This window comes from Cobetia sp. 5-11-6-3, from assembly GCF_013374055.1.
GTDB classification, from domain to species: domain Bacteria; phylum Pseudomonadota; class Gammaproteobacteria; order Pseudomonadales; family Halomonadaceae; genus Cobetia; species Cobetia marina.
The window spans coordinates 1-49079 of sequence record NZ_BLWJ01000014.1 but is presented as its reverse complement, the minus strand read 5'-3'; the positions used below and the strand labels follow the sequence as shown (position 1 = coordinate 49079).

The window sequence follows — 49079 nt, the reverse complement described above, 5'->3', positions numbered from 1 at the left end:
GCCTTGCGCGCCAGGTGCAGCATCACGGCGGAGTCCTTGCCGATGGAGTAGAGCATGACCGGATTGGAGAACTCGGCCGCCACTTCACGAATGATGTGGATGGACTCGGCCTCGAGCTGCTTGAGGTGGGTCTGACGTTCCGGTGTGATACCGAGTTTTTCAGCCGTGGACGATGCTGTCATTACAGATTCCTTGAGATCACTCTGCTAGTTGTTCCTGCCCTCTTCACTCGCAGACGAAGCCGCACATCCTGAAGAAGACCACGTATCCTTGACATCAGACTGACATGTACAGACGTCAGTCCTGTGACGCCGTGGCGCATCCCACGCAGTCGGGCATCACGCCCAGGGGGCTGCCGGTCTGGCGCACACGATGAAATAGGGATTCAGCACGCTATCGTGCTGGTTGTAGCGCAGCGCCTGGCGAGTCTCGGCATTGAGCACCTGCCCACCGGCAGCCTCGACGACGGCATGTGCCGCGCCGGTATCCCACTCACAGGTCGGGCCGAGGCGCGGGTAAAGGTCTGCCGCCCCTTCCGCCACCAGGCACAGCTTCAGTGAGCTGCCCATGGCGACGATGTCACAGGCATGGAAATCGGCGACGAAGGCCTTGAAGTCATCACTCTGGTGGGAGCGGCTGCCGACGATGCGCCAGCTGTCCTGCTCACCGGGCACCTGAGCGACGGAAATCGCCTGGCGCTCGCCATCGCCGACCTGCTTCTCGGCGATGGATGCCTGGCCCTCACTCTGCTGGGCACCCACATAAAGCGTCTCGATGGCCGGGGCATAGACGACACCCATCGTCGGCACGCCCTGCTCGATCAGCGCGATATTGACGGTGAATTCGCCATTGCGCTTGATGAATTCCTTGGTGCCATCCAGCGGGTCCACCAGCCAGTAACGGGACCACTCGCTGCGCACGTCCCAGCGGATGTCGGCATCTTCCTCGGACAGGATCGGCGTGGCGCCGAACTCAGCCTCCATCTCCTTGAGGCCCTCGACGATGACGGCATGGGCCGCACGGTCTGCCGTGGTCAGCGGGGAGTCATCCGCCTTCATGTCGACAGTGAAGTCGCCACTCTCATAGATGTCCATGATGGCGGCGCCGGCCTTGCGAGCAATCGACTCGAGCGCGGTCAACATCGCGCGTGTGGTACTTGCCGCAGTCGTGTCTGTCATGTGCCTTCCTGTGCGTATTGATGTCTTGTACTGAGGTCAATTGTGTCGCTGATGGCTGAGGTGATACGCGCCTGTGCCGCCATCGGCGTTCTATTGTTTCGGCCATGCCCTGCCAGCGGCGCCACATCGCCTCGCCTGATGAAGAGGCAAGAAACCTGCCATCACCGGCTTTCCCGGCCCCCCGGTCTAACCAGTGAATGGCCAGATCACGGGAATCAGGACGACGGACGTCACCCCGACGATGAGGCTCATCGGCAGCCCGACCTTCATGTAATCCGAGACCTTGTAGCCACCGGGCCCCATCACCATCAGGTTGGTCTGATAACCCAACGGTGTGAGGAAACTGGCTGAGGCAGCAAACATGATGGCAATCGCATAGGGCATCAGGGAGACGCCCATCTGCTCACTCACCGCCATGGCGATCGGGAACATGAGCACGGCGGCGGCATTGTTGGTGATGATCTCGGTGAAAAGCGTCGTGGTGAGATAGACCAGCACCAGCATCAGGAAGGGAGAGCCACCGCCGAACTGCATCAACTGGTCAGCCACGATCTGGGCTGCACCACTATCGGTCATGGCCTGGCCCAGCGCGAGGGCGGCGGCGATCACGACCAGCACGCTGCCATCGATGCTGGCACGCGCCTGGGCAGCAGGCAGGCAGCCGGTGAAGACCATCAGAATGGCGGCGGCGACAGCGGCCTCGACGAGTTCGACCATGCCGGCCAGATGCGTGACGATCATCAGGCTCATGATGGCAAGCGCGATGGGCGCCTTGGTCAGATTGGGCATGCCGTTGCCGTCCAGGGTGCTGACCAGCAGGAATTCGCGGTTGTAACGGTGCAGGCGCGTGAAATCGGCGGCGGCTTCCAGCAACAGGGTATCCCCGGGGCGCAGCACGATGTCCCCGACCTTGCTGTTGATGCGCTCACCGTCCCGCGAGACGGCCAGCACCACGGAGTGATAGCGGGTACGAAAACGTGCTTCCTTGATGCTCACCCCGACCACCGGTGAGCTGGGCGCGATGACGGCTTCGACCATGCGGCGCTGGTGGTGGTCGAGATCCAGCCCGGCCGCATCGCTCTCGAGCCCGCGGAAGGCACGGACTTCATGGGCGGTATCCGCCACGCCGACGAAGATGAGGCGATCGCCTGACTGCAGGATGGTGTCAGGCCCGACCATGGACAGCAGCTTGCCGGAGCGTTCGATCTCAGCCAGATAACCGTACTGCAGACTGCGAAGCCCCGCCTCTTCGATGCTCTTGTCATGCAGTGGGCCCTTGTCGGCGACACGCATGGCCACGGAGTATTCGCGACCATTGCCGAGCTGCTCGACCAGCCCCTTGCGCTGCGGCAGGAAGCGCCAGCCCACCAGCACCATCCAGAGCGTGCCCGCGATGAGCACCGGGATCCCCAGCGCCGTGATGTCGAAGATGCCAAGTCCGGGCTGCTTGGCCTGTGACTGCAGCAGGCCATCCACCACCAGATTGGTACTGGTGCCGATCAAGGTACAGGTGCCGCCGAGAATGGCGGCGTAGCTCATCGGCATCAGCAGACGGGAGGGAGAGATCTTCATGCGCGCGCACCAGCCCTGAACGAGACCGATGAACAGTGCGACCACGGGAGTATTGTTGAGGAAGGCACTCAACAGCGAGGTGATCGGCATCAGGCGTGCCAATGCGGAAGACGGTGAGGTGGGACGCCCGAGCAGACGCTCCAGCATCCAGCGCAGCGCGCCGGTCTCCTGGACCCCGGCCGCCACCACGAAGAGTGCGCCGATGGTCATGATCCCCGGATTGGCGAAACCGGACAGGAAGGTGCTGGGAGAGATGACACCCAGCAGGATCAGCAGCACGGCGGCTGCCATCATCAGCCACTCAGCGGGCCAACGGTTCCAGATCAGTCCTGCCAGCACACCTATCGTGACGACGAGTGTAATGACAGCATCCATGTGCTGCGCGATATCCATCTACAGATGTTCCCTTGGCATCCTGCCGCTTCTCGTTTCTGCTCAGCGCGTTCATTCGTGAGGTGCATGACCCACCGAGCTTGGCGAGGAGACATTCTCTATCGAAGCGGGACACATTAGCAGCAAACCTCATGCCACTAAAGCATGCAGTTAATAAGACTGACTTGAGGCAAAACGCTCAGACTAATCATTTGCCTGCTACCAGTTTCACCCACGAAGACTTTGATTGAATTCATTCGTCACTTTGCGTACTTTCCCTATTTGCGGACTCTGCGTCAACGGTAATGCCGCAAGAGCGGCAAGGACGTCGCCATTACCATGAGTGAGCAGTCACTTTTTTTCAGTGCAACGGATATCTTGCATGCTGGGCGCAATCAAAAAACATGGATGGTGGCTTTTCATGCAGTCTCGCTGCGCCTTTCACGCTGACTCCCCGAATCACCGGCCCCCCCCGACATGCGGGGCCTCCCGGCAGACACTGTGCTTTTCACGTGGAATCCTGCGCCAGCCTCACCTCGAGGCTTTCATTCCGGAGCTGTTGCCATTGAAGAAGGCCGGTGTCTCGGCCTCTCTCGGTGCGACATGCCCTCCGCCTGCATGCCACCACTCCTCGTGTCGCCCGAAAGACACCGCTGCCACCCCACCTGCGACCGGCAAAAATGTAAGAAAATCACCACTTTTTGCCTTTTTACCTCGCCAGAAAACAGCACCTCTCAAGGCCACTTCCTTCTCTTCGATATTCGACTTTAGTAGTACAAAAAATGCTAATATACGCCCTATTTCCCGCACTGAATCCAGCGCGGTCGTCGGATGGGGACACAAGGCAACGGCGGCTCAGGCGCGCGCGTATGCCCGGCAACATGCGCTGCCCTATATCGCATTGGAAGACGGCTTCGTGCGCTCACTCACGCTGGCAAGTGCAGGCTACCCCGCCATGTCGATGGTGGTGGATCATCAGGGCATCTATTACGACGCCCGCCAGCCGAGTGACCTGGAGCAGCTGATTCTTGAGGCGCCTGAGCGTCAGGACGAGGTGCTTCTGATGCGTGCCCGCACTTCCATGCAGCGTCTGCGCCACCAGCGCCTGAGCAAGTACAACCATGCGCCGGAGCGACAGCTGCCCGCCAGAACGAAGGCGCGGCGTGTACTGGTGGTGGACCAGACATCTGGCGATGCCTCGATAGAAGGCGGCATGGCTACGCAGGCGACCTTTCTCGCCATGTTGAGAGAGGCATGCGCCGAGCCGGAGGCCGAGGTGTGGGTGAAGACACATCCGGATGTGATCGCCGGCAAGAAGCAGGGCTATCTGGTGGAAGAGGCACGCCGACAGGGGTGTACCCTGCTCAGCGACGACATCAATCCCTGGTCACTGTTCGAGCAGGTGGACGCCGTGCATGTGGTGACCAGCCAGCTGGGCTTCGAGGCACTGCTGGCCGGCTTGCCGGTGACCTGTCATGGCCTGCCCTTCTATGCCGGCTGGGGGCTGACCGAGGATCGCCAGGCATGCGAGCGCCGCGGCGAATCACGCCGTCTGGAACAGGTCTTCGCCGCGGCATACCTCGAGTATTCGCGCTATGCCAACCCCTACACCGGGGAGCGCGCTTCGCTGGAGGAGGTCCTTGAGCTGCTGGCCGACCAGAAACGCCAGAGTGAACATCTGACAGGTCACTGGATCGCACCTGGCTACTCGCGCTGGAAGCGTGGATTCCTGCCGGCATTTCTCGGCCCCTGGGCAAGATGCGATTTCACTCGCCGTGAGTCTCAAGCACTGGAGACGCTCACCCTTGGCACTCCCGAGAATGCTCCGCTGCGCGTTCTCAGCTGGGCCGGCAGGACCACTCAGGATTTCGCCCGATCCGTCGAGCGTCTGGGCGGAGAGATCTGGCGCATCGAAGACGGCTTTCTGCGCTCCGTCGGTCTGGGGGTGGATCTCACCCGCCCCCTGTCGCTGATCGTCGACGACAAGGCGATGCATTTCGATGCCCAGCGTGCCAGCACGCTGGAGGACTGGCTTGAGCACCACGAGCTTGACGACGCCGAACTTGCGCGGGCGCGTCGTCTACGGGAGCGCATCATTGCGCTGGGGCTGAGCAAGTACAATGCAGAACATGACGCCCTGCCGGACCTGCGGGCCCTGGCCGGCGAGCGCGAGATCGTGCTGGTGGTCGGCCAGGTGGAGTCGGACGCCTCGATCCGTCATGCCTGCCCGGGCATCAAGACCCACCGTGAGCTGCTGGAAGCGGCGCGGGAATTGCATCCTGATGCCTACATGATCTACAAACCGCACCCTGACGTTGTCTCTGGTGGTCGGCGCGGGGAGATGTCCGGCGAGAACACGCCAGAGGACCTGGTGTTGACCTCAGGCGATATCTGCCAGCTGCTCGAACAGGTCGATCATGTCCACACGCTGTGTTCCCTGGCGGGCTTCGAGGCACTGTTGCGCGGCGTGGAAGTCACGACCCACGGGCTGCCTTTCTATGCCGGCTGGGGGCTGACCCATGATCGCGTCAGCTGTGAACGTCGCACACGGCGCCTGAGTCTTGATGCGCTGGTGGCGGGTGCCCTGATCGAGTACCCGCTGTACGTGGACCCGGTGTACGGGCATCACTGCAACGCCGAGACGGTTGTCACGATTCTGGAACAACAACGCACCATGCTGAGAAATGGCACCCGCAAGATCACCCTGCCTTGGAAAACAAGGCTCTACCGCGGCTATCGTGCGCTATTCATTGGAAGGCACTGACCTATGCAACAAGGAAGTCTGGCGTTGCCGAATCATCATTCTCCCCTGTCGGGCGGCTCTGAAGCGCGCGGCCTGGCATCGCTGCAGCCGCTGTTCAAGCTGTCGGAAGATATCGGGGTGATGCATCCGACCACGCAAGACGCGCCTTCCTCTCTGCTGACCCCCCCACCTGTCGCGCGGCGCATTCCCGGTGGTGGACAGCGGCGTGTCTTCCTGCTGTTGCAAGGGGTCTGCTCGCCCTTCTTCCTGCATCTTGCCCACAAGCTGAAGCAGGACGGGCACGAGGTCATCAAGGTCAACTTCAACAGTGGTGACAGCTTCTACTGGCGCCACGACAAGGCCTATGCCTATCGCGGCCGGAGTGAAGACCTCGGCGAGTGGATCGCCGAGCTGTGGCGCAGGTACCACGTCACGGATCAGGTGCTGTTCGGGGATCGTCGTCCCGTGCACCGGGATGCCGTGCTCAAGGCGGAATACTTCGGGATTCGCACCCATGTCTTCGAGGAAGGCTACTTCCGCCCCTTCTGGGTGACGCTGGAGCGCGAGGGGGTCAATGGCCACTCCCTGCTGCCGCGTGACCCCGACTGGTTCCGTGAGGCGGGCAGGCAACTGGACGACGCGCCCACGCCGCAGCGCTTCAAGGCCTCCTTCTGGGAGCGCGCCCGTCATGACATGACCTATCATCTGGCCGGTGCCGCCAATCCGCTGCTGTTCCCGCGCTATCGGCCACACAGTATCAATGCCGCGGAGGAATACTGCGGCTATGCCACGCGCCTGCCGTTGATGCGCTGGTACAAGCGGCGGGATGCCGGACGCATCGAACAGCTGATGAACAGTGGCGCGCCCTTCTACCTGCTGCCGCTGCAGCTCAATACCGATGCCCAGATCCGTCATCATTCGCGCTTTTCCAACATGCAGGAAGTCATCCAGCGAGTGATGAAGAGCTTTGCCCTGAACGCTCCGCGCGGGGCGCGCCTGGTGATCAAGAACCACCCACTCGACATGGGACTGGTGGATTACCCGAAGCTGATCCGAGAGCTCGAGCGCCGCTATGACGTGATCGGCCGCATCGTCTATCTGGAAAGCGGCAATCTCGAGAAGCTGCTGCAGCATGCCAAGGGCATGATCACCGTCAACAGCACCACCGGCAATGTCGCGCTGCAGTATCGCTGCCCGACCTACTGCATGGGCGACCCGATCTTCAACCTGCCCGGCCTGACCTTCCAGGGCAGCCTGCACGAGTTCTGGACTCAGGGCGAGAAGCCGGACACCACACTGTTTCGCAGCTTTCGCAACACCGTCATCCATACCGTGCAGCTCAATGGCGGCTTCTATTGCAAGCCGGGCATGCAGCTCGCAGTGACGGGAGCCTCGAAGATACTGTGTGCCGAGCGCTCGCCGCTGGAGCAGATGTTGAGTCGCTGCTGATCCTGCCTCCAGGCCGGACATCGAGATCGTCGTTGGCAGGGATGCCACCGTCGATCATGAGAGCGCCATCAGGCGCCTTGCAGAGCAGGAACCCCCGAAGACAGGCCGCGTGTCTGCCCCAGGGCCACAAGAAGAACGACCATGAACAACGCAAGGGAACTGCCGACCGTGAGTGTCGGGATTCAAGGGAGACGATCATGACGGCAATGCCCCCGCAGCAGCCTGACACTCAGGCACCGTCCGCACGGGATGACGCAACGACCACCGAGCAGCGTGAAGGAAAGCAAGCTCCGGATGGCGCACCGCAGCAGAGTTCGCGTCCCGCCACTGCCCTGCGCCGCGTGCTGATCACGGGCGCGACCGGCGAGATAGGCGGTGCGCTCGCGCGTGCCTATGCCGCCCGGGGCACCACGCTGATCCTCACCGGTCGCAAGCAGCGCAAGCTGGATGCCATTGCCGGCGAATGTCGCGCACTGGGTGCCGAGGTGGAGTGCACGGTACTCAACCTGTGCGATGAAGAGACACTCTTCACCTGGCTGGATGAGGTCTGCGCACAGGGAGTGCCGGACATCGCCATCGCCAATGCCGGCATGAACACCGACATCGGCCCCCAGGGCAATGGCGAGCGCTGGGAAGACGCGCGTCGGCTGCTGCAGACCAACGTGGTGGGCACCTTCGGCATGGCGCATCATCTGGCCATGGCGATGAAGGCGCGGGGCAGCGGCCAGCTGGTGCTGCTCAGCTCGCTTGCCGCCTGGCACGGCCTGGCACTCACGCCGAGTTACAGCGGCAGCAAGGCGGCGGTGAAGGCCTACGGGGAAGGACTGAGAAGCTGGCTGAAGCCGTTCGGGGTCGGCGTGACGGTGGTGATGCCCGGCTATGTCACCTCCCCGATGTGCGAGGCGATGCCGGGCCCCAAACCCTTCGAGATGCCCGCCGAGCAAGCCGCACGCCGCATTCTCAAGGGTGCGGCACGCAACCGGGCACGCATCAGCTTCCCCTTCCCGCTCAATTTCGGCTGCTGGTGGCTCAGCGTGCTGCCAGCCGGTATCTCACAGCGTCTGCTGGGATGGTTCAATTACACTCACTGAATGGCTGCCTCACCCCCACCCTGTCCGACGCATGCCAGGCATCGCGGGCAGGGTTCCAGACGGTCGCGATCTGCGCCAGAACATTACACCGCTGCTGCCGTGGCAGCGCTAACGAGGTCGGCATTACATGGAGTTTGTCATTGCGTTCGTGTCTTTCATGGTCTGGCCGCTGCTGGCAGGGCTGCTGGTCACGCTGGTGCTGGAGCATCTGATCCTGCGCCAGATGGACTCGGCACCGGTGGTCTTCTGGCGCCGGTCCTGGAGCGCCCAGCTCGCCCATGTGGGGTATTGGTGCGCGAGCTGGGCGCTCTGCACCCTGATCACGCAACGCCCGTGGTTTTCCGTGGTGGTCGTCAATGCCCTGTGGCTGGTGGTGCTGCAGGTCAGTCACACCAAATACGTCTCGCTGCGTGAGCCTTTCCTGAGCCAGGACTTCGAGTATTTCACCGACGCCATCAAGCATCCCCGGCTGTATATCCCCTTCTTCGGCATCGGCCTGACGATTGCCGCCCTCTGCGCCGGCGCACTGGCGATCGGGACGGGTCTGTGGCTGGAACCCGCACTGGGGTTCTCTGCGCGCTACGCCGATGACACCAGCGCCTGGCTGGTACCGCTGGTCGCCTTGCTGCTGGCGAGCGGCGCCATGACCTATGCGCTCGGCAATCGACTGACTCGAGACATCATGCTGTTCCCGGAATATGACCTGCGTGAGCGCGGCATGGTCGCCTATCTGTTGGCATACGCTCGCCTGGCCCGTCGTCCGCTGATGCCGGATCACGATCCCCTGCAGGCGGCTGGGCAGACGGCGCGTGAGGCGCTGGAGGCGATCGGCAACGAAGCTGCACCAGGCTGTCTGCCCCACGTGGTGAGCGTTCAGAGCGAATCCTTCTTCGATGCGCGCCGCGTCTACCCCAAGGTGCGCGATGACCTGCTGCCGAATCTGGACCGCTGTCACTTCACCGCCCTGTCTCAGGGGCTGCCCTGCGGGCGGCTGGCCGTACCAGCCTGGGGCGCCAATACCGTGCGCACCGAGACGGCCTTCCTCACCGGTCTGACCGCCGAGCAGCTCGGCGTGCACATGTTCAACCCCTACCACCAGCTGGCCAGGCGTGATGTCTCCAACCTGGCCGCCAGCTACAAGGCGCTGGGCTATCGCACCCTGTGCATCCACCCGTATCCGGGCACCTTCTATCTGCGCAATCAGGTGCTCAAGCGCATGGGCTTCGATGAATTCCTCGACATCGCGCACTTCAGCGATGCCGACAGGTGTGGTCAGTACATCAGCGATGCCGCCGTGGCCGCCAAGGTGGAAGACTGTCTGCTGGCTGCGGGCGATACCCCGTTGTTCATCCAAGTGATCACCATGGAGAATCACGGGCCGCTGCATCTGGAGACATTGGACACGGCTCGCCTGTCGGAGTGGCATGACGGCGACCTGCCGGACAACTGTCAGGAACTCGGCATCTATCTGCGTCACCTGGTGAACGCCGATGCGATGATCGGCCAGCTGACCACGGCGCTTTCCAGGCTGCCGCGCGGCGGGCTGCTGTGTTTCTATGGGGATCACGTACCGATCATGCCCGAGGTCTACGCGACCCTGGGAGAACCCAATGGCGTGACCGATGGCTTCATCTGGTCCAGCGCCCTGCCGGAATCCGACGACACCGCGCGCCAGACCATGGCGACCGTGCGCGACGAGGACCCGGAGCTGATGGAATGGGCCCTCGACTGCGATGGGCCTTTCAAGACTGACGAGCAATGCCGCAAGGGCGACCCGCGCGTCACCAATATCGACACATTAGGAAGTGCGCTGCTGGAGGCGACCGCCCGTCATGCTCGCCACAGCGCCGCGACTCAGAAGTTCAGGAGCCTCTCATGACCCGACGCGTTGCCATCATCGGCGCTGCCAGCCGTTTCCCCGGCACCACTCAGGCCACTCTGTGGGACGACCTCCTGGCCGGCAAGGACATGGTGACCGAAGTCGCCGATGACCGCTGGAGCAAGGACTCCCTCCTGCACCCGGACAAGAAGGCACCGGGGATGAGCTACAGCTTCGCCGCCGGCTCGCTGGGCGACATCTCGGGCTTTGACCCGGCGTTCTTCGGCATCAGCCCACGCGAAGCCGCCAACATGGACCCCCAGCAGCGCATGCTGCTGGAGATGAGCTGGGAGGCCATCGAGCACGCCGGCATTCCCGCCGAGAAGATGCGCGGCTCGCGCTGTGGCGTCTTCATGGGCGTCGCGAGTCTCGACTATTCCTATCGCATGGCGGATGACCTGAGCGCCATCGGCCCGAATACCGCCACCGGCAACACCTCCAGCGTGGCCTCCAATCGCCTGTCCTATGCCTTTGACCTGCATGGGCCGAGCCTGTCACTGGATACCGCCTGTTCCTCGTCGCTGGTCGCCTTCCATCAGGCCTGCCAGTCGATCCGCAGCGGCGAGACCGACATGGCGCTGACCGGCGGCATCAGTCTGCACCTGCACCCTTACGGCTTCCTGATCTTCTCCAAGGCCACCATGCTCTCGAAGACCGGCCGCTGTCAGGTCTTCGATGAGGCGGGCGATGGCTACGCGCGCTCCGAGGGCGGCGGCATCTTCCTGCTCAAGGACCTTGATCAGGCACTCGCCGATGGCGACCGCATCCTCGCCGTCGTCGCCTCCTCGGTGGTCAATACCGATGGCTACAAGTCCGGCCTGACCGTGCCCAACCCCGCCGCGCAGATCCAGCTGATGGAGCGCGCCTGTGAACTGGCCGGCGTGACGCCTGACGAGATCGATTATCTCGAGGCCCACGGCACCGGCACCGCCGTCGGTGATCCACTGGAAACCCGCGCCATCGGTGCCGCCATCGGCCAGAAGCGCTCAAGCCCGCTGCCGATCGGCTCGATCAAGAGCAACATGGGCCACCTGGAGACGGCCTCCGGCGTGGCGGGGCTGGCCAAGGCGCTGGGCGTGATCGCCCACCGCGAGGTGCCGGCCACCATCAAGATCCAGCGTCTGAATCCGAAGATTCGCAGCGACGAGTGGAATCTCGACATCGTCACCCAGCCGCGCAAGCTCAAGGCCTCCGGCCGTCTGGTGGTCGGGGTCAACTCCTTCGGTTTCGGCGGCGCCAACGCCCACGTGCTGCTGGAAAGTGCCCCCGAACCGGCGCTAGCGCAACCGACGACTGACGGCGACCAGACGCCGCCGCTGCGCCTGAGCGCCCGCTCCCCCGAGGCGCTCAGACAGATGGCGCGCGAGCTGGCCGAGCACCTGCGTGAGACGCAGGCGCACGATGCCGCCCCGAGCCTCTACGACCTCGCCTGGCACCTGGCGGCCCGCCGTGAGCATCACGTGCACGGCGCGCTGCTGAGCGCAGACAGCCTGCAGCAGCTGATCGAGGACCTCGACACCCTGGGCGGTGAGGCTGCGCTGGGCGATCATCCGCGCATCACCCTGGCGGACCGCCTCGCCCCGCTGCCCGCCGAGAGTGACAATGGTGCCTCGCCGCGCAAGGCGGCCGGCGCGCCCTCCCTCACTCGTGAGCGTGGGCCGGTATTCGTGTATTCCGGCAATGGCTGTCAGTGGGCCGGCATGGGTCGCACCCTGATGCAGGAATCCGCCAGCGTGCGCGCCTGCCTGACCCGACTGGATACGGCCTTCCGCGAGTTCAATGGCTTCGAGCTGCTCAAGGAACTGGACGGCAGCCTGGCCGAGGACGGTGGGAACCGCCTCGACGCCACCGAGATCGCCCAGCCGACGCTATTCGCGCTGCAGGTGGCGATCACCGAATGGCTGATCGAACGCGGCATCCAGCCGGTGGCCGTCACCGGCCACAGCGTGGGCGAAGTGGCGGCGGCCTGGGCCAGCGGTGCCTTGAGCCTCGAGCAGGCGACCCGTGTCATCTTCCAGCGCAGCCACCATCAGGGACGCACCCGCGGCAGCGGCGCGATGATGGCGGTGGGGCTGGGTGAGAGCGAGATGTGCGAGTGGCTGGAACAGCCACAATGGGCCTCGCTGTCACTGGCTGGCATCAACGGCCCGCGCGGCACCACGCTGGCCGGCGACCGCGAACGGCTCGAGGCCCTGAGTGCCGAGCTTTCCGCACAGGGCACCTTCGCCCGCGTGCTGGGGCTCGACTATGCCTTCCACAGCCCGGCGATGGACCCGATCAAGGACGGCCTGCTCGCCTCTCTCGAAGGGCTGACGCCCCGCGCCACCCGCATTCCCTTCCTCTCCACCGTCACCGGCAGCGTGATCGAAGGCGAACGCCTGGACGCCAGCTACTGGTGGGAGAACATCCGTCAGCCGGTGCAGTTCGAGGCCGCCGTCACGCGTCTGGTCAGCTGGCAGTCCGCCAGCGAGGCGGACCTTGGCCGTCATCGTCTGCTGGTCGAGATCGGTGCCCATCCGATTCTGCGCAGCTATCTGAATGATGTCCTCAAGGCGCGCAGTGACGAGGCGCCGGCGGGACAGGTGCTGGCCAGTCTGGAGCGCCGCCATGATGGCCTGGAAGCGCTGGAGCACCTGCGCGGCCGCCTGCTGCTCTCCGGCGCGGTGGATCTTACTCGCCTGTTCCCGGTGGCCGGTCGCTTCGTCGATCTGCCGACCTACCCCTGGCAGCGCACGCCATGCTGGGTGAAGACCACCAGCGAAGGCCAGCGCCTGCTGGAACGCCATTACGTGCATCCGCTGCTCGGCTATCGTCTCGCCCAGCAGCAGCTGACCTGGGAGGCGCAGCTCGATACCCGCAAGGTCGCGTGGCTGGCCGATCACCAGGTCGGCGAAAGTGCCGTCTTCCCGGGTGCCGGCTATCTGGAGCAGTGTCTGGCGGCCGCCCACGAATGGCAGGCCGCCAGCGCGGAGGAGGATTCCCTGCCCGACGTGCTGGATCTCGAGGACTTCGAGATTCGCGCCCCGCTGCTGCTCGATGACACCACCCTGCGCCTGACGCGACTATCACTGGACAGCCGCAACGGCGCCATGCGTCTGGAAAGCCGCGAGACCCGCGCTGAAAATGCCGACAAGTGGAACCTGCATGCGGTAGCGCGTGCCTTTACGGCCACGCGTGGCCGTCTGCTGGAGCGTCGCGCCCCGGCGTTGCCTGCGCGTGCCGCCGACCTGGATCGCGAGGCCCACATCGCGGCCGCCGCCCGGCTGGGCCTGCACTACGGCCCGCACTTCCGCGCCGCCGAGCAGATCTGGGTCGAGCGTGGCAGCGAAGGCGCAGTCAACAGGCACACCGTCGGCACAGCCCCGCATCCGCAGGTGCTGGCGCGCTTCGCGCTGACCCCGGAAATGCTCATGCAGGACGGTGACTTCCACCTGCACCCCGGTGTGCTCGACAGCGCCTTCCAGCTGTTCATCCCGCTGCTGGGCGTGCTCCAGGGCCAGACGGCCGCCAGCGATGGCATGGCCTTCGTGCCGGTGCGGGTCGGCCGCCTGCAGGTGCGTGAGCAGGTACGTGCCTCACAGATCACTACCGCCCGCGTGGTCCTGCGCTCGCGCGGCCCGCATTCGCTGTGTGCCGATTTCGAGCTGTACGATGCTGACGGGCGCGCCGTGGCCGTTGCCGAGGAAGCGCGCTTCCGGGCCGTGCGTCTGGGTCGCGATGGCACGGCCCACCTCGATTATCTGGATATCGCCCTGACGGCGGCGCCGCATCCGCTGAGTCCGCGCCCTGCCGCCGCCCTGGCGCTGGAGTCGCTGGTCGCCGAGGCGATGGCGCCCGAGCTTGCCCACAGCGACGACACCACGCATCCGCTGGAAGACAGCCAACGCTTCCGTGATGAGCTGGAGCCGCTGCTCGACAGCCTGATGCTGGCCAGCGTGCACGAGACACTGATGCGCCACGCGGCGCCGGGCGATCCGGCAGCCCCGCATCTGGATCACGAGGCGCTGTCCCGCTGGCAGCGCCGCAGCCCGCTGTTCACCCGCGTGCTGCTCGACTGGGCGAGTGCCCAGGGCCTGACCGAATCCCGCGAGAGCGGCGACTGGCAGATCCACCCGCTGGACCTGCCGGCGGCCCGCGACATCTGGCAGCTGCTGGTTCGTGACTATCCGGGGCAGTTCCCGCTGACGCATGCGGCAGGCCGCCTGCATCTGCACCTGGACGAATGGCTCAACCGTGGCATGCCGATGGGCGGCACACCATTGGGCAGCTCCCCGTTGGATGGCACCGAGGCAGATTCCGCGGCGGACGTGTTGGATGATACCGAGCAAGCCTCGCCCACCGCTCAAGTCTCCGGCGTGGAGGGACTCGCCACTGACACCCTCACCCAGGACGCCGAGGCGGCACTGGCGCAGTTGCGCCAGCCGTTGATCCCCACCCTGCTCAAGACCGCCGTCGGCAATGCCGGCTGGCAGTGGCTGAGCGCGCAGCTGGATCAACGTCTCGCCCGCAGCCTAGGTGAACTGCCCGCCGGCCAGCGTCTGTCGGTGCTGGAACTCGGTGCCGGTGGCCCGTGGCTGGGACAGCGACTGGAAGCACTGCGTCTCGCCGACCGGCGTGAGCCGTCTTTCGATGCGCTGGATTACACCTTCCTCGCCGCCAGCCAGAGTGCGCTCGGCGAGGCCCAGCGCCTGCAGGAAGACCTGCCGCTGATCGATGTCACCGCCAGCGAGGGCTGGGAAAGCCCCCAGGCGCCGGTACAGGTCGCGATCGTGCATCTGGACATGGAAGCGCCGTCTCAGGCCCGCGAGTTGCTCAGTCAGCTGGTGCAACGCCTGGCCCCCGGCGCAGAGGTCCTGCTGTGTGGCTGTGAGCCAGCCGCCTGGAGCGGCCCGATACTGGCGCTGGACTACGGCGAGCAGCTGCGCAGTCATCCTGGCATGGCCCAGTGGCAGCGCCTGCTCGGCCAGCTTGGCCTGAGCCTGCCGGCGACGAATTCCAGCGCGGCGCCGATGTCCGGTGCCTGGTGGATGGCCGCGAGCAAGGCGATGGCCGATGACTCCGCTCAGTCAGATGTGCCACACACGTCCCTGAAGATCGCGCTGCTGGATACCCCACAGGCGGCTGCGGACCAGACGCTGATCTCGTCACTGTCGCAGTCCCTGGAGGCGCGTGGCCATCAGGTGGCGCACGTGACGCTGCCGCCGCAAGACACCCCGGAGGCGTTGTTCGCTCGCTTCTCGAGCGTCGATCATCTGGTCGCACTGCCGGCCAAGGCCAGCGACGCCGCTGCCGCCAACGCCCGGCAATGTGCCCGCCAGCAGCTGCTCACCGAGGTCGCCCAGGCCTTCGAGGCGGCGCAGGAAAAGGATGACAGTCTGGTGGCGCCGACCCTTTGGGTGCTCACGCATGATGTGGCCGCCATGTGGCAGTCGCCGCCCTCGAGGGGTGCGACTGCGACCGAGGCGCCTGCCGATGCCGCCAGCTGGGGCTTTGCGCGCAGCCTGGCCAACGAGAGCCAGTCACTGGATATCCGCCTGCTGGACACGCCGGTACTGGGAAGCGACGCCGTCAGCACGTCAGCCTTGATCAACGCGCTGGTACAGGAAGTCGAAGCCCCGGATCACGAGCAGGAAGTCGTGCTGGATGCCAATGGCGCCCGCTTCGCGACACGCCTGCGTCAGGTGACAGCCCCTGCACAGGCAAGGCTTGCGATGACCGCCGAGCAGGCATCCCACGAGACGGCGGCAGACCAGAGCGAGACAGCCCGGCAGGATCGCCGCAGCGTGAGTCTGGGCTTCAGTCAGCCGGGCCAGCTGCGCAATCTCGAGTGGCAGCCGCGTCACCTGCCCGAGGTGGCACGCGGTGACGTCGAGGTACGTGTCGAGGCCACCGGCCTCAACTTCCGCGACGTGATGTACACCCTCGGGCTGCTGTCGGATGAAGCCATCGAGCACGGCTTCTCCGGCCCGAGCCTGGGACTCGAGTTCTCCGGTGTGGTGACACGCGCCGGTGACAACGCCGAATTCGCGGTCGGTGAGCGGGTGGTCGGCTTCGGCCCCGCCAGCTTCTCGGACCGCCTGGTGATCGCGGATACCGCGCTGGCCCGCGTGCCTCAGGGCGTCAGTCTGGAAGCGGCAGCGACCATTCCGACCACCTTCTTCACCGTCTACTACGCCCTCAAGCATCTGGCGCGTCTGGAAGCCGGCGAGAAGGTGCTGATCCACGGGGCTGCCGGGGGGGTGGGCATCGCGGCGCTGCAGATCGCCGAGTGGCTGGGCGCCGAGGTGTTCGCTACCGTCGGTTCGCCCGCCAAGCGTGATTTCCTGGCGCTGATGGGCATCGAGAACGTCTATGACTCGCGCAGCCACGGCTTCGCGGAAGACATCCTGGCCGACCTCGCCGCCCGCCAGCAGCGCGATCCGAGCGTGGATGCACGCGGTGTCGACGTGGTGCTCAACTCGCTGGCCGGTGAGGCCATCGTCCAGAATCTGCGCGTGCTCAAGCCCTTCGGGCGCTTCTGTGAGCTGGGCAAGCGTGACTTCTACGAGAACACCCCGATGGGGCTGCGTCCGTTCCGCAACAACCTGAGCTATTTCGGCATCGACTCCGATCAGTTGATGAAGGAATGCCCGGGCCTGACCACGCGTCTGTTCCGCGAAATGATGGCGCTGTTCGAGGATGGCACCCTCGCGCCGCTGCCCTACACCACCTTCGATGCCAGCCAGGTGGTGGAAGCCTTCCGCTACATGCAGCAGGCCCGCCAGATCGGCAAGGTGGTGGTCACCCAGCGCTCCCTCTCTGCACCGCTGAGCGAGGCGCAATCTGCTCCCGCCGGTTCCGGGACTTCTGGCATGACCGCCGGCGGCTTGGCGGCGCACTCCGGCGAGCTGAGTCTCGACCCGGCGGCCAGCTATCTGGTCACCGGCGGCCTCGGGGGCTTCGGGCTGCGCAGCGCCGAGTGGCTGGCCGCACAAGGCGCTCGTGAACTGGTATTGCTGGGGCGCTCCGGCGCTGCCAGTGACGAGGCACAGGCAGGTGTCGCGCGTCTCGAGGCACAAGGCGTGCGCGTGCATGCGCTGGCCTGCGATGTCGCCGATGAAGCGGCGCTCACGGCCGTGTTCTCACGCTTCACCACGCCGGCGGATGCCAGTGAGGCGGAAGATGCCATCGCGCCGCTCAAGGGCATCATCCATGCTGCGGCGGTGATCGACGATGCGCTGATCCGCCATCTGGACGCCGAGCGCATCCAGCGGGTGATGACCCCGAAACTCGAGGGCGCACGTCTGCTGGATCGTTTGAGTGCCGAGCATGCGCTGGACTTCTTCGTGCTCTACTCCTCGGCGACCACACTGTTCGGCAATCCCGGTCAGAGTGTCTATGTGGCAGCCAACCACTGGCTGGAGGGGCTCGCCGCCAATCGTCGTGCGCGTGGCCTGCCGGCCACCTGTGCCCGCTGGGGCGCGATCGAGGATGCCGGCTTCCTGGCGCGCAACGAGAAGACTCGCGAAGCGCTCAAGAATCGTCTGGGCGGTGATGCGCTGATGGCGGATCACGCCCTGGCCTGTCTCGGCGAGATGATCGTGACGGATCAGCAGGCGCTGGTACTCGGCAAGCCGGGTCGCTCGCTGGGCGTGCTGGAGCTGGAATGGGGAGCGCTGGCGCGCTTCCTGCCCACGGCCGCGACACCGCGCTTTGACGAGATCGCACGGCGCGCCGGAGATGATGACGGCAGTCAGGCGCAGCAGGACGATATCGCCGCGGCCCTGGCGGGCTTGAGCGGTGAGGCGTTGCAGACCGCCATCGTCGAGATCCTCAAGGGCGAGCTCAGCAAGATCCTGCTGATCGACGTGGCCGCCATCGACGTCAACAAGAGCGTCTATGACATGGGCTTCGACTCGCTGATGGGGGTCGAGCTGATGACGGCGGTGGAGGCGCGTCTGGGCATCAGCATCCCGGTCATGATGATCAGCGAGGCTGCCACCCTGTGGCGTCTGGCAGAGCGTCTGATGCACAAGATGAGCGCGGCCGATGGCGAGGACGCCGAGAGCAGCAGTGAAGATCAGGCCATGGCGCAGCTGGTCAAGCAGCACGGTGGCGATGCCATTCCCCAGGGCGAGCGCGGCGAGATGGTCAGCAAGTAGCCGCCGAGCGGATAAGACGCGGGCGACGGCTGCAGGACGGTGACGGCGAGGCGAGACTGGCGCCGGCTCCCGTCTTGCCGTAACGTCCCAGTCATATCGTCACAGGTTCGCGTCGCTTCCAACGGCGGCGCCGACATGCATCACGTACCCGACGGGCGGGGAGCCACGGCTCTCGCGCCCGTTTTTGGGTCAGCAACATCGTGAAAGGAATTCGACTCTTGGCATCACGTCATACCCCCGGATCTTCCGCCAGTGACATGAAACAGCAGTTGCTGGACAAGGCCCGTGCACGCCGTACTCGCCCCACCACCGCACAGGCTCAAGAGCCCGAAGACGACATCTTCGCGCACAGGACAACCGCTCCACTGGAGATCAGCGATGACTTCGTGCGCTTCGATCGCCAGCCCGGTTATCAGCAGCTGAGCATGATGCAGCAGGCCGGCGCCGCCTTCGGCGTGCCGGAGCCCTTCTTCCGCGTGCATGAAGGCTGCGCAGGCGCCACCACGCGCATCGATGGGCGCGAGCTGGTCAACTTCGCCAGCTACAACTACCTCGACTATTCCCGTCATCCCGAGGTGATCAAGGCCGCGGCCGAGGCGGCGGCCCATTACGGCACCTCGGTGTCGGCCTCACGCGCCGTCTCCGGTGAGCGCCCGATCCATCGCGAGCTGGAAGCGGCTGTGGCGCGCACCTATGAGGTCGAGGATGCGGTGGTGTTCGTCAGCGGTCATGCCACCAACGTGTCCACGCTGGGCTATCTGCTCGGCCCGAAGGACCTCATCCTGCATGACGAGTGGATCCACAACAGCTCGCTGGTGGGAGCTCAGCTCTCCGGCGCTCGTCGCATGCCCTTCGCGCACAACGACCCGGACGCTCTGGAAGCCCTGCTCAGCAGTCAGCGCGGCAAGTTCGAGCGCGTGCTGATCGTCACCGAAGGCCTCTACAGCATGGACGGCGACGTGCCGGACCTGCCACGCCTGATCGCCCTCAAGCAACAGTACCGCTGCTGGCTGATGGTCGATGAAGCCCACTCCTTCGGCGTGCTTGGGGAGCGTGGGCTCGGCCTGAGGGAGCACTTCGACATCGCTGCGCGTGACGTCGATATCTGGATGGGCACGATGAGCAAGACGCTGTCCGGCTGCGGCGGCTACATCGCCGGCTGCAAGGAACTGGTCAGCATGCTGCGCTACTTCGCGCCGGGCTTCCTCTACTCGGTGGGCATGCCGGCGCAGGTCGCCGCCCCGTCGCTGAAGATCCTCGAACTGCTCCAGGGCGACGATGCCAGACAGCGCATCGCCCGCCTGCATGCCGTCTCCGGCTACTTCCTCACGCGCGCCCGTGCGCTGGGGCTGGATGTCGGCGACAGCCTGGGCGTCGCGGTGGTGCCTGTCATCCTCGGCAGCTCCCTGGTGGCGGCACGCCTCTCCAACCAGCTGTTCGAGGCCGGCTTCAACGTCCAGCCCATCCTGCACCCCGCCGTCCCGGAGAAAAGCGCCCGTCTGCGCTTCTTCCTCTCCTGCGAGCACACCGAAACCCAGGTGGACGCCGTCCTCGAGACCCTCATCCAGCAGCTGAGCGACATCAAGGCAGGGCTCTGAGGGTCGTCAGCCCACACGTGACGGATCGGCCAGTTCTGCCAGTTCACACCCCAGAACGCAAAACGCGGCCCTGCTCTTCAGCGGGGCCGCGTTTTTGTCACGGGATCGCAATTACCGAAAATCAGTGCCTCAATCGGTGAGGCTCAAGCCTGATCTCCCGAAAGTTCGCTCAACACCTGCTCGAACACCTCTTTAGGCTGAGCGCCGTTCAGAGCGCTGCGACGATTGAAGACGAAGGTCGGCACGCTGGAGATGCCCATCTGCTGCCAATGGGCTTCGCGCGCCCTTACCTGCTGGAGGGCTTCCGGGTCGTCCAGCTGTGCCAGACCTTCGGTGGCATCCAGCCCGACCGCAGCCAGAGAGTCCGCCATCACGGCGCGGTCCGACATGTCCTTCTGCAAGGTGAAGTAGTCAGCGTAGAACTGCATCATCAGGTCATGCTGCATGCCCTGTTCGGCGGCGTACTCGAGCAGGACGTGAAGCTCGAGGGTGTTCACCATGCGCATGTCGTCGAAGAAATTGAAGACCAGGCCTTCCTCGGCTGCCAGTGCGGTCAGATTGCGACGTGCTTCGGCACTGGCCTTGGGCGTGGTGTCGTACTTGCGCTCGATATGGGCGCGCAGATTCTCGCCGTGTGCCGGCATGTCCGGATTCAGCTCGAAGGGCTGCCATTCGATCTCGACGCTATCTTCCAGGCCGAGTGACTGAATGGCGCTCTCGAGGCGCTTGTAGCCGATCACGCACCACGGGCACATCACGTCGGAGACGATGTCGATCTTGAGCTTGTCTTGCATGTCAGTTCTCCTGAGCGGTGAAGCAGCCTCCTTCACCCCACGTGAATAGTCGTGAGCGATTGCTCAAATTTTGCGCGTACTTTAGACCCGTCACCTTCGCAGGTCAAAATACTCTCAGGGTGCCTGCAGTGTCTCGAGGCGTCGCTCGTGGGCGCGCAGCGTGCCCCACACGATCGCCAGCCAGAAGGCGTAGACCATCACGCCGCTGGCCTGGGAGAACATCACCCAGGTCATCCCGAAGTCGAGAAAGGTCAGCGGCAGCAGCACGCCGGCGACAGCCAGTGAGCGCAATGTCAGGTCGTCGCTGTCCAGGCGACGGTAGAAGAGTCGCAGCGGCACCAGATAGAGTGCCAGCAACGCCAGCAAGCCCAGTACCCCACGCTTGACCCAGGCATCGAGAAACTCGTTGTGGGGATGCTCATAAGGTTGGACGTGGCGACTCAGCTCTCCCCGCTCGATCATCGCATCACGCGCCTCGGCATACCCCGTCTCGCCCCTGCCCAGCCACGGCTGCTCGGCGATCATCAGCAAGGCGCCCCGCCACATCTCGAAACGCGCGCCCACCGAGGTCCTGGCATTGCGATCTTCCATGTACTTCGTGACATCCGAGACGCCGGCTTCGACACGTTGCTGGATACCGGTCGCCGGCGTCATCACCATCAGGGCGATCACCCCGGCACACATGAAGACGCCCAACCGCAGTACACGCCGCGAGATCACCTCACCATAACTGCGATACAGCACCCAGGCCGCGAAGGGAAAGCCGATCCAACCGCCGCGCGTCCCCGACATCAAGGAGCCGATGATGCCGAACGCACCGCCAACCAGCAGCGCCAGCAACCAATAGCGCCGCCGAGCTCCCGCATGACCCATTGCCCAGCCCAGGCCTGCCAGACACATCAGCCCCATCAGCATGCAGATATCGCCGAAGTTGATGGTGTTGGTAAAGCCACCGGCGCGGTGCACACCCCACACCAGCTTCTGCCACATCGCCCAGCTGCCGGTCAGCACGCTGCCGAGGATCAACCCACCCCACATCGCCCCCAGCGACGGAGGACATGACAACACGAGCAACAGCACCGGCACAGCCAGCAACAGGCGAATAGGCACGCCTGTCGTCTGCCACGCATCCCCCTGCAGCAGGATGCTCACCAGCAACAAGGCTGCGAGGCCCGCCATCACGCCGATGACGGTCATGTCCTCCTTGCCAGGCGCGCGCAGCAGCGTGCGCGGCTCGCGCAGCAACCCATAGCCACTGAGCAACACCAGCAGTGCCGGCCCGATGCTATAGCCAGAGGGCACGACCAGACTGAGCAGACCGAACAGGAAAACGCCGCAGGACACGGGGCGCGACGTCACCGAGGAAACATCGGCGTCAACGGGGGATGAAGCTGAACGAGCGAGGGAATCGTATGACGGCATACCTGGCCTTCCTGACCCAGTGATGACTCTATGAAGGATGGCACGAGCCACTCAGGCGCATGCTGCAGAGGGCTATTGAGGACTCCATGGGAGAGATAGCCTGACACAACTGCCCACCTCCTTGGCATCAGGCAAGCAGCATGAAAGTCTTCACCTATGCCCTCTCTACCCGGTGCCCTGTGAACCCATATGAAAACGCCGCATCACGAGGATGCGGCGTTGTATTTTCGATCAAGAACCAGCGCTCAGGGTCAATCGTTGCCGAACAGATCGCGGGTGTAGACCTTGTCGACCACATCGGCGAGCTCTTCCGCCATGCGATTGCTCAGAATGACGTCAGCTTCCTGCTTGAACGCCTCGAGATCCCGCATGACGCGTGACCCGAAGAAGGTGTCCTCTTCCAGTACCGGCTCGTACACCACCACTTCCACACCCTTGGCCTTGATACGCTTCATCACGCCCTGCATGGCACTGGCGCGGAAGTTGTCAGAGCCGGACTTCATCACCAGGCGATACACCCCCACCACCTGCGGGTTGCGCTTGAGCACGGATTCCGCAATGAAGTCCTTGCGCGTGGTGTTGGCATCGACGATGGCCTGGATCATGTTGTTGGGCACTTCCTGATAATTGGCCAACAACTGCTTGGTATCCTTCGGCAGGCAGTATCCCCCATACCCGAAGGACGGGTTGTGGTAGTGCTGGCCGATGCGCGGGTCCAGTCCCACCCCTTCGATGATCTGCCTGGCATCCAGGCCATGTGATTCGGCGTAGGTATCCAGCTCGTTGAAGTAGGCGACGCGCATTGCCAGGTAGGTATTGGCGAACAGCTTGATGGCCTCTGCCTCGGTGCTGTCAGTGAACAGCACATCGACACCCTGCTTGATGGCACCTTCCTTGAGCAGCCCGGCGAACACCTCGGCACGCTCGGAGCGCTCACCGACGATGATGCGAGACGGATGCAGGTTGTCGTACAGCGCCTTGCCTTCACGCAGGAATTCCGGCGAGAACATCAGATTCTGAGTCTGGAAACGCTCACGCGCCCCCACCGTATAGCCCACCGGCACGGTGGACTTGATGACCATCACCGCGTCAGGATTGATATCACGCACATCCTGAATCACCGCTTCCACACTCTTGGTGTTGAAGTAGTTGGTAGTGGCATCGTAATCCGTCGGCGTCGCGATGATCACGAAATCGGCATCGCGGTAGGCCTCTTCCTTGTCGAGGGTAGCGCGGAAATTCAGATCTCCACGCGCCAGAAACTCATGAATCTCATTATCGACGATAGGTGAGATACCACGGTTCAGGCCTTCCACCTTCTCCGGCACGATATCCAGTGCGATCACTTCATGATGCTGTGCGAGCAGCATGGCGTTGGAGAGTCCGACATAGCCGGTGCCTGCGATGGCAATTTTCATTTCCAATGTTTCCTGTATTTATCCATATTCAATATCTAGCACTGTTCTGCTGGCAGCTATCTCATACTGCGGTGACGACACCAAGATCAGGCTACTTTGTTTAAGAATATACTTGCCCTAGAGGATAACGCTGATAAGCAATGATCGATACTCGGAACATTGGCTTGACCTGACGCAAATTTCTAATGTGCATAGCATGAAAAGGCCCCGATCCTCTGGATCGGGGCCTTCCTGTCTGCGCCTTCACTCATGCCTTCTTGAGCGAAGGCATGAGTGGGCCACAATCTCTCACACCATACTCACCGACCGGTGAAGTTGTTGCGCACCAGATCGACCACATCATCCATGCGCCCATTGAGCACCGCCTTGGCGGAGTAGAGCGCGGTGGAGGCGACCTGTCCGGCTTCGATGTGCGGCGGCATCACCAGCTCCATGCGGTTGACCTTGACCTCGAGCACCCCGGGGCCGTCCTGGGCCAGCAGGCTCTGCACTGCCTCATCCAGCTCGTGCTTCTCCTCGACACGCCGTCCCCACAGCCCCATGGACTGGGCGACCAGCGAGAAGTCGGGATTCTCGAGTTCGGTGTAGGTATCCAGGATGCCCTCGACCTTCTGCTCCAGCTCAACGAAGCCCAGCGTGCTGTTGTTGAAGATGACGATCTTGAGCGGGATCTTCTCCTGCTTGAGGGTCAGCAGGTCCCCCATCAGCATCGACAGACCGCCATCACCGCACATGGCGATCACCTGACGTTCAGGGTAGGCCTTCTGGATGCCGATGCCCTGAGGGTAGGCATTGGCCATGGTGCCATGCATCAGACTTGGCAGCGTGCGACGCTTGCCGTTGGCGCGGATATGACGCAGGCACCACACCATGGGGCTGCCGCCATCGGCGGTGAAGACGGCGTCCTCACTGGCATGGCGGTCCAGCGCCAGGGTCAGTTCCTGCGGGTGAATCAGATGCTCATCGTCGGAGGTGACGGCGGCCTCGTCGCGCGCCTCGAGATATTTCTTGCGGCAGCTGTCCAGCCAGCCACTGTCGTCACGCGGGTCCACGCGGGTCAGCAGCGCGTCACAGGTGTCCTTGACGCTACCGACGACACCGAGATCCACCGGATGACGGATACCGATCTTGCCGGGGTCGAGATCCACCTGGATCACGGTGGCCTTGTCCGGATAGAACTGGGACCAGGCAAAGCTGCAGCCCAGCAGCAGCAAGGTGTCACATTCCGCGACGGCCTCGTAGCCGCCCTGCAGGCCGAACACGCCGGTCATGCCGACTTCCTGCTCGTTGTTGGGCTCGATGAAGTCCTTGGCACGCGACGTCCAGGCCACCGGCGCCTTGAGGCGACGTGCCAATGCCAGCACTTCTTCCTGCGCATCCTGACAGCCGACCCCGGCGTAGATCGACACCTTGCCCGGCTGATTGAGCGCCTCGGCGACGGCGGCCAGCTCCTGCTCACTCGGGCGAATCACCGGTGAGAAACGATGGGCACGCCAAGGCAGCGAAGCTTTCGGCTTCTGCGGGAATAGATCCCCCGGGACGATCAGCACCGCGACCCCACCTTCCGCCAGCGCCTTCTGCGCCGCGATGGCCACCATGCGGCGAGCATTCTCGGGATTGGTCAGGTATTCACAGAACACGCTGTACTGGGAGTAAAGCGCCTTCTGGTCCACATCCTGCGGGAAGCCCACGCCCATCTCGGCGGTATCGATCTGCGAGGCGATGAACACCACCGGTGCGCCATTGCGATGCGATTCGATCAGACCATTGAGAAAGTGGGTGCTCCCCGGGCCACAGGTGCCGGCACAGCAGGTCAACTCCCCGCTGATGAAGGACTCGCCCCCTGCCGCGAAGCCGGCCACCTCCTCATGCCGCACATGCACCCACTCCATCTCGGAGCGCCGGATGGCGTCGGTGAAATGGTTGATGGTATCGCCGACGATGCCGTAACAGCGCTTGGCACCTGCCTCGAGCAGGGATTCGGTGATGATCTCGGAGACGCTATGGGCCGAAGAATGGGACTTGGACATGGGGGCGCTTTCCTTTTCCGTTGAGTTGCGGTGAAGGATGAGCGATGCATTCACTCATTCGAATAAACAGTAAACAAGACGTTGGGATGACCCGAGGAAATGCAATGGTGAGGGCGCAAGGCACAAGTGGCACACGGCGTTGCGTGCGGCGTAGCATGACCCTGTGGCACCCGAGCCACTCCGCCTGATCACGCCACTCCGCCTGATCACGCCACGCAGCGTGCACAGGCGAAGTGCACAGGCAGAGTGTGCATGCAGAGCAGAGCGCGATGCTGGATGGAGCAATGCTGGAGAGCGCGCAAAGCCGGAGAGAACGATGCTGGGGAGAACGAAAATGCTGAAGAGGATGGGAATGCAATGGCCGATCATTCAGGCCCCGATGGCAGGCGTCTCGACGCCTCGTCTGGCAGCCGAGGTCTCGAAGGCAGGCGGGCTGGGCTCGATCGGCGTCGGTGCCACGGATGCCGACGGCGCCCGCAGGATGATCACAGAACTGCAAGCGATGACCGACAGGCCCTTCAACGTCAATGTCTTCGTGCACCCGGCCCCGACACATGACGCTGCTCGCGAGAGCACCTGGCGGGAGTGGCTGACGCCGCACTTCCAGGCCTTCGAGGCAACGCCCCCCGCCAGACTCGACACGCTCTATACCAGCGTCGCCGATGACCCCGACATGCAGGCGATGTTGCTGGAGACTCGCCCACCCGTCGTCAGCTTTCACTTCGGCCTGCCCTCACGCGATTTCATCCGCGCCTTGAAGGAGGCAGGCATCTGGCTCATGGCGACAGCGACCCACCAGGGGGAAGCCCGCGCCATCGAGCGGGCCGGCCTGGACGCCATCGTGGCGCAGGGATTCGAAGCGGGAGGCCATCGCGGCATGTTTGATCCAAAAGCCGCGGATACCCAGCTGAGCACTGCCGTCCTGACCAGGCAGCTGGTAGACGCCACGCACCTGCCGATCATTGCCGCAGGAGGCATCATGAATGGTGAGGCCATTGCCGCCGCTCTCGCGAATGGCGCCGTGGCAGCCCAACTCGGAACCGCCTTCATCGCCTGCCCGGAATCCAGCGCCGATGCCGCCTATCGAGACGCCCTCACAGGACCGGCAGCGCATGACACCCGCATGACCTCGATCGTCTCGGGCCGCCCCGCACGCATTCTCGCCAATCGATTCGCCAGCCTGATGGAAGACCCATCATGCCCCGCACCACCGGACTACCCTCTCACCTACGCCACCGGCAAGGCGCTCAACGCCGCCGCCAGATCGCAGGGCGACACCGGTTTCGGGGCACAGTGGGCGGGCCAGGGCGCCCCGCTGGCCAGAGCGATGCCAGCGGGAGAGCTGATGGCAATATTGGGAAAGGAATATCGAATGGCATGTAGGGCAATGTCGTTGCGGAGGTAACGGGTCAGAGCAAGGCGCTGCACCTTCAGTGCAGTGCCACTCCTGACAGGCTGCTTCACTCCTCACTCAGCACTCCACACTCCACACTCAGCCCCCTCACTCAGCCCTCCACATTCCACACTCCCCCTCACCTCCTCTTTCCTATCCCGTTCCTCCCCTACCTCTGTTCGCCCGCCTTCGACCCTCGAACCAATCTGCGCAGTGCACCCAATTGATTCTTTATTTCAAGGCGTTAGCGCTAGAAGTCTACCAATTCACATATAAATGAAAAAAATACCTGAAAATTTCACTTGCGTGATTTACACCGCCGTCTATTTTCATTTTGACGCGAGAAGATTCATCGAGTGCTGCATCAGCTGCAGCGCATTCACTGACGATGGATGGGGACCTTGCCGGTTCGATGAATGGCGAAGTCCCAGCCCCCGCTCCCATGACAACAATAAAATCTGCTCTCGATATTCCTGTCGGCTTGTCAGGTGTCTGACGAGATCTGGCTGGAGCATCAGGGCCCCTTCCTGGAGGCATCCCAGTGACAGCAACACGCAATCCCGCAGCGGCTGAGCGCGCTGGCAGCAACGGCGTTCCGCGCTCGTCCGGTCTGCTTGGCGACTACGACAAGGGGCTGTTCTGGCCCGTTCTCAGCATCTACACCCTGATCATGATCTACGCCCTGGCGGCACCGGAGCAGACCGGCGCGGCGCTGTCCGGCATACGCGACTTCCTGATCTTCAACTTCGGTTGGAGCTTCGTGCTTGGGGTCGCCGCGACGCTGATCTTCAGCTTCTATCTGTTGCTCAGCCCCTTTGGCGGCATCCGGCTGGGGCCGGACGACTCACGCCCTGAATTCAGCTATGTGGCGTGGATCTCGATGATCTTCAGCTGCGGACTGGGCATCGGCTTCGTGTTCTTCAGCGTCGCCGAGCCATTGACGCATCTCTACACCTCCTCGCATGTGCAGGACCTCAATCAAGTCGGCCAGCAGGCCGGGGTATCGACCGCGATTCTCGACACCTTGATGGACTGGGGCATGAATGGCTGGGCACTGTTTGCCGTGGCCGCCTGGGCCATCGCCTTTCCGGCCTATCGCCTGGTACAGCCGCTGACGGTCGCCACCGGCCTCTACGGCCTTCTGGGAGAGCGTTGCAACAGCAGCCTGTGGGGCAAGCTTGCCAACGGGCTGGGGGTGATCGGCACCATCGGCGGCAATGCCACCATGATCGGCCTGGGCGTCACCTCCATCAGCTATGCCTTGAAGGTGCTGTTCGGGCTCGAGTTCGGTGCCTTCGGTCAGGCCATGGTGATGCTGGTGATCATCATCGCCTACGTGGCATCGGCGGCAACCGGCATCGAGCGCGGCATCAAGTACCTCAGCCTGCTCAACATGGTCATGGCCGGTGCCATATTGCTGGCGCTGCTGGCCTTCGGTCATGCACCGGCGCAGTACCTGCTGAACATGATCACCCAGCAGTTCGGTGATTACTTCGGCGCCGTCTTCGTCAACCAGTTCTGGACCGACGCGGGCAGCTTCGAACAGCGCGAATGGGTGGGCTGGTGGATGATCTTCTACTGGCTCTGGTACATCTCCTACATCCCCTTCTGCGGCGGTTTCATCGCGCGCATCTCCCGCGGCCGCACCCTGCGCGAATTCGTGTTCGGCGTGGTGGTGGTGCCGATGCTGCTGTCGATCGTGTGGTTCAGCATCTGGGGTGGCTCGGCCGGCTATGCCGAGGTCAATCAGATCGTGCCGCTGTGGGAGAGCGTGCAGGGCAATCCGGAATCCGGCATCTACCTGTTGCTGCAGAGCATGCCCGGCGGCTGGTGGCTGTGCCTCGCGGTGCTGTTCAACATCATCGTCTTCGCCGTCACCACCTCGGATTCGGCCTCGTTCTTCTCGGCCATGCAGGTTTCCAATGGCAACGAGAATCCGAAGATCCTGATGCGACTGCTGTGGGGCGTGATCATCGGTGTCACCGGCATCGTCTTCCAGCTCGCCGGAGGCTTCAACGCCATCAAGAGCCTGGCGATCGTGGTCGGCGCGCCCTTCTTCCTCGTCAGCATCGCCTACATGTTCTCGGTCTATCGCATGCTCAAGGCGACCCACGAGCAGCCTGCAACGGCCATGCAGCCGGCCCCTCAGGCCAGGCCGATGCCTGCCGAAGCCGCTGAGCCTGAAGCCCCGAGCGCTGCCACACCCGCCACGCCAGCTACCACGTCCAGTATCTCGCCAAGTGCTACAGCCACGCCGGGCACCACTGCCACGCCAACGCCTCACGCCCTCCCGGGATCGGGAAACCAACCCATCCCGGGCGCGACCTGAGCGGCATGATGCGCCTCACGTCGACTCGGGCAGGCAGAGACCCCAGAGCGCAACGCGCCTGGACAAGCACCGCCATTGATCACCAATGACATTGATCACCGACAACAACGATCACCAATGACAACGATCGCCAACAACAACACGGATGGTGACCCACGATGACTGTCAAGCAGCCTTACAACCCTCACTACGACCCCCTCAAGGACAGCTCCCCGGGCGAAGGCGTGGATTATGCGCCGAGCTACTGGCGCTACCACGCCGGCCCGCCTCCCGAGGATGATGGCCCGGTCACTGACGACATGGAGGCAGACGTGGTGCTGATCGGCGCCGGCTTTACTGGCCTTGCCACGGCGATGTTCCTGGCGCGCGAGCACGGCATCAAGGCGGTGGTGCTGGAGGCCAATCAGATCGGCTGGGGCTGCACCAGCCGCAATGGCGGCCAGGGCCATCTGGCCTGGGGACGCCTGAGTCGCAGCCAGTGGGTCAGGAAATGGGGGGTCGACATGGCGCGCCAGCTGCACGCCAATAGTCTCGAGGGTTTCGAGGTCTTCAAGTCTCTGACCCAGGACCCGGAAGTGGATTGCGAGCCTCAACCGCTGGGCAATCTGCTGATCGCCCATAGCCCGCAGGCCATGCAGCATCTCGAGGCCGAATCACGCCTGTGCAACAACATCCTCGGTTACCGGACCCGGACACTGGACCGTGCGACGGTGCATCGGGATTTCATGGGCGATCAGGAAAGTCACGGCGCGATGCTGGAGCCCGAGGGCATCGCCGTGCAGCCGCTCAAGCTGGCCTACAGCTATGCGCGTATCGCGCGCCGCCATGGCGCCAGAATCCACACCAGCAGCCCGGTGCAACACTGGACGACAGAGAACGGCATCCACTATCTGCAGACACCGGGAGGCACGGTAAAGGCACGCGCGGTAGGCATCGCCACGGCGGGCTATACCAGCCCCAACCTCCACTCACTGACCGCCTATCGCAACATGCCGATCATGGCCAATTCGGTGTGGACGCGCACACTGACCGACGATGAGATCGAGGCCTGCGGCCTGCGTTCGACCATCCTGACCACGGACACCCGCAAGCTGCGCTATTACTATCGGCTGCTGCCCGAGAAACGCCTGCAGATCGGCACGCGCAGCGCCATCAGCGGTGCGGATGCGCAGAATGCTCGTCATCTGGATGTGGTGCATGCCGCCATCGCACGCAAGTTCCCGGCGCTGGCCGGCATCGAGACACCGTGGTTCTCGCATGGCTGGATGGATATCTCCCACGACATGATGCCGCGCATCGTGCAGCCGGACCCCAAGCAGCAGATCTTCTACTCCCAGGGTTACAGCGGCAACGGCGTGTCGTTCTCGGCCTATGCCTCCAGACAACTCGCCGCGCTGATCGCCGGTCAGTCACTGCCCGAGCGCCACCTGCCGATCTTCAACTCCCCACTGCCCGCCCATCCGCTCAGGCCGATCCGACGCATGGGGCAGCATCTGCTCTACAAGTATTTCCAGGTGCTGGACAAGGTGAGCTGAGCCACGACTCGCTCTCTACGCTCACCGACCACCGTCTTTCATGTTGCTCAACACGCCACGGCGCTCCCGAATGACGTCGCGGCACCTCCCACTGGCATGCCACTCGCGGCATGCATGCACCAGAGACCCGTACCATGAACCGTGAACAGATGACCGCCATGTTCGATGCCTTCAATCGCCACGCCATCGATGACGTCATGGAGTACTTCGCCGATGATGTGGTCTTCGACACCGTGTCCGGCGATGAGGCGCACGGCACGCGTATCGTCGGCAAGGCCGCCGTGCGCGATGCCTTCGTGAATACCTGGACGACCATGCCTGATGTGCAGTGGGCCAAGGGCGAGTTCTTCTTCGCCGATCAGCGCGTCGTCTCCGAATGCACCTTCATGGCGACCCAGCCCGATGGCCTGCGTGTCGAGGCCGATAGCGTGGATCTCTTCACCATCGAGAAGGGCAAGATCACCCGCAAGCAGGCCTTCCGCAAGCAGCGACCGGCCTTTGCCCCAGCCGGGTGATTTTCACGCCCGGCGCACACGCAAAAGGCCAGTCATCATGACTGGCCTTTTGCGTCTCAAGCGTTATCTCTAAAGCCGCTATCTCAGAAGCCGCTATCTCGAGCCCTGAATCAACACCAGTCCCGACACGACGATTTGATAACGTCACTGACTTATCTCTCCACGCCGCATGCTGATAATCTTGCTGATGAAAACCACTTCACGCTTTTCATCTACATGAAACGCCACGCATTGACCGCCAGCTCCCATTGCCAAGAGGAAACCGGATGACCACGGAGACAGACTCCTCACAGGCATCAGCCGGCAGCACCGCACTCAGCAATGCAGAACAGGAAGACCGTCGTATCGGCAGACAGCTGCGCGACCTGCGCAAGTCCCGTCAGATGACACTCAGCCAACTGGCGAAGCGCGTCGGAAAATCCGTCGGCTATCTGAGCCAGGTGGAGCGCGGCGTCTCCTCCCTCCCCATCGGGGTGCTACAGGCCCTGAGTGACGCCCTCGGTGTGCGCGTCAGCTGGTTCTTCCAGCCGGGCGGGAGTGACTCGGCGGCCGAACAGGAAACTATCGTGCGCGCGGATCAACGCCGCGCCATGAACCTCAGCGCCATCGGTGCACGGGAAGAACTGCTCTCCCCCCGCCTGAGCGGTCAGCTCATCCTGATCATGACCCGTCTGCAGCCCGGCGGCAGCGGCGGTGAGACGCCTCGTGAGCGGCGCGGTGAGGAAGCGGGCTATGTGGAAAGTGGCCAATTGGAGCTGACCATCGGCGAGCAGGTCTTCCTGCTCAACCCGGGCGACAGCTTCTCGCTGACCGGGGAGGAACCCCACTGGATTCGCAACCCCGGCGAGACCGAGACCCGCATCGTCTGGGTGATGACGGGCGTGGAGTACTGAGCCCCTCATCTCCATGAGGCACCTTCAACGAGGCATCTTGTCCCGCGTCGTGTAATAGACGCTGTCGATATGCGAGAGCATGGCGCGTTCGGCGGCGTCAGGGTCGCCGGCGCGCAACGCTTCGACGATACGTACGTGCTCTTCATAGCTGCGCTTGATCGAGCCATGCTCGGCCATGACCTGGCGACGAATGTTGAGCGCATAGGTATAGAGCTCGTGGGCGTAGCGGATCAGGATCTCGTTGCGCGAATACTCCGCGATCACCTGATGGAAGTTCTGATCCGAGAGCTGGAAGTTCACCGGCGAGTCGAAATGCTGGGACTGGGCGTCCAGCAAGGCATCCAGCTTCTTGAGGCCCGCGGCATCGATGTGCCGTGCTGCGCGGCGGGCGATGGCCGACTCCACCACGATACGGCTCTCGAAGACGCTCTCGATGTCCAGATTGTTGAGCTCGTCGCCCTGCTGACGTGCGGGATGATTGCGGAAGCTGTCGATCACCGCCTCACTGGCACACACCCGTGACTTGCTGCCATGCGAGACATTGAGCAGGCCATAGCCCGTCAACAGCGCCAGCCCCCCCCGCACGGTCTCACGACTCACTTCAAACAGCTGCGCCAGCTCACGCTCGCTGGGCAGCTCATCCCCATCGCGCAGCAGGCCGGTCAGGATCATCTCGATGAGCTTGTCGGCGAGAATTTCCTTCTTGGTCTGATTCTTCAGCGCTTTCTCGAAGGCGAAAGGCGTCTGGTTCATGCGGCCCCCACTGGTATAAATTTCATACCAGAATAACTGACAACCGAATCAGACGCACCAGAAAACCGACCATGGTCGCAATTTTCGAGAAATCCTTGACCAATCATCGTGCGCTCGGCTAGTTTTCATCTCAACTGGTCCGGTAAACCAACCAGCAGTCCAATCAAGTCGTGATATTTCACAGTCCTGAACTGGCCTGAACTGTCCTGAACTGTCTTGAGAAGACCCTCACGCCAGAGGCCGGACTGCTGAGCACGCCCGACATCGACACGATCGACAACGATCGACGACAACGACAACAACGACGACAACACCAAGAGGCTGACCCCATGTCCGCAACACGCCCTGTCATTGCCCTGACCCTCGGTGATCCCGCCGGTATCGGCCCGGAGCTGATCGCTCGCCTGATCGCGGAACCCGAGCAGTTCGCCGAGACCCACAGCGTGCTGGTCGGGGATCAGTGGCTTTGGGAGCAGGGCCAACGCCAGGCCGGACGCTTCACCGAGCTGCCACGCGTCACAAGCTTCGCGGAAGCCCGTGAACATGAAGGCCTGTCATTGATGCTGGTGGAGAGCGTGGCACAGCAGGAGGTGACGCTGGCCGAGGAAAGTGCCGCCTGTGGCGCCTCGACCCTCGCGGTGCTGTCTCGTTGCCTGGAAGCGGCCCAGAACGAGGAAGTCGACGCCATCTGCTTCGCGCCCCTCAACAAGCTGTCGATGAAGAAAGGCGGCCTGGGTCATGAGGACGAGCTGCACTTCTTCGCCGAGACGCTGGGCGTCAAAGGCTACTTCTGCGAGTTCAACACCCTGGGGACGCTGTGGACCTCACGTATTTCCTCGCATATCCCGCTCAAGGATGCCGCCGAGTACGTCACTCAGGAGCGCATCATCGCCGCCAGCCAGCTGATTCATGACTCGCTGACACTGGCCGGCGTCGAGCAGCCGCGCATCGCCGTGGCCGCCTTCAATCCCCATGGTGGCGAGGGCGGCACCTGCGGGCGTGAGGAGATCGATGTCATCGCGCCGGCCGTCGCCGAGTGCCGCGCCCAGGGCTATCCCGTGGAAGGCCCCTTCCCGGCTGACACCATCTTCCTCAAGGCACGCGACGGCGAGTACGACGCCATCGTGACCATGTACCACGACCAGGGGCAGATCGCGATCAAGCTGCTGGGCTTCAAGTCCGGCGTCACCGTCCAGGGCGGCCTGCCGATCCCCATCACCACGCCGGCCCACGGCACCGCCTTCGATATCGCAGGCCAAGGCAAAGCGGACGTGAACCCGACCCGCAATGCCTTCGCGATCGCCAAGCGCATGGGCACCAACCTGCGCGCGCTGCGCCTCGAGACCGCGTCGGCCTGACGCCTTGTCACTCTTGCTCACCTATCTGCGCCAACGTCATCCACAACAAGGATAATCCGATGAAAATCACCAAGGTCAGAACTCGCGTCTTCGAATGGAAAGGCCACACCGTCCCCCCCACTGCCCACTTCTGCTCCAACGCCATGGACGAGCTGTGGGACAAGGGCGACTCGATGGGCACCTTCCGCTTCCACGGCTGGACGGTGGTGGAAATCGAGACCGACAACGGGCTGGTGGGGCTTGGCAACGTGGCACTCGCCCCGCGCATCGCCAAGGCGATCATCGATCAGTACCTCGCGCCGCTGATCATCGGCCAGGACCCCTTCGACTACGAATACCTGTGGCAGCGCATGTACCGCTCCACCCACGCCTGGGGCCGCAAGGGCATCGGCATGGCCGCCATTTCCGGCGTGGATATCGCCATCTGGGACATCATGGGCAAGGCGGTCGGCAAGCCGGTCTTCAAGCTGCTGGGTGGACGCACCAAGGACAAGATCCCCTGCTACGCCTCCAAGCTCTACCGCACGGACCTCAAGGGCATGCAGGAAGAGGCCCAGTCCTATCTGGATCAAGGCTTCACCGCCATGAAGATGCGCTTCGGCTATGGCCCGCGTGACGGCGTCGAGGGCGTGCGTGCCAACCTGGATAGCGTCGCCGCCGTGCGCGAAGTCATCGGCGAGGATGTCGACCTGATGCTCGAATGCTACATGGGCTGGAACCTGGACTACGCCAAGCGCATGTTGCCGAAGCTCGAGCGCTTCCAGCCGCGCTGGCTGGAAGAGCCGGTGATCGCCGATGACATCGATGGTTACGCCGAACTCAATCAGCTGACCAGCATCCCCATCTCCGGCGGTGAGCACGAATTCACCCATTACGGCTTCCGCCAGCTGCTGGAAAAGCGCGCCGTCTCCGTCATCCAGTACGACACCAACCGGGTCGGTGGCATCACCGCGGCGCGCAAGATCAACGCTCTGGCCGAATCCTTCAGCGTGCCGGTCATCCCGCATGCCGGCCAGATGCACAACTACCACCTCACCATGGCCTCACTGGCCTCCCCGATGAGTGAGTACTTCCCGGTGCATGACGTCGAGATCGGCAACGAGCTCTTCTACTACATCTTCAAGGGCGACCCGGAGCCGGTGAACGGCTTCATCGACCTCGACGAAGAGACCCCGGGGCTGGGCCTTGAGCTGAACAGCGACTACTTCGATCAGTTCAACATCATCGAGTGAGGAAGCCATCATGAGACTCGTCCAACTTCGCACCGCCAACGGCCCACGGGTCGCCGTGGTCGAAAGCCGCGACCAGCTGCGCCTGCTCGACTTCCCGGGCGGCACCTATGAGCTGGCCTCTCGCGCCATCGAGCTGGGCATCGGGCTCAGCGCGCTGATCGAGCAGCACTACTCCCACACCCTGGTCGACTACAAGCAGGCCATCGATCGCCGCGAACTGCTGCCGCCGGTCACCCACCCGGATCGCGCGCGCTGCACCGTCACCGGTACCGGCCTGACCCATCTGGGCAGCGCCGATACCCGCGACGCCATGCATGCCGCCGCTCAGGCGCAGGATGACGCAAGTCTTACCGACTCGATGCGCATGTTCCGCCTGGGGCTCGAGGGCGGCAAGCCCGCCGAGGGGCAGGTCGGCGCGCAGCCGGAATGGTTCTACAAGGGTGACGGCAGCATCGTGGTGGCACCGGAAACCGCGATCAGCGTGCCGGCCTTCGCCGAAGACGCCGGCGAAGAGCCCGAGCTGGTCGGCCTGTACTTGAACGATGCCAACGGTCAGCCGCATCGCATCGGCTACGCGGTAGGCAACGAGTTTTCCGACCACATCACCGAGCGCGCCAACTACCTGTGGCTGGCCCACTCCAAGCTGCGCGCCTGCAGCTACGGCCCTGAACTGCTGATCGGCGAACTGCCCCAGCACCTGGAAGGCACCAGCCGCATCACCCGCGACGGCCAGACCCTGTGGGAGAAGCCCTTCCTGACCGGTGAGGCCAACATGGCCCACAGCCTGGCCAACCTGGAACACCACCATTTCAAGTACGCCCAGTTCCGCGCGCCGGGAGATCTGCACGTGCACTTCTTCGGCACGGCCACCCTGAGCTTCGCTGATCAGATCAAGGTGCAGGAAGGCGATCGCTTCGAGATCGAACTGCCCGCCTTCGGGCGTGCACTGCGCAATCCCGTCGCGTTCGAGACCCACGACAACCAAGCGGAGCAGCTATCCGCCATGGCGGTGCTTTAGGGCCAACGATAAACACAACAAGTAGAGAAAGGATCAGGGTCTTGAGAATTCCGCCTTCCTACGGCCCTGATCCCAGCAGTACCAGCACCTCCACCACCACCAGCAACACCGCCTGTACGCATCAGAAGCATCACGACAATAACGAGAAAAGGGCTTCGCCATGACACTCTCGACCCGCCACACCACCGCCTCACTCATCACCGCCGCCCTTGCCAGTCTGGCAATGACAGGACCCGCACACGCCGCCACCTCGCTGACCTTCGCGCATGCACATCCGGTCACCGACTCACAGCACCTGGCCGCCGAACGCTTCGCCGAACGTCTGGCAGAACGCAGTGACGGTGAACTGACCGTCAAGATCTTCCCCAACGGCCAGCTGGGCAATGACCAGGCCATGATCTCAGGCGTGCGCAGCGGCACCATCGATATCGAGCTCTCAGGCAACCCCTACTTCAGCGGGCTGGTCGGCGAGCTGAACGTGCTCGACCTGCCCTTCCTGTTCGACACCCGTGAGCAGGCCTATCAGGTGCTGGATGGCGATATCGGCCAGGAACTGCTGACCGCCATGCAGCCGCAACAGATCGAAGGACTGGCCTTCTGGGAAATCGGCTTTCGCAACCTGACCAACTCGCGACGTGCGGTCGAGAATGCCGATGACGTCAGCGGCCTGACCCTGCGCACCACCCCGAATCCGGCGCATATCGCCGCCTTCCAGGCTCTCGGTGCCAATCCGACCCCGATGCCCTTCGCGGAGCTCTATACCGCGCTGGAAACCCGCACCGTGGATGGCCAGGAGAATCCGGTCAGCCTGATCCGCTCCGCCAATCTGTATTCCGTACAGGAACACCTGTCGCTCACCGCACACGCCTACACCGCCGCCCCCTTGATCATGAACAAGCAGACGTTCGACAGCCTCGCGCCCGAACTGCAGACCCTGATCAAGGAAGAAGCTCAGGAAGCGGCCCGCTATCAGCGCCAGCTCAATCATGACAATGAGCAGGGCGATCTGGCCTTCCTCGAGGAGCAAGGCATGCAGGTCGTGCGTGAGCCTGATACCGCCAGCATGCGTGCCAAGGTCGCCGAGCCGGTACGCGCCGAGTTCACTGCTAAGCACGGCAGCGAGCTGCTGGATCGCATCGACACCGCGCTTGCGCGCTGATCACGCTCGCCTGACTCGCCCATGCAAGGAGGCACGCCATGCTCTCTGACTCACTCCAGGCCCCGGCAGTGCCCGTGTCTCTTGCCGAACTGGGCGAGCAGCGCGCACGTTATCTGACCACCCGCCAGGAGGAAGATCTGCCGATCATCGATGCCCACATGCATGTCTGGGACCCGACGCAGAACTACCACCCCTGGCTGTGTGATGAGCCGATGATCCCCTTCCGCTACGGCGACTACTCCGCGATCCGTCGCCCCTACCTCCCCGCCGAGCATCTCCAGGCGGCGGGCGAGGCGCATCGGTTGCTCGGGTGCGTCTACATGGAGGCGGAATGGGCGCGGGGCGATGCGCTCAAGGAAGTGCGCTGGATCGAGGAGACTGCCCGCGAGAGCGGCTGGCCCGATGCCATGATCGCCCAGGCCTGGCTGGATCAGGATGACATCGGCGAGCAGCTCGAGAGCCTTTGCACATCAAGAAGGGTCAAGGGGATTCGTCACAAGCCGGCCGCACTGGAGCGCCACGATCCGGCGCTTGCCACCCACGCCTTGCCCGGCTCGCTGCGCTGCCCGCGTTATCAGTCCGGCGTCAATGAAGTCGCCCGCCACGGGCTGATCTTCGAGCTGCAGGTGCCCTGGTGGCACCTGGCGGAACTGCTGCCGCTGCTGGAGCACCATCCCGAGATGCCGGTGGTGATCAATCACGCCGGCGTGCCCGGGGATCGTGATCCCGACACCCTGCGGGAATGGTCACATGCCCTCGCCAGGGTCGCCGTCTGGCCGCAGGTGATGATCAAGTTCTCGGGTCTCGGGATTGCGGGTCAGGCCTGGCGTCTGGAAGACAACCGCGAGGTCTTCGACAGCGTGCTGCGTCACTTCGGGGCCCAGCGCGTGATGTTCGCCAGCAACTTCCCGGTCGATGGGCTGGTGACCTCACTCGATACGCTGTTTCAGGGCTTCAAGACACTCAGTCGTTCGCTCAGTCCCGAGCAGCGACTCGCGCTGTTCTGCGACAACGCCGTGCGCTGCTACTCGCTGGACACCAGCGCCCAGTGACCGATCGACACCGCAGCGGACACATCAGCAACGATCTACTCAGCAACGATCGCCATCACCACGATTGCCATAGCAACGATTGCCATAACAACAACTCGCAAGGAATTCGCCATGTCCATCCGCCACGCTCTGCTCAACAAAACGCTGCTCAACAAAGCCCAGTCCAACAAAGCGCTGCTCAACAAAGCCCAGCACACGAGCGTCCTGCTCAAGACGGTCTCCACCCTGGGGCTGATGTTGACCTTCGCGACCACCGCCCACGCCGAGATCACCGCGCGCATGGGCACCAGCCTGCCGGAGGCGCATCCCCAGACACTGGGCGCCAAGAAGTTTGCGGAGCTCGTCGAGGAGAAGTCGGATGGTGAGATCACCATCACGGTGTTCTCCAACGGCATTCTGGGCAATGACGTCAACATGACCTCGATGCTGCAGTCCGGGACCCTGGACTTCACCGCACCCTCCACTGCCACTCTGAGCAGCCTCAATCCTGACTTCAACATCGTCAGCCTGCCCTTCCAGTTCGATGACAGTGAACACGCCGATGCGGTGCTCGATGGCGAGGCCGGCCGTGCCCTGCTCATAAGCCTCGATGACAAGCAGCTGGTGGCACTCGAGTACTGGGAGAACGGCTTCCGTCACATGACCAACAGCCGCCGTCCCATCGAGACGCTCGAGGACATCGAGGGCCTCAAGATTCGTACCATGCAGAACGCCCTCTACATCGACCTCTTCAATGGACTGGGTGCCAACGCCGTGCCCATGTCGGTCAATGAACTGTTCACCGCCATGGAAACCCGCACGGTGGATGGTCAGGAAAATCCCTACACCGTGATCGACGCCAAGCGCTTCTTCGAAGTCCAGAAATACCTCTCGCGCACCGCGCATGCCTATGACGCCCAGGTGCTGGTCGCCTCGGCAGGCTTCATGCAGTCACTCGATGACGCCCAACGCCAGCTGGTCCGCGAGGCCGCTCGTGAAACCACGCTGTATCAGCGTGAGCAGAGCCGCGCCATGAACGAGGAACTGCTGAGCGAGCTGCAGGACAAGATGACCGTCAACGTGGTGGCGGACAGTGAACGTCAGCGCATGCGTGAGGCACTGGCACCGGTGATCCAGCAGCACACCCAGGCGCTGGACCCGGCGGTGGTGACGCAATTCCAGGCAGCGCTGGCCGACGCCCGTTAGTCAACACAACCAGTCCCGGCGACCAGTCTGAGCAACCAGTCCCGGTGACCAGTTCCGGTGACCAGTCTCAGAAAACGACCCGCGGCAGTGCTGCCACGACTCGCCACTGCGTCGCACTGTCGCGCCGTCATCGAGATGCTTCCTTCGGGGATAACACCATGAACAAACTGACCCAAGAGATGCCGTTATCCATGTCGATCAAACCGCCCATCGCGCCATCCTCCGAGTCACGGGGAAGCCACGCCACCCCGCTGGCGGCAGCGGCGCCTACCCGCACTGCCGCCGGCATCACGACGATCTTCAAGGGACTGGAGAAGGCCCTCACCCTGCTGATGGTACTGGCACTGGTGGCGATGATCTCGCTGGTCTTCGTCAATGTCGTGCTGCGCTACGGCTTCAACAGCGGCATCTCGATCAGCGTCGAGCTGTCCCGCTTCCTGTTCGTCTGGGTCACCTTCATGGGCGCCGTGACGGCATTGATCCGTCAGGAGCACCTGAGCGTCAACACCTTCGCCGACAAGCTGCCGGCGGCATGTCGCAGGGTGCTGGATCGCATTGTCACCCTGGTGATGCTCGGCTGCTGCCTGATGCTGCTCAAGGGCAGCTTCGATCAGACGGTGCTCAACTGGCGCAATCTCTCTCCCATCAGCGGCATTCCCGTCGGCGTCTTCTATCTCGCCGGCCTGATGGCAGGCGTATTGATGTCGCTGATCCTGCTATGGCGACTGCTGACGCCCCTTGCCCTGCATGGCATCACGCCACCGAATGCCGCCAGCCCCTCATCTGATCAGCAAGGAGACACGCCATGACCATCGGGCTCTTCCTCGGCTCCCTGCTGGCCGCCATCGGTCTGAGCCTCCCCATCGCCTTTGCCCTGCTGGTCAGTGCCATCGTGCTGATGCTGCACCTGGATCTGTTCAACTCGCAGATCCTGGCCCAGAACCTCGTCAACGGCGCCGACAGCTACACCCTGCTGGCCATCCCCTTCTTCCTGACCGCCGGGGAAGTGATGTCGCGTGGCGGGCTCTCCCAGCGCATCGTCACGCTGGCGATGTCGCTGGTGGGTCACCGCAAGGGCGGACTGGGTTTCGTGGCCATCTTCGCCGCCATCGTCATGGCCAGTCTGTCCGGCTCCGCGGTCGCGGATACCGCCGCGCTTGCCAGCATGCTGCTGCCGATGATGCGCAAGGCGGGCTATCCGCTGGGCCGCTCCTCCGGCCTGATGGCCGCCGGCGGGATCATCGCGCCGATCATCCCGCCCTCGATTCCGCTGATCATCATCGGGGTCGCCGGTGGCATCTCGATCGGCAAGCTGTTCCTCGCCGGGATCGTGCCGGGGCTGATCATGGGCGTGACCCTGGTGGTGATGTGGCTGTTCATGACCCGCAAGGAAGATCTGGTCGTCACGAAGAAGGCCAGCGGGCGTGAGCGCCTCAAGGCACTCAAGGACAGCTTCTGGGCCATCATGCTGCCGGTCATCATCATCGGCGGCATCAAGAGCGGCATCTTCACCCCGACCGAAGCCGGCGTGGTCGCCGCGGTCTACGCCATCTTCGTCGCCACCGTGGTCTACCGCGAACTGGACTTGGGCCAGCTCTACGCCGTCCTCGCCCAGGCCGCGCGCAGCACCGCCATCGTGATGTTCCTGGTGGCCGCCGCGATGGTCGCCTCCTGGCTGATCAGCATCGCCCAGCTGCCGCTGATGGTCGCCGGTCTGCTGCAGCCGCTGGCCGATGATCCGCGCATCCTGATGCTCGCCATCATGGGCATCGTGCTGGTGGTCGGCATGGTGATGGACCTGACGCCGACCATTCTGGTGCTCACGCCGATCCTGATGCCCATCGTCAAGCTGGCCGGTATCGATCCCGTCTACTTCGGGATCATGTTCGTCCTCAACTGCGCCATCGGCCTGATCACCCCGCCGGTCGGCAACGTGCTCAACGTGATCACCAGCGTCGGCAACCTCAAGTTCGAGAAGGCGGTCAGTGGCGTCGCGCCCTTCGCCCTCGCCTATGTGGTGATCCTGCTGCTGTTCGTGGCCTTCCCGCAGATCATCACCGTGCCCCTGTACTGGATGACCGACTGACCCGCAGTTCTGCAGGTCGCCAGCGCCACTCACGACAACCGAGCCATTCACGACAACAGCGCCACTCACGACAACAACGACAAGAGAGCCTTTCCATGACGCCAATGCTCAAGACCTCCCTCGCCAGTCTGCTTCTCCTTGCGCCAATGAGCGCCGCGCATGCAGCCACCGTGCTCAAGCTGGCGCACGCGGCCCCGACCACCGATACCCAGCAACAGGCGGCCGAGCGCTTCGCCGAGCTGGTCAAGGAAGGCACGGATGGCGAGATCACCGTCAACATCTTCGGCAACGGCGTCCTCGGCGGTGACCAGCAGATGATCGCCGGCGTACGCAGCGGCACCATCGATATCGAGCTGTCCGGCAACCCCAACTTCGCGGGCCTGCAGCCGGCGCTGGGCGCCTTCGATCTGCCCTACATCTTCCCGGACCGCAAGACGGCCTATCAGGTGCTGGACGGCAAGGTCGGCGACGATGCCCTGGCACTGCTCAAGCAGGACAACCTCAAGGGCCTGGCCTTCTGGGAGGTCGGCTTTCGCGCGATGACCAACTCCAAGCACCCGATCAAGACACCCGCCGATGTCGATGGCCTGGTGATGCGCACCAACTCCAACAAGTCACTGATCGAGGCCTTCTCCCTGCTCGGCGCGAACCCGGTACCGATGCCGCTGGGTGAGCTCTACACCGCGATGGAGACGGGCACGGTCGATGCGCAGGACCACCCGATCAGCATCGTCTGGTCGGCAGGCTTCTACGAAGTGCAGGACTACCTGTCGCTGACCAATCAGGCCTATACCTCGCTGTTGATGGTGATGAACGACGACACCTTCGAGAGCCTGTCACCGGAGTATCAGCAGGTGCTGGTGAGCGCAGCACGCGAGGCGGGTGATTATCAGCGCGAACTGAACGCGAAGAACGAGCAGAAGATTCTCACTGAACTGGCCGCCAAGGGCATGAAGATCGAGACCGACGTCGATACCGCCGCCTTCCAGCAGGTCGTGCTGCCCACCTGGGACAGCTATATCGCCGCCAATGGACGTGACTGGATCGATGCCATCCAGGGCGCCAGCCATGCCAGTGCCGATGTCGCGACCAACGCCCAGCCGCAAGGCACGCAGAAGACCACGGCCGCCGTGACTCAGTAACGCACAAGCGCTTTTTCGTTTTCCCTATCTGTCACTCCAGCGAGGGCACAGGCCCTTGATAACCAGAGCCTGATATCCAGGCCCTGACAAACAGGCCCTGACAAACAGGCCCTGACAAACAGGCCCTCGCTGATTGGAGAAATGTCATGTCCCGAGATGTTCTGCTGCTCAACCAGAAATGCGCGCACACCCTGAGCCTTTACGACGCCACCAGCGGCGAGGAGCTCAACCATCTGCGCCTGCCGGATTACCCGCATGAGTTCGTGGTGGATTCCACTGGCCGCTATGCCTTCGTGGGCCACTACGGCATCCTCGGCGCCGACTGCATCGGCGATCAGGGCGGCTGCTCGGTGTTCGTGGTCGATCTCGAGACCTTCACGCTGGTCAACACGCTCAGCACCTGGCCGTACTACCGCATCCATGGGCTGGGCATCGATGAGCAGGATCGTCTGTATGCGATGAGCGAGGGCCACAACACCCTCTTGCTGTTCAACACGCCCCTGACCCAGACCACGCCAGACCTGGCCGTGTCCTCCGGGGGCTACAAGACTCACCTGTTCGCGCTCACCAAGGCAGGCGACTGGGCCTACGGCATCAACCTGCTCAGCAACACCATCACCAAGTTCAAGCCGCACGATGCCACCTTCGCGCCTATCGCAATGATTCCGGGCCGCAAGCCGGAGGGCAACAGCCTGTCCGCCGATGGCCGCACCCTGTTCATCAGCAATCGCGATGACGACAGCATCGTGGCGGTGGATACCGAATCGATGACCGTGCGCGCCTCGGCGACCACGGGACGTGACCCCAATCGCATCTACCGTGACCCCAGGGGCCGCCTGATCACCACCAACTACGGCGAAAGCTCGCTATCGCTGTTCGATGAAACGCTGGCGCCGCTGGGCACCATCCAGCTTGAGGCGATTCCCATCGCGATGAGCTTCCATCCGGATGGCGAGCAGGCCTTCGTCTCGCTCAAGGGTGATCGCATCGCGGTGCTGGATCTGGAGAGCGGCCAGTTACGCCGAAGCTTCGCGACGCGCGCCGAGCCAGACGTGTCTTGCCTGCTGGTGCGTGACCACTGAGTCAGTGGGCACTTGATACTTCTTGCCAGGACACGAGCCAGTCATGACGGATACCCCAATACAGCGCGAACCTTCACAAAGCCAGCCGCTGATCGATGCGCACCACCATCTCTGGGCGCTGGATGGCCAGGTGGCGTATCCCTGGCTGGAAGACTCGCCGGTGGAGAACTTCTTTCTCGGCGATTACGCCGCGATCCGCCAGCCCTTTCAGGTCGCGGATCTCAAGCGTCTGGTGCCTGAGGGCTTCGAACTGGTAGGCAGCGTGCATTGCGAAGCCGAAGCGTCACGCCCACAGGCTGAGAAAGAGACGCGATGGATTACCGAGCAAGCAGCCATTTATGGCCTGCCGAGTGCGCATGTCGGCTGGGCGGCCTTTGGTACTCCTGCGTGCGCCGCACAGCTGGACGCGCAATGTGACTCAGCGCTGTTTCGTGGCGTGCGTGCCAAGCCGGTCACCGCCGCCACACCTCAGACCCGCCAGTCGGTAACGGGAACCAGCGGCAGTCTGCAGGACCCACGCTGGTGCGAGGGACTGGCGCTGCTCAAAGCGCGTGACCTGAGCTGGGACCTGCGCGTGCCCGCCTGGCATCTCGAAGAGGCGGCCACGACGCTTCAGGACTACCCCGGCTTGCGCGTCATTCTCAATCACAGCGGCCTGCCGTGGGATCGCACGCCGGAAGGCCTCGCCCAGTGGCGCGCAGGCATGCGGGCGCTTTCTGAGAACCCGAATGTCGCCGTCAAGCTCTCGGAGCTGGGCACGCCCCGGCATGCCTGGGATACCAGCGCCAATCACGAGCTGCTCTGCGAGGTACTGGACATCTTCGGCCCCCGTCGTTGCCTGTTCGCCAGCAACTTCCCGGTCTCCGGCCTCAAGGTCAGCTATGGCGACTGGCTATCGCTGGTGACCGGCGCCATCGCGCAGACGGCGTCTCACGACCACCGCCAGATCGCGTTCGACCAGGTTCTGCACGACAACGCCATTCACTGGTATCGGCTGCCGATTGCCGCTATCACCCACGATGCCAGACCCACCCAACATGCCAGACAGGAGGCGCCATGACACTCAACGGCCATCAGCTCATCGGACAGCGCAGCTTTGCCGCCAAGGGCGAGGCGATCCACGCCATCAATCCGGCCACCGGAGAGCGCCTGGCGCCCGGCTACCCGGGGGCCAATGCAGGGGATGTGGAAGACGCCTGCCGACTGGCCGGCCAGGCCTTTGATGCCTATCGCGCCACGACGCCCGAAGAAAGAGCCCTCTTCCTCGAGACCATCGCCGAGGAGATCGAGGCACTCGGCGAGACCCTGACCCAGCGTGGAATGCAGGAAACCGGCCTGCCTGAAGCACGCCTGAACGGTGAACGCGGTCGCACCTGCGGCCAGCTCAAGCTGTTCGCCAGGGTGCTGCGTCGCGGTGAGTGGCAGGATGTGCGCGTCGATCCTGCACTGCCGGAGCGCACTCCCCTGCCGCGGGCAGACCTTCGCCAGCGTCAGATCCCGCTTGGCCCGGTGGCCGTCTTCGGTGCCAGCAACTTCCCATTGGCCTTCTCGGTGGCCGGCGGCGATACCGCCTCCGCACTGGCCGCAGGCTGTCCGGTCGTGGTCAAGGGACACTCGGCCCACCCGGGCACCTCGGAACTGGTCGGTCAGGCCGTCGCTCGCGCCGCCAGGCGTTGTCAGATGCCAGAAGGCGTCTTCTCGTTGCTGTTCGGACCCGGCAATGAGGTCGGTCAGGCACTGGTCAAGCATCCCGAGATCCAGGCGGTCGGCTTTACCGGCTCGCGCAGTGGGGGCACCGCCCTGCTGACGCTCGCCCAATCGCGTCCGCAGCCGATTCCAGTCTACGCCGAGATGAGCAGCATCAATCCGGTCATCCTGATGCCGGCTGCCCTGGAAGCCCGCGCCGAATTGCTGGGTGAGGCCTTCGTCGGCTCGCTCAACATGGGCGCCGGGCAGTTCTGCACCAACCCGGGCCTGGTGCTGGCAGTGAAAGGCGCAGCGCTGGAACGCTTCAAGCAGGCGGCCATCCCTGCCATTCAGGCAAGCCCCGTGCAGACCATGCTGACACCCGGCATCCACAAGGCCTATGCCCAAGGCGTCGCGAGCCTGTCCGAACAGCCAGGCATCACCTGTCTGGCCAGCGGTGAAAGCGACTCCCCCATCGCCAGCCCGTGTCAGACACAGCTGTTCAGCACCCAGGCGAGTGACTTTCTTGCCAATGAGGCCATGCAGGCGGAAGTCTTCGGCTCAAGTTCGCTGATCGTCGAATGCGTGGATCTCGCTCAGCTCAAGCAGGTCTGCAGTGCGCTGGAAGGCCAGCTGACCGCCACGCTGCATCTCGATGAGGCAGATCACACCGCGGCCTGCCACTTGCTACCAGTGCTGGAGCGTCGTGCAGGCCGCATCCTCGTCAATGGCTGGCCGACAGGGGTCGAAGTCTGTGACGCCATGGTGCACGGCGGCCCCTGGCCCGCCACCTCCGACAGCCGCACCACCTCGGTCGGCACCGCCGCCATTCACCGCTTCCTGCGTCCGGTCTGCTATCAGGACCTGCCGGATGCCCTGCTTCCGCCGGAGCTCAAGCACGATGCGCCCTCCGACATCAGCCGACTGGTGGATGGGATGCGGGAGGGGTGACCAATGACGACTAAGTGCTAGCCCTCACAAGTAGCGCCATATTACGTTTCTCGTAGACTGCCAATCCCCAAACCGGCTATAGGCCCAGTCCTTACTGAGGAGCTGGGCCTAACACGTAACTGAACAATACGCTGCAACAAGATAGATCATTTTCTGATAGCAAAGACAATACCGAATCTTCCTAATAGTCGATATCATGTATACTATCCATGCACACACTCACACGAAAGTAGTCAATCATGCAGTCCTATACTCTATGCCCCTCCCATGAGGGACCAACCTCTCCAAGCTGGTTAAAACTGCTTGGTGTTTTATCTTTGCTCATATATGTCACGAGTCAATTCTTATGGCCTGACCTCGCTGAGAAAGCTCAGACGCTACTCGCAGCTATAGGACTTATAGCTTTTTGTATTTATGGTAAAAATTTACGAAGAACACCACTCCTGTTACTTACCTTATTCATATGCATTCAATTATTATCTTGGAGCCTTGGCTTATGGCAATATCCACAATGGGCTATTGATAACCCTAGGATTAAGGATTTAGCCAAGCTATTTATTTTTATCTGTATAGCCTGGTGGTTAGGAGGTAGTACCAAAAACACACTAATCATCTGGGGATTGGCAGCACTATTTTTCTTAATTGCTACTTTCATAGCGCCTACCGGGGATGGTTGGCTTACAGGACTGAGCGGCCAGAGAGTTGGTTTTGGAATACGTAACCAACAACATGCCTCAATGTTATTTGGTGTAACACTCTTGGGCTTACTGTGCTTTTCAAAGCGCTTCTGGACGGCTAAAAGCAAGCATATCCTATGGAGAATCATCTGGTGTCTAAGTATTACAATAGTTCTTATCGGTATAGCTGTTGGTCAAACACGCGCAGTATGGATAAGTTTAACTTTAGCCATATTGATAGGGTTTATCATTTTGTCTTTTATAACATTAAAAAGAGGGGTGGTTAAACGTTTCGCCTTTTATTCGGCTGTGACTGCTACAATTACGACACTGATACTCGGCGCTCTATATATGACTTTTGAAGAGACGCTTAATTATCGTCTCAATACTGAAAATAATGTTGTTTCTCAATTGCTAAATGGCGATATTTCTCAAGTTCCTTATACCAGCATCGGAATTCGTATTAACAGCTGGATTGCTGCGAGCGAATGGATATCCGAACGACCTTTGACTGGATGGGGCCCTAAGGGGCGTGACCTAGTAATGTCGGAGACCTCTTGGCTGCCAGATTGGGTACTTATGCAATATGGACACTTACATAACTATTTTCTAGAAACTTGGGTCGAATATGGCTTAATTGGGCTAGTCGCAATGTGCCTTTTAACTATATGGATTGGGCGAGCAACCTGGCTAGCTTGGCAGAGAGACGAATTACCCAATGACATGGCCATCTTTGGAATAATATTCTTTTTTTACTGGATAACGATCAATCAATTTGAATCATATAATTCATTTCCATCAGGACAATTTGTGCACAATCTAGTAGTAGGAGGCTTAATCACTCATTACTGGAAAAGCAAAAAATCATTAACAACAAAGCAATGTTAGAAACCATGTACAAGTATTGTTTTCGATTTTAAGAAACAAAATAATATTGGTATTACACCGATATTGACACAATATGACGCTTAACTTACGACAAAAAATTAATTCAAATAAGGGGCAAGAATCACTCTTGCCCCTGTTCCCTCACTCGAAGAATTGGGCTTTATAAAAGCTAACCCCATTATTATCTTTGTCTGACAACTGTGGCGTATCGCCATTCACCAGCGGCCATTCGATCCCGACGCTGGCGTCATTCCATTTCAGTGAGTACTCATCCCCCGGAGCATAATAATCCGTGCACTTGTACTGGAATTCTGCTGTTTCGCTGATGACATAGAAGCCATGGGCGAATCCCGGCGGTACCCACAGCATCTGCTGGTTGTCTTCGCTCAGATGGGCGCCGACCCACTGGCCGAACGTCGGGCTGCTCTTGCGCATGTCCACGGCCACATCGAAGACTT

The 49079-nt window shown here is 62.7% G+C and carries 33 protein-coding genes; 24 read left to right on the top strand and 9 right to left on the bottom strand.

From position 1 onward, the window contains the following. The 3 genes from HXS66_RS17090 to HXS66_RS17080 all read right to left on the bottom strand — a co-directional run. Window positions 1-182 (bottom strand): phosphoadenosine phosphosulfate reductase family protein (locus tag HXS66_RS17090; RefSeq protein WP_176504151.1); only part of this gene is annotated, 182 nt, incomplete at its 3' end. Window positions 183-338: 156 nt separating this feature from the next. Continuing rightward, window positions 339-1178 (bottom strand): 3'(2'),5'-bisphosphate nucleotidase CysQ, encoded by an 840-nt coding sequence (gene cysQ, locus HXS66_RS17085; RefSeq protein WP_176504150.1) that lies wholly within the window; start codon window positions 1176-1178, stop codon window positions 339-341. Between the two features lie 186 nt (window positions 1179-1364). After that, window positions 1365-3125, bottom strand: a complete 1761-nt coding sequence (locus HXS66_RS17080; RefSeq protein ID WP_176504148.1) for an SLC13 family permease — start codon at window positions 3123-3125, stop codon at window positions 1365-1367. A 787-nt stretch (window positions 3126-3912) separates the two neighbouring features. Between HXS66_RS17080 and HXS66_RS17075 the strand changes: the two genes are divergently transcribed. From HXS66_RS17075 to HXS66_RS17045, 6 genes are all read left to right on the top strand, one after another. Continuing rightward, a complete protein-coding gene (locus HXS66_RS17075; RefSeq protein ID WP_308478557.1) occupies window positions 3913-5886 on the top strand; it encodes a capsular polysaccharide biosynthesis protein in 1974 nt (657 codons plus the stop codon). 3 nt (window positions 5887-5889) lie between these two features. Then, window positions 5890-7314: a capsule biosynthesis protein gene (locus HXS66_RS17070; protein WP_255303324.1), complete on the top strand. Its 1425-nt coding sequence runs from the start codon at window positions 5890-5892 to the stop codon at window positions 7312-7314. Window positions 7315-7511: 197 nt separating this feature from the next. Further along, window positions 7512-8405 (top strand): SDR family oxidoreductase, encoded by an 894-nt coding sequence (locus HXS66_RS17065; protein ID WP_240704298.1) that lies wholly within the window; start codon window positions 7512-7514, stop codon window positions 8403-8405. 127 nt (window positions 8406-8532) lie between these two features. Then, a complete protein-coding gene (locus HXS66_RS17060; protein WP_176494482.1) occupies window positions 8533-10284 on the top strand; it encodes an LTA synthase family protein in 1752 nt (583 codons plus the stop codon). Continuing rightward, window positions 10281-18425, top strand: a complete 8145-nt coding sequence (locus HXS66_RS17400) for a type I polyketide synthase (protein ID WP_218015201.1) — start codon at window positions 10281-10283, stop codon at window positions 18423-18425. Before HXS66_RS17060 ends, HXS66_RS17400 begins: the two co-directional genes overlap by 4 nt. Before the next feature lie 257 nt (window positions 18426-18682). Continuing rightward, on the top strand, window positions 18683-20023 hold the full coding sequence (locus HXS66_RS17045) for an aminotransferase class I/II-fold pyridoxal phosphate-dependent enzyme (RefSeq protein ID WP_176504153.1): 1341 nt from the start codon (window positions 18683-18685) through the stop codon (window positions 20021-20023). 143 nt (window positions 20024-20166) lie between these two features. Here the strand turns inward: HXS66_RS17045 and HXS66_RS17040 are convergent, their stop codons facing one another. The 4 genes from HXS66_RS17040 to HXS66_RS17025 all read right to left on the bottom strand — a co-directional run bounded on the left by HXS66_RS17040 (window position 20167) and on the right by HXS66_RS17025 (window position 25687). Next, window positions 20167-20817, bottom strand: coding sequence for a DsbA family oxidoreductase (locus tag HXS66_RS17040; protein ID WP_176494474.1), 651 nt, complete (start codon window positions 20815-20817; stop codon window positions 20167-20169). A gap of 114 nt (window positions 20818-20931) precedes the next feature. Beyond that, a complete protein-coding gene (locus HXS66_RS17035; RefSeq protein WP_176504146.1) occupies window positions 20932-22239 on the bottom strand; it encodes an O-antigen ligase in 1308 nt (435 codons plus the stop codon). A gap of 251 nt (window positions 22240-22490) precedes the next feature. Then, window positions 22491-23657: a nucleotide sugar dehydrogenase gene (locus HXS66_RS17030; RefSeq protein ID WP_176504145.1), complete on the bottom strand. Its 1167-nt coding sequence runs from the start codon at window positions 23655-23657 to the stop codon at window positions 22491-22493. A 299-nt stretch (window positions 23658-23956) separates the two neighbouring features. Beyond that, a complete protein-coding gene (locus HXS66_RS17025; protein ID WP_084208315.1) occupies window positions 23957-25687 on the bottom strand; it encodes a thiamine pyrophosphate-dependent enzyme in 1731 nt (576 codons plus the stop codon). 316 nt (window positions 25688-26003) lie between these two features. Here HXS66_RS17025 and HXS66_RS17020 point away from each other — a divergent pair, with 316 nt between their 5' ends. The 5 genes from HXS66_RS17020 (at window position 26004) to HXS66_RS17000 (ending at window position 32352) form a co-directional block, all read left to right on the top strand. Next, window positions 26004-27092 carry a nitronate monooxygenase family protein gene (locus HXS66_RS17020; RefSeq protein ID WP_176504144.1) on the top strand — a complete coding sequence of 363 codons (1089 nt, stop codon included), beginning with the start codon at window positions 26004-26006 and terminating at the stop codon, window positions 27090-27092. A gap of 529 nt (window positions 27093-27621) precedes the next feature. Beyond that, the gene (locus HXS66_RS17015; protein WP_176504143.1) at window positions 27622-29409 is read left to right on the top strand and encodes a BCCT family transporter; all 1788 of its coding nucleotides are present in this window, start codon (window positions 27622-27624) and stop codon (window positions 29407-29409) included. Window positions 29410-29567: 158 nt separating this feature from the next. After that, window positions 29568-30944, top strand: a complete 1377-nt coding sequence (locus tag HXS66_RS17010; RefSeq protein ID WP_136938519.1) for an FAD-binding oxidoreductase — start codon at window positions 29568-29570, stop codon at window positions 30942-30944. A 134-nt stretch (window positions 30945-31078) separates the two neighbouring features. Continuing rightward, entirely contained in the window at window positions 31079-31459 is a 381-nt protein-coding gene (locus tag HXS66_RS17005) for a nuclear transport factor 2 family protein (RefSeq protein ID WP_157109445.1), read from the top strand. A gap of 266 nt (window positions 31460-31725) precedes the next feature. Further along, complete coding sequence (locus tag HXS66_RS17000) at window positions 31726-32352, top strand: helix-turn-helix domain-containing protein (RefSeq protein ID WP_084208311.1); 627 nt, start codon at window positions 31726-31728, stop codon at window positions 32350-32352. Between the two features lie 24 nt (window positions 32353-32376). On the opposite strand, the gene HXS66_RS16995 is transcribed toward HXS66_RS17000, so the two are convergent. Further along, window positions 32377-33105: a FadR/GntR family transcriptional regulator gene (locus HXS66_RS16995; protein WP_084208310.1), complete on the bottom strand. Its 729-nt coding sequence runs from the start codon at window positions 33103-33105 to the stop codon at window positions 32377-32379. A 329-nt stretch (window positions 33106-33434) separates the two neighbouring features. Between HXS66_RS16995 and HXS66_RS16990 the strand changes: the two genes are divergently transcribed. The 13 genes from HXS66_RS16990 to HXS66_RS16930 all read left to right on the top strand — a co-directional run bounded on the left by HXS66_RS16990 (window position 33435) and on the right by HXS66_RS16930 (window position 48621). Next, window positions 33435-34463 carry a 4-hydroxythreonine-4-phosphate dehydrogenase PdxA gene (locus HXS66_RS16990; RefSeq protein ID WP_176504142.1) on the top strand — a complete coding sequence of 343 codons (1029 nt, stop codon included), beginning with the start codon at window positions 33435-33437 and terminating at the stop codon, window positions 34461-34463. A gap of 59 nt (window positions 34464-34522) precedes the next feature. Beyond that, on the top strand, window positions 34523-35695 hold the full coding sequence (locus HXS66_RS16985; protein ID WP_077373800.1) for an L-rhamnonate dehydratase: 1173 nt from the start codon (window positions 34523-34525) through the stop codon (window positions 35693-35695). 10 nt (window positions 35696-35705) lie between these two features. Further along, entirely contained in the window at window positions 35706-36713 is a 1008-nt protein-coding gene (gene araD1, locus HXS66_RS16980) for an AraD1 family protein (RefSeq protein ID WP_176504141.1), read from the top strand. A gap of 160 nt (window positions 36714-36873) precedes the next feature. Continuing rightward, the gene (locus tag HXS66_RS16975) at window positions 36874-37872 is read left to right on the top strand and encodes a TRAP transporter substrate-binding protein (RefSeq protein WP_176504140.1); all 999 of its coding nucleotides are present in this window, start codon (window positions 36874-36876) and stop codon (window positions 37870-37872) included. Window positions 37873-37910: 38 nt separating this feature from the next. Then, a complete protein-coding gene (locus HXS66_RS16970) occupies window positions 37911-38924 on the top strand; it encodes an amidohydrolase (RefSeq protein ID WP_176504139.1) in 1014 nt (337 codons plus the stop codon). A 111-nt stretch (window positions 38925-39035) separates the two neighbouring features. Continuing rightward, complete coding sequence (locus tag HXS66_RS16965) at window positions 39036-40109, top strand: TRAP transporter substrate-binding protein (protein WP_176504138.1); 1074 nt, start codon at window positions 39036-39038, stop codon at window positions 40107-40109. Window positions 40110-40267: 158 nt separating this feature from the next. Beyond that, window positions 40268-40918, top strand: a complete 651-nt coding sequence (locus HXS66_RS16960; RefSeq protein WP_218015200.1) for a TRAP transporter small permease — start codon at window positions 40268-40270, stop codon at window positions 40916-40918. After that, a complete protein-coding gene (locus tag HXS66_RS16955; RefSeq protein ID WP_176504137.1) occupies window positions 40915-42195 on the top strand; it encodes a TRAP transporter large permease subunit in 1281 nt (426 codons plus the stop codon). Before HXS66_RS16960 ends, HXS66_RS16955 begins: the two co-directional genes overlap by 4 nt. Before the next feature lie 95 nt (window positions 42196-42290). Further along, window positions 42291-43337 carry a TRAP transporter substrate-binding protein gene (locus HXS66_RS16950; RefSeq protein ID WP_176504136.1) on the top strand — a complete coding sequence of 349 codons (1047 nt, stop codon included), beginning with the start codon at window positions 42291-42293 and terminating at the stop codon, window positions 43335-43337. A 146-nt stretch (window positions 43338-43483) separates the two neighbouring features. After that, complete coding sequence (locus tag HXS66_RS16945; protein WP_176504135.1) at window positions 43484-44419, top strand: YncE family protein; 936 nt, start codon at window positions 43484-43486, stop codon at window positions 44417-44419. A gap of 43 nt (window positions 44420-44462) precedes the next feature. Then, complete coding sequence (locus HXS66_RS16940) at window positions 44463-45479, top strand: amidohydrolase (RefSeq protein WP_176504134.1); 1017 nt, start codon at window positions 44463-44465, stop codon at window positions 45477-45479. Further along, a complete protein-coding gene (locus HXS66_RS16935; protein ID WP_176504133.1) occupies window positions 45476-47056 on the top strand; it encodes an aldehyde dehydrogenase (NADP(+)) in 1581 nt (526 codons plus the stop codon). Before HXS66_RS16940 ends, HXS66_RS16935 begins: the two co-directional genes overlap by 4 nt. A gap of 239 nt (window positions 47057-47295) precedes the next feature. Then, on the top strand, window positions 47296-48621 hold the full coding sequence (locus tag HXS66_RS16930) for an O-antigen ligase (protein ID WP_176504132.1): 1326 nt from the start codon (window positions 47296-47298) through the stop codon (window positions 48619-48621). A 141-nt stretch (window positions 48622-48762) separates the two neighbouring features. Here the strand turns inward: HXS66_RS16930 and HXS66_RS16925 are convergent. Then, on the bottom strand, window positions 48763-49079 hold a 317-nt coding region (locus tag HXS66_RS16925; RefSeq protein ID WP_176504131.1), incomplete at its 5' end, for a dTDP-4-dehydrorhamnose 3,5-epimerase family protein.

Excerpts from the sequence above, each read along its gene's own strand:
- cysQ (WP_176504150.1), bottom strand. The coding sequence starts at position 1,178 with ATGACAGACACGACTGCGGCAAGTACCACACGCGCGATGTTGACCGCG.
- HXS66_RS17080 (WP_176504148.1), bottom strand. The coding sequence starts at position 3,125 with ATGGATGCTGTCATTACACTCGTCGTCACGATAGGTGTGCTGGCAGGA.
- HXS66_RS17070 (WP_255303324.1), top strand. The coding sequence starts at position 5,890 with ATGCAACAAGGAAGTCTGGCGTTGCCGAATCATCATTCTCCCCTGTCG.
- HXS66_RS17065 (WP_240704298.1), top strand. The coding sequence starts at position 7,512 with ATGACGGCAATGCCCCCGCAGCAGCCTGACACTCAGGCACCGTCCGCA.
- HXS66_RS17060 (WP_176494482.1), top strand. The coding sequence starts at position 8,533 with ATGGAGTTTGTCATTGCGTTCGTGTCTTTCATGGTCTGGCCGCTGCTG.
- HXS66_RS17400 (WP_218015201.1), top strand. The coding sequence starts at position 10,281 with ATGACCCGACGCGTTGCCATCATCGGCGCTGCCAGCCGTTTCCCCGGC.
- HXS66_RS17045 (WP_176504153.1), top strand. The coding sequence starts at position 18,683 with ATGAAACAGCAGTTGCTGGACAAGGCCCGTGCACGCCGTACTCGCCCC.
- HXS66_RS17040 (WP_176494474.1), bottom strand. The coding sequence starts at position 20,817 with ATGCAAGACAAGCTCAAGATCGACATCGTCTCCGACGTGATGTGCCCG.
- HXS66_RS17035 (WP_176504146.1), bottom strand. The coding sequence starts at position 22,239 with ATGCCGTCATACGATTCCCTCGCTCGTTCAGCTTCATCCCCCGTTGAC.
- HXS66_RS17030 (WP_176504145.1), bottom strand. The coding sequence starts at position 23,657 with ATGAAAATTGCCATCGCAGGCACCGGCTATGTCGGACTCTCCAACGCC.
- HXS66_RS17025 (WP_084208315.1), bottom strand. The coding sequence starts at position 25,687 with ATGTCCAAGTCCCATTCTTCGGCCCATAGCGTCTCCGAGATCATCACC.
- HXS66_RS17020 (WP_176504144.1), top strand. The coding sequence starts at position 26,004 with ATGCTGGGGAGAACGAAAATGCTGAAGAGGATGGGAATGCAATGGCCG.
- HXS66_RS17010 (WP_136938519.1), top strand. The coding sequence starts at position 29,568 with ATGACTGTCAAGCAGCCTTACAACCCTCACTACGACCCCCTCAAGGAC.
- HXS66_RS17005 (WP_157109445.1), top strand. The coding sequence starts at position 31,079 with ATGAACCGTGAACAGATGACCGCCATGTTCGATGCCTTCAATCGCCAC.
- HXS66_RS17000 (WP_084208311.1), top strand. The coding sequence starts at position 31,726 with ATGACCACGGAGACAGACTCCTCACAGGCATCAGCCGGCAGCACCGCA.
- HXS66_RS16995 (WP_084208310.1), bottom strand. The coding sequence starts at position 33,105 with ATGAACCAGACGCCTTTCGCCTTCGAGAAAGCGCTGAAGAATCAGACC.
- HXS66_RS16990 (WP_176504142.1), top strand. The coding sequence starts at position 33,435 with ATGTCCGCAACACGCCCTGTCATTGCCCTGACCCTCGGTGATCCCGCC.
- HXS66_RS16985 (WP_077373800.1), top strand. The coding sequence starts at position 34,523 with ATGAAAATCACCAAGGTCAGAACTCGCGTCTTCGAATGGAAAGGCCAC.
- araD1 (WP_176504141.1), top strand. The coding sequence starts at position 35,706 with ATGAGACTCGTCCAACTTCGCACCGCCAACGGCCCACGGGTCGCCGTG.
- HXS66_RS16975 (WP_176504140.1), top strand. The coding sequence starts at position 36,874 with ATGACACTCTCGACCCGCCACACCACCGCCTCACTCATCACCGCCGCC.
- HXS66_RS16970 (WP_176504139.1), top strand. The coding sequence starts at position 37,911 with ATGCTCTCTGACTCACTCCAGGCCCCGGCAGTGCCCGTGTCTCTTGCC.
- HXS66_RS16965 (WP_176504138.1), top strand. The coding sequence starts at position 39,036 with ATGTCCATCCGCCACGCTCTGCTCAACAAAACGCTGCTCAACAAAGCC.
- HXS66_RS16960 (WP_218015200.1), top strand. The coding sequence starts at position 40,268 with ATGAACAAACTGACCCAAGAGATGCCGTTATCCATGTCGATCAAACCG.
- HXS66_RS16955 (WP_176504137.1), top strand. The coding sequence starts at position 40,915 with ATGACCATCGGGCTCTTCCTCGGCTCCCTGCTGGCCGCCATCGGTCTG.
- HXS66_RS16950 (WP_176504136.1), top strand. The coding sequence starts at position 42,291 with ATGACGCCAATGCTCAAGACCTCCCTCGCCAGTCTGCTTCTCCTTGCG.
- HXS66_RS16945 (WP_176504135.1), top strand. The coding sequence starts at position 43,484 with ATGTCCCGAGATGTTCTGCTGCTCAACCAGAAATGCGCGCACACCCTG.
- HXS66_RS16940 (WP_176504134.1), top strand. The coding sequence starts at position 44,463 with ATGACGGATACCCCAATACAGCGCGAACCTTCACAAAGCCAGCCGCTG.
- HXS66_RS16935 (WP_176504133.1), top strand. The coding sequence starts at position 45,476 with ATGACACTCAACGGCCATCAGCTCATCGGACAGCGCAGCTTTGCCGCC.
- HXS66_RS16930 (WP_176504132.1), top strand. The coding sequence starts at position 47,296 with ATGCAGTCCTATACTCTATGCCCCTCCCATGAGGGACCAACCTCTCCA.